Consider the following 56,220-nt stretch of genomic DNA (forward strand, 5'->3'; position numbering starts at 1 on the left):
GCGGCGGGGCCGGCGTTGAAGACCTGGGTGCTGAGTTTGGTGTCGCCGAGTTCCTTGGCGATCAGGCCCTTGCTGGTGCCCACCAGCGCCGGGCCGTGGGTGACGTTGCTGAAGTAGCCGAGCTTGAGCTCAGCGGCGGGCGACGTAGTGGGAGCGGGCGCGGCCTGGTTGTTCTGCGAAACAGCGGAAGCAACTGCGGCGCCTGCACCGATCAGCAGCACCAGGCCGACGGCCAAGGCGATCTCAACTGTGCGGCGGCGCTTGGGCTTGGGGGCGGTCTCACCGGCGACGATGCGGGTGGACGAGTTGTCTTGGGGTGAAGACACGGACATATTCCTTTGGGAGAGGGCTGGCCTGCAGAAGCTCCAGGCCAAGAACGGAGATGGTGTGAGGATGCTGGGGATGTTCCGCCGACACCCGGTGGACGTGGGAAAGCAGAATCGTCCTGAGGGATCCTCATGCGGCGGAGTTTGCTCTTCTTCAGAGCCGATGCATGCTCGAGATTACGTAGGTCGCTCCCCCGCAACAAAGAGGTACGTCTCCAGCGGTAATGCGGCGACATTGTGGTTCTCGGGACGACGCGTTGACGCAACAAAAAGACCATTACCGTCATCTTGGGCGCGCAAGCAGGCTAGGCAGAACCATCAACAAAGAATGGTGTCGCTAAATTGAGAAGTCTTACTAAATAATCCTGTTTACTACTCGGGATTGAGAAGTATTGATCGACATTTCAAGAAACTCGCGCGTAAATTCCAAATCCCGCTAGCTTTTGAGGACCCAGTCATTTGTGACCGGGATTTCCATCAAAAGCCTTTGGGTGCTTCGCGCAGGAATGCCTTGTCATGCACCCGGACAGAGAGACACCGGCATGACAACACAGCTCACCGATGAACACACCTCAATCCGGACGTACGTCCAGGACCTCAGGCGCCGGGTTGAAGGCATCGAGATCCTCGAGCCCGGCACCGGGACCACCCGCTACAGCCACGACGCAGCCACCGCTAAAACCGCAGCAGACAGCGGAAACCTGGGCCCCGCCGTCGTACTTCCGGCCACAGCAGCCCAGGTGCAGGAGGCCGTAAAAGTAGCGGCCGAACTGGGTGTGACAGTGGTCCCCCGCGGAGCCGGGACGGGCCTGTCGGGCGGCGCCACGGCGCAACCAAGCGAGGTGGTCATTTCCACGGAAAAACTGACTGCCATCATCGAGGTTTCCCCTCTGGACGAAGTAGCGGTGGTAGAACCGGGCGTCATCAATGCAGACCTGAATAAGCACCTTGAACCCTTCGGGCTTTTTTACGCACCGGATCCCGCCAGTTTCGATATTTCCTCCATCGGCGGCAATATCGCCACGAATGCCGGCGGGCTAAGGTGCGCCAAGTACGGGGTGACGCGCGAATCCATCCTGTCTCTCGACGTCGTCCTCGCAGATGGCAGCCTCATCACCGTTGGTCACCGCTCTATCAAGGGCGTCACGGGACTGGATCTGACGTCGCTTTTTGTTGGTTCGGAGGGCATCCTCGGAATTGTCATCAAGGCGACGGTCCGCCTCCGCCCTATCCCGGTGGCCCGCAAGACGGTCAGCGCGTTCTTCAACAGCACCGCGGAGGGCACCGACGGGCTGGCGGCCATAACCCTGTCGCCCGTCAGGCCCGCAGCGATCGAATTTTTCGACACCCCAAGCCTTGCCAACATCGACGCCCACTCCGGGACCAACTTGAGGGACCGCGGTGCCGCTCTGATTCTCATTGAGATCGACGGTTACGGCATCGGCGACCAAGCCGCAGACCTAGCCACCGCGCTCAGCGCGGCTGGAGGTCGCGTCACGGTGGAGTCTGATGACGACGGCCTTCGGCTCTGGGAACTGCGCCGCAGCGGCCGGGGCCTCCCGCAGGACAAGTGGTATATCGGCGAGGACATCGCCGTGCCCAAGTCCCAACTGCCCAAGGTCTATGCCGCCTTCCCCGCCTTGGAAGCGCGCTTCGGCGTGGACATCTCGGCGGTATCGCACGCAGGCGACGGGAACCTTCACCCACTGATCACCAAGGACAAAACGCCCGACGACGGCACGAACCCACCTGCCTCCCTTCTGGAAGCTGCCACTGAACTCGTGAAAGTGGCGCTTTCCCTCGGCGGGACCGTCACCGGCGAACACGGCGTAGGAACCATCAAGCGCGAATGGGCAGCACTCGAACTCTCGGAACGCAGCCGCGAGGTACAGCACGCCATCAAAGCGGCAATCGACCCCCAGCAGACCCTCAATCCCGGCAAGGCCATCTAAGCGCCCTACCTGCAGCACCACCCCAACGCAATCCCCAACGCATCCAGGAGAAACCCCATGAGCACCTTCAACACCCCCGAATTCCGCAGGCGGGCCTTCCTCGCCGGCCTCGGCGCGCTGTCCACTTCCGCCCTCGTCACCGCCTGCGGCGGCACTTCGGCCAGCACCGGCGCCAGTTCCACTACCCCGGTGGACGGCGGCAACATTACCTTCCTGATCCAGGGCTACGACACTGGCTGGGTCTCCAGCAAGACCTCCATCTCCAGCTATGAAGGCAACCTCTGGGGCCAGATCACGGACAAGCTGGTGTACGTCAACGAAAAGGGCGAGCTCAGCCCGTGGGTTGCGGAGAGCTGGGAGGAACTCAACGGCGCCAAGGACTTCGTCATTCATTTGAAGAAGGGAGTGACCTTCTCTGACGGCACACCGCTGGATGCGGCGGCGGTGGTGGCCAACCTCAACGCCTGGGCCAAAGGCGATTCCACCCGGGGCGTCAGCAAGGTGGGCCTCTTTCCCTCCAGCAACTTCGTGTCAGCAGAGGCGACCGATGCTGGAACTGTGAAAGTAGCGTTCTCATCTCCCGCCCTGGGCTTCATCGCGACGCTCGCGTACCACGGCTGCATTCTGCTCTCCCCGAAGACCTTGGCCCTGCCGGTGGAAGCCCAGGCCGACCTCAGCCAGGAAATCGGCAGCGGACCGTTCGTGGTCAACTCCTGGAAGCAGGGAGACACCTACGTCCTGGAGAAGCGCAAGGACTACAACTGGGGTCCGGCAGCGCTCGGCCACACCGGTCCGGCCCGCCTGGACACCATCACGTACAAAGTCATCAAGGACACCTCGGTCCGGACCTCCACAGTGGTCTCCGGACAGGCCGATGTTGCCTTCAACGTTGAGCCGCAGGAAATCGAGTCGCTCAAGGCACAGGGCTTCACGGTGGGCACGCCACGCTATTTGGGCTTCGTGGACGGCTTCCAGGTCAACACACAGGCCTTCCCCACCAACGATCCCGCCGTACGCAAGGCTATCCAGCACGGCATTGACCGCGAAGAAATCCTCAAGACCGTCTACACCAGCGACTGGAACGCCGCCACCACGTTCATCCAAGGCAACGTACCCGAAGCAGGCGAGTTCAGCGACTCCTTTAAGTTTGACGCCGACAAAGCCAACAAGATTCTCGACGACGCAGGTTGGACCAAGGGTTCTGACGAGTACCGCACCAAGGACGGCAAGACCCTCGAGTTCACGCTCACTCCCAACCCTTATGTGCCGTCCACCAAGGCCGAGGATGAGCTCATCGCCCAGCAGCTCAAGAAGGTGGGCATCAAGGTTAACCTCAAGGTAGTGGACGTGGCCGGTTACGCGGCCGTGCAGGCCAGCAAGCCGCCGCTGTTCCAAACTTCCCGCAGCTTCGTCGACGTCGGAACGGTCGCCGGAGTCCTGACCAGCCAGAACAAGGGTGAAGACTGGTTCGGACTGGGTACCAGTGACCAAAAGCTGAACGACCTTTCCACCGCCATCGCCACGGCCTCGGACCGGGCATCCCGCGAAAAGGTTGCCGACGAACTGCAGCAGTATGTCCTGGAACAGGGCTACTTCATTCCCCTTAACCAGCTGGTCCAGCGCCTGTACCTGATCAGCCCCAAGATCAAGGACGTTCAGTACAACGGCCTGGCGTACGCGAACTTCTACACGGCCTGGATTTCGCAGTGACGGGCGACTACCGGCGTTTTGCCCTGACGCGCGGTGGCCAGGCGATCGTCGTCGTGCTTCTCACGTACGTGTTCACGTTCCTGATCATCAGCGTCCTCCCGGGCGATGCCATCACCAATACGCTCAGGGACCCGCAGCACGGCTTGAGCGAGGAAGACATCCAGCGGATTGTCGCCTTCTACGGCCTCGACCAGCCCGTGATCGTCCAACTGCTGCTCTCCTTGGGACGCTTCCTGACGGGTGAACTGGGATTCTCCTTGCAGTCCAACCTCCCGGTGTCCCAACTGGTGGGTGATGCCCTGCCTTCGACGCTGACACTGGCAACAACAGCGTTGGTCATCGCCATCATCTTCGCCGTGGCTATTGCCTACGGCGCTCAATACCTACCCGGAAAATGGGCGGCAGTCGTCCGGTCCATACCGTCGTTCTTCCTGTCGGTGCCCAACTTCGTGATCGGCTTGGTGCTAATCGAGTTCTTTGCTTTCCGGCTGCACTCGTTCACCACCACCGATCCCAACAGCCCGGTAGCAACTCTGTTCGCCGCGATCACCCTGGCCATCCCGGTCTCAGCGCCCCTAGCCGAAGTTCTTATAGCCAGCCTGGACCACGAATCCCGGCAGGAATACGCTCTGGTGGCCCGTTCACGCGGACTGACCGAGGCCAGGCTGTTCGCCAAGCACCTCGTGAAGCCCTCGGCCCTGCCTTCGGTTGCCATGGTGGCTCTCATTGTGGGTGAACTGCTGGGAGGTTCAGTGATTACGGAGACCATCTTTGGCCGGGACGGGATCGGCACAGTGGTCCAAAAGGCCGTGACCGGCGAGGACCAACCCGTTCTTCAAGCGGTCGTTTCCCTGTCAGCCGTGGTCTTTGTTGCCGTGAACCTGGTGGCGGACCTTGCCTCGCCGCTGTTGGATCCACGCGTCAAACTCCGGGAGACCACACTCAAGGAAAAGGTGGGCGCATGACTGCCATCCTCAGTAACACCCAGCTCCGCGACCTCGGATCGGCGCCCAGGAAACACACCGCCGGCCTGCCGCCGGCAACCGTCCTGTTGTCCTTCGCCGTGGTTCTGGTGGTCATCCTATGGTCACTGGTACCGGGCCTCTTCACGTCCCTGAGCCCCGTGACTGGCGACACCGCCAGCAAGTTGGCCGCACCGAGCGCCGCCCACTGGTTCGGCACCGACTACCTTGGCCGCGATCAATACGCCCGGGTGGTCTACGGAACCGCATCCTCGGTGACAAGTGCACTGGTGGCCGTGCTGATCGGCTTGGTGATCGGCAGCATCATCGGCCTGGCCAGCGGGTTCCGCGGCGGCTGGGTAGACGCCGTCCTGGGCCGTTTCGTCGACGTCCTGCTGGCCATCCCCGGCTTCCTCCTAGCGGTGGTCATCGTCAGCTCCCTGGGTTTCCAGACCATCAACGCTGCAATCGCCACCGGAGTGTCCGCCGTCGCGGTCTTTGCGAGGCTGATGCGGGCAGAGGTAATGCGGGTCCGCAGCGCCACCTACGTTGAAGCGTCCTACCTTGAGGGCGGAAACCGGCTGCACGCGCTGCTGGGACATGTCCTCCCCAACGCGTACCGCTCGGTGCTGGTACTGGCCGTCCTGCAGTTCGGCACGTCCATCCTGATCATCGCTTCCCTGGCATTCCTTGGCTACGGTGATCCGCCCCCCGCCTCGGATTGGGGGCTACTGGTCGCTTCGGGCAAGACCTACGTCACGGCTCCATGGCTCGTGTACGCGCCCGCTTTGGTCATCGTGGTCACCGTCCTGTCGGTGAACCGCATCAGCCGCTGGCTGCGAAACGCCAAGTGAATATTCGAAAGGACACCGACGTGTCAGCTGACCTACTAACGGTGGAAGGTTTGTCGATCGCCTACGGTCCCACCACCGTCGTCCACGACGTCTCGTTTTCCGTTGCCAAAGGCGAGAGCCTGGCGTTGATTGGCGAGTCCGGTTCGGGCAAGTCCACCATCGCCAAAGCCGTGCTGCGCCTGCTCCACCACGGCGAAGCGACGGCGAGGGGCCGGGTGGCGCTAAACGGTCGGGACATTCTGGCCTTGCCCGAAAAACAGTTCCGTCCCCTGCGCGGTCGGGCGCTCGGGTTCATCCCGCAGGATCCCGCCTCGGCGCTGAACCCGGTCCGGACCGTCGGCGCCCAAGCACATGAAGCAGCGGCGTTGCTCGGCGAAACTGATTCTTCAGTCCGGCGCACCAAGATACTGGACGTGCTGGAGCAAGTGGGCCTGCCCGATCCCATGCGCGTGTACGACTCTTACCCCCACCAACTCTCGGGGGGCATGCTCCAACGCGTGCTGATCGCCCTGACCGTGCTGCCACGACCGTCACTGATCGTCGCCGACGAACCCACGTCCGCCTTGGACGTGACGGTGCAAAAGCTCATCCTGGACATGCTCACCGAGCTCCGCCAGGAACTGGACATCAGTCTGCTCCTGATCACACACGACCTCGCCATCGCGGCCGAACGCGCCGACTCCCTGGTGGTGCTGAAGGATGGTGCGGTGCAGGAAAGCGGCTCTTCGCGCGTCGTTTTCGCCTCACCCCAAACGGATTACGCGCGCAGCCTTCAGGCTGACGTCCCCGCGCTCCATCCGGACAGGTACCGGGACCAGCGCACTGCCTTTCAAAGCACGCACGACGGCGGCTCCCGCATCGGGGATGTTTCCTCACCGTCACCGGGACTCCAGATTGATGTTCAGGAAGTGAGCAAGCGCTTCTCAGCCGGCGGGCAAGACGTCCTTGCCTGCGACGGAGTGTCCTTCTCCGTGCAACGCGGGCGGACGCACGCCCTCGTTGGCGAATCCGGTTCCGGCAAGACCACTGCGGTGCGGCTGCTGCTTGGCCTTGAACAGCCGGACGGTGGGCAGATCTCGGTAGCCGGCCAATCGACGTCGGGCAGGTCCCGCACGGAAGTGCGAGACATCCGCAGGCACCTTCAGCTCGTGTACCAAAACCCATTCACCTCCTTGGACCCAACGTGGCGGGTAGGCAGAATCATCCGCGAACCGTTGGACCAGTTCGGGGTAGGGACCAAGCCGGAACGTGCCCAGCGGGTGCGCGAGGCACTGGAGTCGGTGGGGCTTCCGGCCGACGTCGCCTCCAGGCGGCCCGCGCACTTGTCCGGTGGCCAGCGTCAGCGGGTGGCGATTGCCCGTGCGCTGGTGGTGAGGCCCGACGTCGTGGTTCTGGATGAGCCAACATCCGCGCTTGATGTGAGCGTCCAGGCAGGGATCCTGGAGCTTCTGTCTAAACTACAACGCGAACTGGGCCTCACCTACCTGTTCGTCTCGCACGACTTGGCCCTGGTGAGGCAGGTGGCTGACACCGTTTCCGTCCTGCGAAAGGGACAGGTGGTGGAAGACGGAGCTGTGGAGGACATCTTCTCGCGACCACAGCACCCCTATACCCGCGCACTCCTTGACTCGATTCCCCTGGCCACTCCCGCATCCGCGCTTGGCGGGCTTGCCACGGAAGCCAAACAACTAGCAAAGGCCACGGCATGACCACCCAAACGCTAACAACCACCCGACGCCCCGCACTGATCGAAGCCTTCACCGCACCGAAAGGATTCGGCGACCAAACGCTCCGGGACCGCAGGGCAGATGCCATCGAATTGCTGGGCGGCATCCCGGACCCCAGCGTCCTCCCCACCGAGGCATTGGCCGCCGCTACCAGCCGCGTGCTGGCCAAACCAGGCGTCCCGGCACTGCAATACTCGCGAACGGAAGGCATCTCGCCGCTGCGTGAATGGATCGCCGAACGCGAAGGTGTTCCGGTAGATCGGATCCTGATCACCAACGGGGGCTTCCACGGACTCGCCCTCGCGATCCAATCAGTGGTGGAACGCGGGGACCTGGTGGCAGTGGACAACCCGATCTTCCCGTTGTTCCTGCGAGGGCTTCAGTTGTCCGACGCCCGGCCCCTCCCCATCTTCGTGGGACCCCACGGCCTCGACATCGATCACCTCTCGGACCAGCTACGCGCAGGCGCCCGACCATCCGCGCTCTATACCGTGCCGGACTTCCACAACCCTTCCCAAGGAACCCTGCCCGGGGAAGCCCGGAAGGAGCTGGTCCGGCTGGCAGAACAGTACGGTTTCGTGATCCTGGCCGACAACCCCTACCGCGAACTTCGCTTTGCCGGTGAGCAGGAGAGCGTAGAGGAATTCAACAACTCCGATCATGTCCTCCACATCAACACATTCACCAAAACCCTGGGGCCGGGGCTTCGCCTCGGCTGGACCGTGGCACCCGAGCGGCTGTCCCGTGATCTTGTGGCTTTGCGGAGCAGGCAGGACTCACACAGCTCTACGTTGGTCCAGGCCATCATCGCAGAGCTGGTGACCTCCGATCCCGGAATCTTCGACGTAACTCTGGACCAGGCCCGCGCCCTGTACAAGAACCGGGCCGAAACGCTTGTCAGCGCGCTGCATCGCGAGGCGCCAGGGGCCTTCGAGACCGTGCTTCCCGATGGCGGGCTGTTTCTCTGGCCGAAGCTGGCAGATTCTTCAGTGAACCCTGACCAGCTTGCTGCCGATGCCAGCGCCGAGGGTGTGGAGTACCAACGGGGTTCGTTTTTCCCCTCAGGACCCGGCACTGACGCTGATCGGCACCTGCGCCTGGCGTACGGTGACGTTCCCGCCGCAAAGCTTGAGGAAGCGGCTGCACGACTGGGGCGGGCGCTGCAAAGGCAGCAGGGCTAGACAGTCGGTTCAGGATCAGTAGGGCAAGAGGACGACGGCGGGAGGTACCGCCGTCGTCCTCTTGCCTGTCTGTTCCTAATCCTCGGACGCCGGCTCCGCACCGGCCGCTGACACAAGCGGCCCGAGCATCAGACTTCCTTGGGCGAATTCCTCACCGCACACCGCACACGACACCACTGGTTGCAGGTCGGCACCGCAACTGTGCTGGTAGGAAGCACGGGGAGTCTCGTCGCGCATCCACGCACTGCTCCATGCTGCGAGTGAAATGAGGATGGGGGCTACTTCGGCCCCGGAAGTTGTGAGGTGGTATTCGTAGCGCGGGGGGTGTTCGGAGTACTGGACGCGCTCAATCACGCCGCGGCTTTCGAGAGTGCGCAGCCGGCCCGTAAGTATGTCACGGGACGCCCCGGTATTCCGCGCGATCTGATCGAACCGGTGTACGCCCAGGGACATCTCGCGGAGCGCCAGCAGCGCCCACCGCTCCCCCAGAACGTCGAGCCCCGCCGCGATAAAACACGCCCGGGGCCCATCAAGTTCCTTGTCGATCGAACGGTTCACCTGTCACCTGCTTTCGTTATTTTCCTCAAGTATACAAGTAGGTTGGAAAATCCAACTTACTCCGTTACTCTGATGTTCTGAGGTCGCGACGACCGCGTCGCCTCCAATCTGAGTTCAGGAGAATCCATGTCATTGCTAGCTGGCGCCGTCGTCCTCGTTACCGGCGCGAATGGAGGTTTGGGCCGCGAGCTCGTGGAACAGGCCCTCGCCCGGGGTGCCGCGAAGGTTTATGCAACGGCCCGCCGACCGCAGGAGTGGAGCGACTCCCGAGTCGTCCCCCTCGCCCTCGATGTCACCAACCCTGACTCGATCCGGACCGCAGTTACTCAGGCCCAGGACGTCACCGTTCTGATCAACAACGCCGGCATCAGCGTCGAATCGGACACGTTCCTGACTCTCTCCGACGAGAAGTTCCGCGAAATCATGGAGACAAACTTCTTCGGGCCGGTGGCCTTGATCAGGGCATTCGCACCGGTCCTCGCCGCCAGCGGGAGTTCAGCGGTTCTCAACATTCACTCGGTGCTCAGCTGGATCGCCCTCACCGGCGCCTACAGTGCGTCAAAGGCCGGGCTGTGGTCGGCGACTAACTCCTTCCGCCAGGAATTGGCGCCCCAAGGCACGCAGGTCACGGGTGTTCACGTCGGCTACATGGACACAGCCATGGCCAAGGGCGTCAATGCCCCGAAGACCTCGGCCGAGGAAGCCGCGCGGAAGTCCTTCGATGGGCTCGAACAGGGTGACTACGAGGTCATCGTGGACGAAATCAGCGCAGGTGTGAAGCTCGGCCTATCTGGGCCGATCTCGGATCTGTACCCCGCATTGGCAGCCAGCACCCCGGTATGACCGCAGCAAAACTGGAAGTCATGAGAGCCCCAAGGAGAAACCTGTGACAACCGACCCCTCAACGCAACGCTCTGAAACATTCACGTGGATCGATCCGGCAATCGCGCTCGAAAAGCTGCCACGGCTGTCGGGTATGGACTACTTTTCCGGCCTCCGCGAAGGCAGCATTGCGCCGCCGCCGATCGCTTCGCTCATGAAATTCGATCTCGTCGACGCGAGGTTCGGACACGTCGAATTCCAGTGCTGGCCGGGCGAAGCGCATTACAACCCGCTCGGAATGGTGCACGGCGGCCTGGCATGCACGCTCCTGGACACGGTGCTCGGCTGCGCGGCACACACCACCTTGGATGCAGGGATCGGGTACACCTCTATCGATCTGGCGGTCAAGTACCTGCGACCCATCACGCTTCAAAAGGATGCGCTGCACGCGGAGGGGTCAGTTGTAAAAGCCGGCCCACGGGCAATCTTCACCGAAGGACGCCTCAGCACCACCGACGGAAAACTCCTCGCCACTGCCACAAGCACGCTGCTGGTCTTCCCGCACCAACCGGGCGGGAAGTAGCTACAGCTGCTCCTCAGAGAGCCAGCACATGAAGGCCATGAGACGGGACCTTCAGGTCTACTGCGTAGCCGGCCCCTATCGAGCCTTGTCCCACCCGCTTTAACCTGACAAAGCAGCCCGGACGGTCTGCTCACGCCAAAAGAGAGCCGGATCCAGGCGGCATCTACGCAGTTCCTCGAAATCATGCCGCACTCAGCCCTCATATCCATGAAGAGGTGTAGGACAACCGCGACCCTGAACCCGGTCTTCCACAACCAAACAGGCGACCCTCGACGCCAGGCACACCCCGCAGCCAGTGTCAGATGGACCTGACCAACCAGAATGTACACACGTTAAAGCAAAAACCCCCTCTGACGAGGGGGTATGCTGTGCCCGAGGTGGGACTCGAATGTGATTCCAAGCCCTGTCATTGCTGGGAAGTCCCGGAAACATGCGGAATCCGGGGCAGTTCGAGGCCCGTACGGGCCAATCCGGGGCGCAAGGTGTGGACATTGTCCCTGGTCCTTTTTGCTCATGCCCACGGCTTCCCGGTCCAGGGGGACAGAGCAAACCGAGGACGGAAGTGGGCGAAAGGTTCACGGCCAGCCGGACATCTGCATAACCCCGCCAAGGCTGGCAGTGACGTTGCAACGACTGACGGCAACTAACTGAGATCCAACAGCCCCTTCGGGTGTCGGGACTTCGTTCGGCGCTCCTGCGTCACCTCGCAAAGATGCGCACAACCCCCACCCAGCGCCGCGGCACATAGGAGAACGACTCCCAATCCCAACAATCACTGACACTCGACAAGGGGCGAGGAGTCACGCTCATTAACGCGCTCACCTAAGAAACCCGGCAGACCTTCTCACCTTTGTCGGCCAAACGCTCGGCTTCTAGCCATACGAAAGCGTCGCCTGCATCACCTTCGACAACGTTTTCCCACCCGACTTTTCATTGGAAGTCGCCTTACGTCTAGGCTGATCATGGCCACAGATCGGCCAGCCGGAGCACTCCCCGCCGTCTAGCTCCCGGAAATCGGAGCTGGGATTGTTTCGCTTGGTCCATTACCCAGCGGGCGGGACCGGTCAGGAGCCCGATCGCATATTGAAACTGCCGCCGAATCGCGCAAGAAACGGGCATCCGTGTCCGACGGAAGGGATGTGAGCCTTCGCCTGTCGAACCTTCGCAGGGAGATATGTCGGGGCCCTAAACCCGGGGATTACCGGATGGCGTCGCCTCAGACAGAAGGCATGTCCTAGCGTCGATACGACGCCAACCGCTACGGCCAAGTCCACCCCCACCATTCTCTCGACAGATTTTTACAGCTGCATGACATGACTTGACAGCATTTACGCGTCGCTGTTTGGATGACTCATCGGCAGGCAATTCTGTTTGAATCGACATCTGAGTCTTTTGGGGGAAGTAAATGCGTAAGAAAATGAAATTGGCCAGCAAAATCCTGACCGCAACGCTCGGGTGTACTTTGGCGCTGAGCACACTTGCAATGGCTGCGCCATCGCACGCAGCCGCGCCGACCGTAGGCGAACAGAAGAGCGCGAAGCTAAGTGACACGAACGTTCAAGAGATCAAAGACCTGCTCAGCAGGTTCCAAGTCCCGGCCGGTCAGCAGAAGGAACTGATCAAGAAAGTTAGGCACGGCACTCCCTGGGACGTTTACGACTCAAACAAGGTTCCTGTCGCCGTGGAGCATGACCAAGTCATTGGTGATATGAACTACACCATCAAACGGTACGCGGACGGATCCGTTGCAGCCCAAGGGGTCGAACGTCCAGTCACAGTTGACCCTAGCGCGCCCAATCCTATGTCGATTTTCAACTGTTCAGTTACTACGGGCTCTGGCTACGCCGCTTACCGAAATTGCCAAGTCGACGGTGTGTGGGGCACTGTACTTTTAGGTGCCTACGGCATGGACTTCACGATCATCAACGGGGCTCTTGATACGATCAGCGATAGAGGGGCAGGGTTTCAGAAGTGCATTTTCCCCACAGGCTGCAGCACACCAACCAGGGTCTTCTACCAAGCCCAGGAAGGCCCAGGTGCCGCACATTCACGTTGGCAATCCGACGTTACCCACGGTTTCACAACGTGGAATGTGTGGGTCCAGTTGAACGTCGCCAACAACACCTATTGGCAAACCAACTCGTAACGAGGAATCCATGGACTCCAACTCTGAACCGCAGCTTCCCGCCGCCTTTGAAATAATCCCCTGGGGCGTGTGTCTCCTATACATCGCATTACTCATCGCAGCCCTTGTAACCATCCATCGTGGTGGCCTGCTGTCGGCTACTGAGCGTTTGGTTTGGACCTTGATTGTCATATTCCTTCCGATCTTTGGTGCGATTCTCTGGTTCGTTTTCTTCAGGTCAAAGAGAAGGAGTCGCGTGAGCAGCTAGGTACTTGAGAGCTCGCAATCAACACCACACGCGGAGTGCCTGCGCATGCGCAGGCACTCCGCGTCTTTTGTGGCTCTAGCAACCTAGTCAGAGCGTCAGCAGGCGGTGAAATGACGGGCTCCTCGGTTTGCTGCTGAAGCTCCGGTTACGGTCACGGCCGACTCCATAGGATCATCCAAGGATCGCCGCCGGACGCCGACCAACCTATGGGCGGGCCGCTCATCACAGCGAGCCTCTGGGTTCTCAAAAGTACACCGCGCCGCTCGATTTCCGGCGTTATTGCGCCGTGCGGCAACCGATCCGGACCATTCGGCGCAAACGCCAGTCGCACAACGAACTCCTTGACTAGCCAGCGCCGATAACGGCGCATATGTCGGACCGGAATGCGTCCCCGGCCGCTTTCGGCACAGCGACCCCGCCAAGCGAAGGCACATGCCGAGGACTCGAGCAGCGCACGTCATGACGCTGTGTCTCCGCCTGCTCATGAACAGCCAGAAGCAACAACGCTGTTAGTCATTCTGATACCGATCATCGCTGGACGGTCCCGCGCAACCGGGGCGCCAATGGCGCCGGCCCCGATCCGGAAACTTCGCTCGGTGCTCCTATCCTCCGAACTACCGACAAAGTCCCGAACCCCAGAGTTGCACTCCAGCCCCCTAGCCCAGCGCACAGGTCCCCCATCAGAACGGCCCACAAGACCAAAGACCACCGCAGCAGCAACAAAACAAACAAGGGCAAAGGAAAAGGACCATGAATGCGCTCACCATCAAAGACCCGGCAGACCTGCTCAGCTTCATCGGGCATACCCTGGGGTTCTGGCCTCAAGAGAGTCTGGTCTGCATCACCCTGGACAAAGGCAAGGTCGGCGCCACCCTCCGCATCGACCTCCCCCGCCAAGCGGGCACAGAACTCCCCTACGCCAGAACTGTCAGCAGCTACCTCACCACTGATACCAGCGCGACGAGCATCGTCTTCGCCCTCTACACCTCAACCCACTGCGAACCAGGGCAACCCAAACCACACGCGGCCACTATCGCAGCGCTCACCGGCGTCCTTGCCGAGAACGGCATCACCATCCGCGACGGGATCTTCGTCAGCGACGAAACCTATTCCCCCTACGACAGTGAACCCGGTCAAGACATCAGCCTGCCCCTCAGTAGCACCGAGTACAGCCGCGTCAACGCCGAATTCATCTACCGCGGCAGCACCATAGAACCCACAAACCGAATCGTCCTCCCTGCGCCTTCCCAGGAAGCAGCACAAGCAATCGCAGTTGAGGATCACATGGCCATCATCAGGGCGCTGCCTCCTGGTGTAGCGGCAGAACAAGCCAGCCAACTGTGGTCGACCATGCTGGAGTCAAGTGACTTCCCCACCGACGAGGACTGCGCCGCGCTCATCGCAAACTTCCAGTTCCCTCACATCCGCGACCGGCTCATGGCCGACATCCCCGGCATCGACGAACTACCCCAACACATCCTCTTCGCACAAACCGAGACAGCACCCAGGTGGTCACGTGTCGAATGGGCACAACAGCTCCTCATTCACGCCTATACGCGGACCAGCCCGCAACACGCAGCACCCATCCTCACCACCATCGGCTACATCAACTGGTGGGAAGGCCGAGGACCCAAAGCACACCAATACATGCAACTCGCACTCGATACCGACCCCGGTTACCGCTTCGCCAGACTCACCGACCAAATGCTCGGAGCCGGCATCATCGCAGGCTGGAACACCAACAAGACCACCGCCTACAAAACCAACCTCGACTCGCCCTAAGGCACCTTATTGAGTTTGCGAACAGGGGCCGTGGCCGTCCTGCCAGACTTTCGAGGTGAATCAACAGGCCGCGGCTGACTAAGCAGAGACCCCGCCTATAACCTGCTTTTCGATAGCCTCCCCGACACGGCGCTTCAGCTCTGGCTTCACGTAGTTGGTACGTGACGTAGTGGCAAGCTGTCCGCAAGGACAGTGATCAGCCACGGTTCATGCCTCGCCCTTCGTTCAGGGCATTCATTGCGGAAATGTGCTGCACTAGGTAGTTGAGTCCTACATCCATCTTGGTCTGCCAACTCAAGGTGGCGGCCCGGAGTTCTCCGGCATCGATCGTCTCAAAGATCTCCGTGTTTTGGTCAAGAATAATCTTTGGCGAAAATGCATAGCGTGCGCCCATGACCGCAAAATGCATGAACGCCTGCTTGGTGAGTGTCTCTAGAAATGCCGGTATTCGGTTTAGGCCAGATCCCTCAAACAATGCGATTTGGAAATCCATATCCAAGTAGTGGGCTCGGGCGACATCGTTGCGGCGAGCACAATCCCCCAGTTCATCAAGGTGGTGCTTGACACGGGATCGGCCTTCAGGGCTCCATCGGCTTGCCGCCCGGACCACGATCGCTCCCAAAGCGCGCCGAGCCATGTAGGTCTCCGAGACATCATCCAGGGAGGGAATTCGCACTACCACGGAATCTGATCTAGCTGCTGTTACCAAGCCATCCTCAGTGAGAGCGCGAACGGCCGCGCGAATGTCCCGCACTGGCGCACCAAGCAGGCGATTCAGCGTCCCAAGGGAAATTTCACTGTCGCCGGAAAAGGTACCGTCGACCAACCCCTGGCGAATTGCTGAAAGAATATCTTCGGCCAGTGCATTTCCGGCCCCCAGGAAGTGATCTCCGCTTGTACCCAGGACGCCAGACTCTTTACGGTCAACAGTCCATGAAAAGGGATCCCGCCCGCTTTGGTACCAGCGACGTATGCGCCATTCCAGGTCCGCCAATGACTCACCTGTTGGCACTTCCGGCAAGAGGTCCAATGCAGCCACAAGCTTCTGCCATTGCCAGGCATCGGCGAAGTGAGCTGACCGCCGGACGCCGGCAGGCACGGAATAGTTGCCACTGGTCAGAACCATGGATTCTTCAGCGAGGACGATTCCGCCGGCATCCAGCGATGACCACAGGTTCGGTCGGTCGTCTGTGTAGCTCGGTTCCTGCCCGACACCTCGAAGAAGGTCGGCAGCCAGCACCGTCCGCAGCCGTCTTTTGCTGCTCGTGGACAGACTAGCAGGATAGCGGACACGCGACGCAAGGGAGGGATTGAGGACAAGACAGGACCCTGTCGGTCCAACGGCGAATCCGACCAAAACCATCTGCCGCTCGGTAAGCAAGGCCCTTATCGGCTCGATTTCCTGATCCGGCTCGACGAACTCCTTCCAGGTCCGCGCCACGAACGACTGGCTCAGGCCGACAGCATCCGCAACCTGGCGGCTGGAACCCTTGTTTGCCTGCATCCAGAGAGGCGCCGTCAGAACGGCGCGCTTGAGCTCTGCCCGATCATCTCCATTCCTCATGCGGCCAGTCTAAGGAAGCTTGACTCAAAGACTCATTTCCGTTCCGTTTTGCTCCTCAGGTATTCCCATCTTTCCTGGTGCTGCCAATTATTGAGACCAGCCACCAGGCGCTTCGAGAAACCGGACCGTTCACGCGATTACCAGGGAGAGCAAATGTACGATGTCGCCATCATTGGCGGAGGTCCGGCCGGTCTGGCCGCGGCCTACAACCTTGAGCACGCAGGCCAAAAAGTGGTCTTGTTGGAAGAAACCGGCCGACTTGGCGGTCGTGCGAAAACCGTGGACGTCCACGGGGAACCGGTCAACATGGGGGCCATGTTCGTGTACGCCGGCACCGCGTCGCACGAGCTGGCAGTTGAACTCGACGTTGCCCTGGAGCCCTTCGAACCAACAACTTTCGGCATCCACGTCAACGGGGAAACCGTGGTCTCCCCGGACAACGACGACCTTGTGGAACGGCTCCCCCTCACAGAACACTCACGAAACGGACTCCGGGCATTCATCCGGCGTGCAACATCGGAATATTACGCAAACACGGTGGATGGGCAGCTTCGCCCGGCCACGCCGGGGTTTGGCGAAGAATCCGCCCAATCACGAATGAGCGACTTGCCCCAAGACGTCCAGGAAATACTCACTGCAGCCATTCGCGGAGGCTCCGTCGCTCACCCCGCCGAACTCAGCGCAACCTACGCCCTGAGGTACTTCGCAAGTTATCTGGTGAAGGAAAAAAGGAACCGCGTGGTCTCACTCAAGGGCATGGAGGCGATCCCCGCAGCCTTGGCCAAGGCCCTGCAGTCCACCGAAGTCCGGTTGCATCACCGCGTGGAGAGCCTTCACCAAAACGGTAAGGGACATTGGAACCTACAAATCGCTACCGAATCAGACGGCGGCGCAGGACGGAAGGTGACCGCGAGGCACGTCATCATGGCGGTCCCTGCCCCCAGGATTTCCAGCATGGTGCAGTTGCCGGAATGGAAGAGCGCGGCACTGGACGCCGTGCAGACTCCCGGCTCTACCGAGCTCGGTGTTGTTGTGGACATCAGCGCACCGGAGCTGGCGGCTGTGGACGACTGGTCCTTCATTGCCACCGCAGGGCGCGCGTTCGATGTGATGATCAATCCGAGGCCGGGACGCAAGGACGGTACCGCCCAATTTGTCTGCTACGGCAATACAGCCGGATACATCGAGGAAGCCAACGATCCCACCTCGGGCGTGCTGGAGCATTGGGTCGAAGAGTTCCTTACGGTGGCACCGCAGTTACGGGGCCGCATCCTCGGGGCCAGCATCCAGTCGTGGCAACACTGCTTCTCGCTCCTAACGCCTACACGCGCCACAGCCCTCCCCCAACTTCAGGCGCCGATCGATGGCACCCTTCACTTTGCCGGCGACTACTCCTCCGAGACTGCCGGTACCCATGGAGCGTACTCAGAAGCCAAACGCGTCAGCCAGGACATCCTGCACGCAGTTTCTACCGCGACGCACGGATAAGAAACCGATCAAGAACCTATTGCATTAATCATTCAATGATGTATTCTTTAGATGTGATCGAGGCCACAGCCTATTGCGGCCCAAGTCACACCACCCCCCAAAGTGAGCGCGGCTGGGATGTCTCTCAAGCGTCAGCTATTTGAAGGAAACGAAAATGGGCTTAAGTTTTGGCACCAAAGCTCCCCCAACCGCCCTCTCCGGCGAGGTTGAGGTCTCCGGGCTTGGCAAGAAATATGGCGTCATAGAGGTGTTGAAGGACGTTAACCTCTCCATGGCGGAGGGCGAGGTAGTGTCCGTCATTGGACCATCCGGTGCCGGTAAGAGCACCTTCCTGCGGTGCTTGAACTACCTGGAAAAGCCCAGCTCGGGCACTATCGCCATAGGCGGAGCACGTGTTGTTGCGGGCGAAAAGCTACCGGACAAAGCAAGCCTGGACCACCTGCGTCGAGTCACCGGAATGGTCTTCCAGAGCTTCAACTTGTTCCCGCACCTCACCGTGATGGAGAACATCACCCTTCCACAGCGGAAGGTGTTGGGTTCCAGCAAGGAACAAGCCGAAGAAGTCGCAAACCAGTTGCTCAAGCGCGTTGGACTTCCCGAAAAGGCGAAGGCCTACCCTGCCCGGCTCTCGGGAGGGCAACAGCAACGCATCGCCATCGCACGCGCACTCGCCCTGTCACCCAAAGTCATGCTCTTCGACGAACCCACCTCAGCCCTCGATCCTGAGATCGGCCTTGAAGTACTCGCCGTCATGCGTGACCTTGCCGACGAGGGCATGACCATGCTGGTAGTGACACACGAAATGCACTTCGCACGGGATGTGTCGGACCGCATCATGGTCATGGGCAACGGCGGCGTCCTTGAGATCGGCCCCAGCCAGCAGGTGATGTCGGAACCGCAGAACGATCGGACCCGGCAGTTCCTCAAGGCTGTACTGGACAGGTGACCCGGCCATGATCATGCAACTCCTGGCTTCGATCGCCCAAGGCGTCGGACTCACACTCTATGTAACGGGCGCTTCACTGCTGTTCGGCGGCCTCATTGGCCTGGTACTGGTGGGCGCCGCACGATCACCGATCGCCATCATCCGCGGTGCAGCCACGCTGTACATCAATGTGGTCCGGGTCATCCCGCCGATCACCTGGCTGTTCCTGATCTACTTCGGCTTGCCCCAGTACGCGCTGCGGCTCTCTACCCTTCAGGCAGCCATCATCGGCTTCTCCATCATCGCCTCGGCCTTCATGGCAGAGATCTACCGCTCCGGGCTGCTTAGCATCCCGGATGGCCAGCGCGAAGCCGCGCATGCCCTCGGGCTCAGCCCGTTTACCACCGTGGGACATATCATCACCCCGCAAGCCTTCCGGGTAGCCCTTCCAGCCATCGCCACCTACGGCATTGGACTCCTCAAGGACTCGGCTCTCGCTTCCACCATCGGCGTCCGGGAGATCACCTACTACGCCCAGCAAGGAGCGAAACAAACCCATGAAGGCTTGCTCTCGTTCGTCGTCGCCGGAGCGCTCTACATCGTGATCAGCCTGGTGGTCGCCCTCGTCGCACGCCGCGTAGATCTCAAACTGCGCAGAAAGATCGGAGTGGCCTGATGGACTTGCTCACGCAATGGCTCAGCTGGATGCCGAACCTCGCACCAGGACTGGTCATCAGCCTCCAACTGACCGGACTCGCACTGCTCATCGGCTTCCCTTTCGGCCTGCTCCTGGCCGTGATGGCGGAAGCAAAGTTCCTCCCCTTCCAATGGATCTCCTTCACCTTCGTTGAGATCGGACGGGGATTACCCGCTCTGGTGCTGCTGTACCTGCTGTACTTCAGCCTTCCAGACGCCGGTATCACCCTGACATCCCTTACAACAGCGATCATCGCCCTAAGCTGGAATACCGGGGCCTACGCCTCGGAGTACTTCCGCGCCGGACTCGCTGCTGTCCCGCTAGGACAGAAGGAAGCAGCAATAACCTCCGGGCTCAGCGGTTGGACGGGGTTCCGCATCGTCATCCTTCCGCAGGCGCTCAGAATCTCCACACCCCCTTTGGCCGGCCTTGCCGTCCTGGTCTTCCAAGGCAGCGCACTGGCCTTTGTCATCGCGGTGCCGGAACTGATGTCAAAAGCATTCGAAATCGGATCCATCACGTTTGAATACCTCAGCGTCTACACCATCACCGCAGTGGTCTACGGATCCTTGACCCTGATCTTCCTGGGCCTGGTCCGGCTACTGGAACTGCGCCTGGGACGCCACCTGCTACGCAACTAACCCCGTTCCACATCCTTGGGGAACCTCCCCGACAACCCCAGAATAGAAAGAGAAACCAATGTCACGAATTCCCCGCCCCCTCGTGCGCGCGCTTTCCGCCGGCACCGTCGCCGGCATGCTCGCCATGTCCCTCGCCGCTTGCGGCGGCAGCGAGGCAGCAAGCAGCTCCGACTGCACCCCCGCCCACGCGGACCTCAAGACCATCACCCAAGGTGAGCTCACGGTGGCCAGCTACGACTACGCACCCGCCACAATCCTGAGCGGGGAAAACGTCACCGGCATGGAAGGTGACCTGATCGCCGAGATCGCCAAACTCGAATGCCTCAAGGTCACCGTCAGCACCTCAGGAGGTGCCGGAGCTGTCATCCCGTCCGTACAATCCAAACGCGTCGACATCGGCTCGGGAAACTGGCTGCGGACCAAGGAACGGACCAAGATCGTCTACATGAGCACGCCACTGTGGAGCGATCCGCAGGCCATCGTCTCCAAAACAGGCCTCACCAGCGACGACCTGGAGGGCAAGATGATCGGCTCCGTCGCAGGCAACCTCTGGAATGACAGCATGTCCAAATGGCTCGGAGATAAGTTCAAGATCTACCAGGATGACGAGTCCATCTACTCAGACCTCAAAGCCGGCCGCATCGACGCCCTGGTGGCATCTTCAGCCTCTGCAAAATACCGTTTCAAGGATGCCCCCATTGAGGGAGCAACGGTCGTGGACGTGAAGCCCAACGCGAATGTCCCGCAGTTCGCCTCGGTGGGCCAAGTTATGTTGCCCTCGGCACTCGACAATGACACCCTTGGCAAGGCCCTGGACGAGGACATCAAGAAGCTCCGCGAAAACGGGACCATCAAAACAATCCTTGAGAAGTACGGGATCGACCCCTCCGTAGGCGAGCCGGGCGCACCCAGCGAACTCTAACTACATCGCACAGCACCTTGGGCGGCGTCAGGTAATCACCGGCGTCGCCCTTCTGGCCGTCCCGGAGATTCATGGCGGACCCGGTCTGCTCAAACCTAGGCCGGGCCCGCGTCGGCCGTCATGGGGTTGGCGACGGCTGCGTTTCGACTTACGCGCCCGTCCACGCGCCGGCCCTGACGACCAACACCTACACCATGAAGAAATAGGGCCAATTGGACTTAGCCGGCTTCTCCCCGCCGAATGGCTGACACATCCATGGCAACAACCTTGGCAGGAAATCCGAGCTCGAGCGCGCAGAGGATGATCACCGCCAAAGGTGCTATCCAATGTGGACCCAGCCACCTGTCCAGGACATCGTCAGCCCAACCACAAGGCACTAAAACACGCCCCCACGAGCCTAATAGTCTGAGTTGTCCCTCGTTCCGGGTTCAACGAAAGCCTTGGCGATGGGCAGTGGTCCCGTGGGATCAGGGACACCTGGCATTCGACGCACGGTGCATAGGCGGATGAGTGCGACGGCCGAGATGAGAAACCACGCAATATTCGCGACAACGGACGGCCAAGCCTCGTGGAAGGCGCCGTTGATGATGAATGCGCAAGCCCCTAGGAGGTTTGCGGTCTGAAAGGCCCTACCGGCCTTCAGCCAGCCCATGGACACGGACAGGAAGGCGCCAAGTATCGCTGCCGCGCCTGCCCAGCCGGCTGCTTCGAACAGCAATTCCATTGTTTCCTCTTGGTTGGGACAGCGACTACTGCGAGTCCGAGTTGGTTACTTTGTAGTGGAATCCGGTGCGCTCCTCGGAAGCCCAGACCTCGTAGAACTCAGCCTTTTCGAAGAGCCTCCGGCCCTGGGTCAAGGTTTGGAGCCACAGAATGGTTCCGTCGTCCGTGACGGCATCGACGTATCCCCGGCACACCGAATGCCCCTGTTGCCTTAGTTCCACGCTGGTTCCGGTGAGGAGGGTCCAGTCGCTGATGCGCCGCTGATCCATGGTGGGCGTCCTATCTGATCGATTGCAGAAAGCGGCCGCACACCCTGGCAAGGGTGCACGGCCGCTTCGTGGGAACAGGCTGTTTTCAGCCCCGGTTGTACATGACGTGCTTGGTCCTGGAGAAGTCCTCCAGGGCGTAGATGGACAGATCCCGGCCGTAGCCGGAGCCCTTGAAACCACCCCACGGAACCTCATTGGCAATCACCAGGTGGGAGTTGACCCACACGGTACCGAAATCGAGGCGACGCGGAACGGTCAGCGAGCGGGACGCGTTGTTGGTCCACACCGAAGCCGCCAAGCCGTAAACGGTCTCATTGGCTCGGGTAATGGCTTCCTCGTCGGTGCTGAACGTCTCCACGGACACCACAGGCCCGAAGATCTCGGTGTACGTGATCGGAGCACCCGCCGGGACATCAGTCACCACGGTCGGTTCGATGAAGTATCCCGGTCCTTCCAAGGCATGGCCACCGACTGCAATGGTGTGGCCTTCCTTGCGGACGTCCTCCAGTGCTTCCAGGACCCGGTCGTAGTGGGCTTTGGAGATCATGGAACCGATTTCGACGTCGTCTCCCGAGCCTGGGGCGCCGACTGAAATCTCGCTGATTTCCCGGACCAGGATTTCGATGAACTTTTCTGCAACGGATTCGTGGACGAGGACCCGGCACGCTGAGCCGCATTCCTGTCCGCCGTTCCAGAAGCCCGCGGAGCGGACACCCTTCGCGGCCTCTTCAAGGTCGGCGTCGTCGAATACCACCACAGGGGCCTTGCCGCCGAGTTCCAGGTGTACGCGCTTCACGGTGGATGCCGCATTGGCGGCAACCTTCTGCCCGCTGCCGACGCTTCCCGTAATGGCAACAAGGTCCACATCCGGGTGTTCGGAGAGGCGGTTGCCCACCACCCTGCCGGGCCCGGTAACGATATTTACGACGCCGGCAGGAACCTCGGCGGCGATGAGCTCGGCGAGTTTCAAGGTAGTCAGCGGCGTCTGCTCCGAGGGCTTCAGGACCAGAGTGTTGCCGGCGGCCAGGATGGGCGCGATCTTCCATACGGCCATCAGCAGCGGGTAATTCCACGGCGTGATCACACCCACCACCCCTACCGGCTCGCGGAAGACAACAGAGGTGTGGTTGTCCGCGTAGTCACCTGCGCCGAGTGCGGTGAAGGCGCGGGCAGCACCGGCCGAGAACCGGAAGGTGTCGATGGCGCTGGAGATGTCGTCTTCGGCCACGGCGGACGGCTTGCCGGTGTTGGCCGCTTCCAGGTTCTCCAGGATCTCACGGTTGGCCTCGACGATGTCCGCGATCCGCAGCAGGACGGCGGAGCGATCCTTGGGCGTCTTCACCGCCCACTCCGCCTTGGCCGCGACGGCAGCTGCCACGGCGGCGTCGACATCTTCAAGGGAGCCGGCCGGCACCTGGGTGATGACTTCTTCGGTAGCTGGATTGACGACGTCGACTGTTGCGTCCGAGGTGGAGGCGACGAATTCGCCGCCGATGAACTGGCCGAAGGGCGGAAGGGCCGGTGCCGGGAGGGTGCCCTCCCTGCGGACGCTGAACCGGGACGTTTCCGGCAAGGACGTTTCTGTGGTGGTCATGGCGTGCTCAATTCCTTTGCTTGGTGGCTACTTGGCAGCTGCTGCGGCGGCGGTCTTTTCGTTCTGGTGTTCCCAGAAGTCGGCGCCCTCGATGCCCAGCGCTTTTGGATCGAAGGTGGGGTCCAGGCCGAGCTTCCGTTGCCGTTCGTAGTCCAGGTAGATCTTGCGGACCAGCGGGAACAGGAATACCAGGCAGATGAGGTTGACCCAGGCGATGAGCCCCAGCCCGATATCACCAGCGGCCCACATGAGTTTTGCGTTGACGATGGATCCGACGAACACGATTGCCAGGGTCCCGATCTTCAGGACGTTCTTCCAGCCGTTTCCGGTCCGTCCATCCAGCAGGTACAGCAGGTTGGAGTTGGCCACGTAGAAGTACGCCAGAAGACATGTGAAGCCGAAGAGCAAAACCGCGACGGCGACGAAGCCTGCACCCCAGCCCGGGAGCATCGTGTCGATTGCTTCCTGGACCCAGTTGGCGCCAACGGGAACACCCGGGATGTTGTTGACGAGGAATCCGCCGGAGCCGTCGGAGACGTTGTACTTGCCCGAGACCACCATCATGAGGCCGGTGGCCATGCAGATGAGCAACACGTCGATGTAGATGCTGAACGTCTGGACCAGGCCCTGCTTTCCGGGGTGGGACGTGCGGGCGGCGGCTGCGGCGAAGGTCGCTTCACCCAGGCCGTTGGAGGAAGCGAAGACGGCGCGTCGAACACCCCAAGCCACGGCGGCACCGGCGATGCCACCCAGCACAGGATGGATGCCTACGGCCGACTGGAAGATCAGGACAACGGCCTCGGGAACTTTGTCCACGTTGATGGCGATGACGGCCAAGGCCAGCAGGAGGTAACCGATGGCCAGAACGGGAACGAGTCCCTGCGTGACCTTGACCACGCGGGTGGTACCGCCAATGATCACCAAACCGATCAACACGGTGACAAGGATGGCCGGGGCCCAGCTTGGCAGACTGAACGCCTTCTCCGCGCTGGCGGCGATCGTGTTCACCTGCAGACCAGGGAAAACGAACCCGTAGCCAATCACGCCCAGCACAGCGACGATAGCGCCCACCTTGGGAAGCTTCAGCCCGTACTTGATGTAGTACGGCATGCCACCAATGTCCTCATTGGCCTTCTTACGGTCCTCATCGAGGACCTGGCGCTTGAAGGCCTGCGACAGGGTGGCTTCCGCGTACCCCACAGTGCATCCGACCAGACCGGTGACGGCCATCCACACCAACGCTCCCGGTCCACCGGCGCTCACGGCGGTAGCAACACCGGCGATGCTGCCCACGCCCACGCGGCTAGCCAGTGCCAGAACCAAGGCCTGGAATGAGGACAGGCCCCCTTCTCCGTCCTGAGTCTCCTTGAGTTGGCGCAGCATGTCCGGAATTCGCCGGAACTGGATACCCTTGGTGGCTACCGAATAGGCGATACCCAGTCCAAGGACAACGTAGGCCATGGGCGCCCAGACAGCGTCCGAGACGCTGGACAGGAATTCCGCAAAATCGAAGTCACCCATGGATTAGCCGATGTTCTGTTTGAGCGATGACAGCTTGCCCAGCGCCTGCTCAACTTTGGCGAGATCATCGGCGTCGAGCCCTGCAGTTGGCCTCCGTGGCAACCCGGCCGGAAGGCCGGTCAACGTGAGGCCGGTCTTGACCGCCGGAATGAATGGCACGGTCAGCAGCGCATCGATCACAGGGTAGACGGCGTTCCAGAGTTCGCGGGCACCTGCAAGGTCGCCTTCGGCAATCCTCTTGGTGACAGCCACGATCTCGTCAGGAACAACGTTCGCGGTGCCGGCCATGACACCTGCTGCACCCTCTGCGAGTGCGCTGTAGAGGTAGGCATCCCAACCGATGAAGGTGCCGATGACGTCGCTGTGGTGGTGGATGAGCTGAAGCGCCTGCTCCCAGTTGGCGCTGGAGTCCTTGATGTAGAGGATGTTCTCCACTTCCTCGGCGAGGGCACGTACGGTTGCGGGGTCCAGGTTGACGCCGGTGACGGGCGGGATGTTGTAGAGCATCACGGGGATGGTGACCGAGCGGGCCACGTCCTTGATGTACGTGACGGTTTCTTCCAAGGACAGCGGCTCGTAGTACGGCGTGATGAGCATCAGCACGTCTGCGCCCAGTTGTTCGGCGGCCTTGGAGAGACGGATGGCTTCTGCGGTGGAGGTGGCGCCGGTGTTCGCGATGACCGGGACTCGACCGTTCGTGTGCTCAATGACGGTCTTGATCAGCAGCAGGCGCTCTTCAGAAGAAAGCGCGCCAACCTCGCCGGTGGAGCCTGCGGCGACGACGCCATCGACACCGGCGTCGATGGAGCGGTCGACAATTTTGCGCAAGGTGGCGACGTCAATGGTTTCGTCCTGGTTGAAGGGCGTGGAGAGAGCGGTGAGTACGCCGCGGAGTTCCTTGGACATGGGGTTTTCCTCTTTCGGTAGGGGTAGCTGTAGCGCTAAGAGTTGTGGGATCAGGCGACGGCGGACAGGCCGGACTTAGGCGCCTGACGGTGCGTGGCCAGGACGCTGGCGGCTTCCTGGGCTGCTGAGAAGCCGGTAGTGATGGAGCTTTCGGTGTAGAGCGTGCCCAGGTAGTCGCCCGCCAGGAAGACACGGTTGGTGCCGCGCATGAGCGTGGACTGGAGCTTGGCCCTGCCCGGGAAGCAGTACGGGGAAGCGACCTTCCAGCGGTCGGTCTGGGCTTCCACCACACTGTCCGCAAAACCATGTCCGAGCACCTGGTCCAGGTCGGCGAGATGGGTCTGGATGACTTCCTCATCGCTCTTGTCCAGCAGTGCCTTGCCTAGGCTGGCCGGGGAGAACGTCATGAAGCTGCCGCCGGGCTTGCGGACGGATTCGGTGCCGCGCACAATGCTCGCCTGGTTCAACGCGATGGCGAAGGAACGCTTGGGGGCTGCGATGGCGTAGATGTCATCCCAGGGACGTGCAGAGGTTTCGTTGGTCAGGAAGGCTGTACTGACGTGCGGGCCATATTTGATCTGGCTGAGCGCGCCGCGGAGTTCCTCGGGAAGATCCACGCCCACCTTGTGGGAAACATCCGCGGTAGTGGCGAGCACCACCGTACGGGCTTCCACTTCCAGCTCCTTGCCGCCCTGGGTGTAACGGACCAACACCGAGTCCTTCTTGTGCACCACTTCGTTGACGGTGGCGCCAAGTTGGACCCGCTCACCCAACGAAACCGCAATGGACTCCGTCAGGGTGGACGGTCCACCAACGATGCCTTGGCTCAAGCCCTGACCGATCCCCAGCACCAAGCTGAAGTAGCCGATGCCGGCCCCGGCCGAGATCTCATCCATGTCCCCCGCCGAACGGGTTACCGTCGTCTTGAAGAGGGCGGCCGCGTCTTCGGAAAGGTCACCAATGAAATCCTGAAACGACTTGCTGTTCTCGAAATCGTAGATGCGCTGCTGACGCATGGCGCCTGATTCGCCTGCACGCTTGCGAACGACGCCGGTGTATTTGGCCACTCCGCTGACAACCTTGATTCCCGCTTTCAAGGTGTCAATCCGCGAGGACAAGGACATCGGAATACGGAAGGGGTAAGTGGCGATGTGTCCCTCGCGAATGAACTTCCCGTTCATGGACAGTGCCTGCAGCGATCCCGGAATCTGGACCGCGCTAACACCCACCTCACTCAGCAAAGAGTCCGTGGAGGAACCGGCACCCGCGAAGACGTGTCCGCCCCAGTTCAACCAGTAGTTGCCGCGCCGTTCCGAACGGATTCGCCCACCCACACGGTGTTCGGATTCGAGCACCAGAGTGTCCCAATGCCGCAAGCGCCATGCTGCTGAGAGTCCTGCGAGGCCACCGCCGACAATTACTACGTCTTTCATGGGATTGAACTTTCTTCTTCGAGGATCGCGGTACGCGGACCCGCATGCTGTCTTCGTCGGCAGCTGGAGAACGCTTATGTCACGTCTGTTTTATGAGGTGCACCCCAGGGGCTTGTGTGCCTGGTCACAACTAAAAGATACATCATTGTATGATTAATGCAATAGGTCTTTTGGGTAAAAAAATCCCGTCCGGCAGAATCTGCCGGACGGGATGCATGTCGTGACGAGGTTAGGCCCTCAACGTGACCAGCCTCCAAGGTAACCGTGCGGGACTCATCGAGGAGACATCGACGGAACGGTCCACCTGCTTGAGGTCCTCCTCCACAAAGAGGGTGCCCGATGCTATGCGGGCGTTATTCGACGCGATGACCCGGCCCGTAGGGCCAAGCAGGACCACGGTAGGATCCTGGAGTTGCAAGGCCCGAAGGAACACGCCCTCGAGCTTCGCGAGCGTCAGATCACACCCAAGGACGTGGGTTCCTTGCGGTGTAGGAGCAGGAACACACAGCGTGATGATATTGACGTTAATGCCGCCAATGTCCACGTAAGGTCCCACGGCAACAGGACTTCCCTTGGCAGAAGTCGTCGCAAACCATTCGCGGGTTGTGTAGTCGTAGTAATTCAGGGATTCGGGGTTGAGGTCGTGCGTGACCCAGCGCGGCTCTCCCCCAGTCTGCGCACCCCTCCACCATTCCAGCCACAGAGGTGCTTCGGGAAGACTGCCGGGTGCGTAGGCTATGCCTGCCCCGACAATCAGTGCCGAGTGCCGATTGATGAAGGTGGCCAAGTCCCTCTTCAGGAAAGCGTAGGCACTTCGCCGGGGCGCATCCTGGGCCTGCGTCGCCACGGCTGAAACAGTGGCCGCGATCTTCTCCAGATCGTCAAAAACACCGCCGACATTAGAGGAGATGGCTTCGGCTGTTCGCTCGAGAGCCCTATCTGTTGCTGCCACGTCACGCATTTTCGTCGGACTCCATCGTCAATCTGAGGTGCTGTGCTATCAGGTACTCGGTCTCGGTACGGGAATGCAGCTCAGCTGCGGCCGAGGCGGCATCGGCGTCACGGGCCCGGATTGCCTCGAGAATAGCCGTGTGCTGCCCCTCGAGAACATCTTGGCTGTCGGCCTGCGCCGGATGGCTCCACCAGAGCGTCATCAACTCGGCTTCAAGCTGCAAGGAGGCCGACGTAAGACGGCTCGACTGCGCGGCAACACTCACCGCAACATGAAAGCGGCTATCTACCCGTCTCCTGGCGCGCTCATCTTTCGTGTCCCGATGCCGTTGAACCAGGTCTTCGAGGTGGGCAACGTTCTGGGCGTCCGCTCGACCAGCCGCCAGCCGGGCGGACATGGAGGAGATTGCAGCACCCAGGTCACCCAAGTCACGCAGTGATTCCGTGCTGGCATCCCGCAATTTCCGCTGGAGCTGGGAGTCCGTCAGATCGATCTGGCCTCTAATGACACTGCCACCGCTCCGGCCCCTGCTGGTTTCGATCAGGCCTTTTGTGCGCAATGCAGCGAGGGATTGGCGGAGGGTGATGGGAGAAATGCCCAGCTCTGCCGCGAGGACCGATTCAGTGGGGAGCCTGTCACCTTCCGTCAGAATGCCCATCAGGATGGCCGTTTCGATCTGGTAGGAGACCTGGTCCGCCCGGCCCAGGCCTTCGGGCTCACTCCCCCGCAACAAGAGCAGAAGATCCAAGGCGCGGGTTGAGAGTGCCGTACTCTCCATGGCAAACCCTCCTGTGATCAGTCCTGCGCGCACGAAGGACCTCCATACGCTATTTCCTTGAATCTTTACATATTTAGGAGGCGTTGGTAACAGGTATCGCGGCGCGCCCCAGCACGCACTGCCAAAAAATTCGTCCGTGGAGAGGACTTCATAACGCTGGGCATGAAGCGGACCATGGGTTGTGTACGCCGTCGTCAGGAGCTCCCAGTGTCAACCATGGATAATCCAGCGGCCCATCACATTGATGTCTCGCCCGCAAGCAAGCAACGCTTCATGGTCAGAATGGTCACCGTCCTTATCGGAGGCATGGTCTTGGACGGCTACGTCCTCGGCATCATTGGACCGGTGTCCGGGCGGATGGCCGATGACCTCCAGCTCGATGCGTTCTGGCAGGGGCTGATAGCTGCGGCAGCGCTGATCGGCATCCTGATCGGTTCTCCGCTCGGTGGCTTTGCCTCCGACAAGTGGGGCCGAAAGCCCATCTTCATGTTCGATATCGGGCTGTTCGCGATCGCCTCGGGAATGCAGTTCTTCGTCGACTCCGCCGCGCTGCTCATCGTGGTGCGATTATTGATGGGCATCGCCATTGGCACAGAGTACGCGGTCGGGTGGCCGATGATGGCGGAATTCTCGCCCACCCACCTACGGGGCAGGCTGATGGCCGCCATGGGCATCGCATGGTACGCCGGATTCATGATCGCGTTCCTGATCGGGCACCTCCTCAATGAGTACACAGACCTGAGCTGGCACTTCATTCTTGGCACCAGCACCTTCATCGCGATCGCCATCTTCCTGGGCCGCCTTGGAATGCCGGAATCTCCCCGCTGGTTGTGGAGCGTCGGCCGCGCGGACGAGGCCCGCGCACTTGCCGCAAAGTACCTGCCGGACGATGCCCTTGACGACGTCCAGCATGAGGTCGTTCGCAAAGGCAGATTCGGGATGCTGTTCTCCAAGCAGTACTGGCGCTCTACCCTTTTCATTTCGGGTTTTTGGTTCTGCGCCGTGACACCCTACTTCGCTATCGCCACCTTCGCGGACAGCGTCCTGGAACAGTACGGCCTGGCCGGCGGTCTAGCTGGCGGCGTCGGGCTCTCCGCGATCGCCCTCGCCGGAGTCATCGTCACCTTCCTGCTCATCGAAAAAGTAGGCCGCCGCACGCTGACCGTCCCTCCCCAATGGCTCTGCACTGCAGTCCTCGCAATCATTGGGCTTTGGGCTGGCGCCCCCGCTATCGCCGTGCTCATCCTGTTCCTGGTCTTCTCCTTTTTCAACGCCGGATACAACACGCTGACGAACGTCTACCCAGGCGAAGTCCTCCCGACAGAAATCCGGGGAATCGGAACCGGGTTCGCGGCTGCCGTCAGTCGCGTTGGCGCAGGCATCGGGATCTTCCTCCTGCCCATGTCCATGGAATCACTGGGGGCAGGACCCACCATGCTGATCGCCTCCGCCGTCGCCCTTGCAGGCGCTGCACTCTCCCAATGGCTCGCCCCCGAAACCAAGGGAAAAACACTCACCGAAGCAGCCGCCGGGTACGCCCACTAAGTCTCGGAATCCGAGAGCGCGGACACACAATTCACTCACGAGGGAAGTCCGCCCCAGAGACCCTAGTGATCGTTAAGAGGACTCAAGGATGCCCGGTAATGAAAGCCGGTCTGCTCCTCCTGAGCCCACGCTTCATAGAACTCCGCCTTCTCGTAAATTCTTCGCTTGTCAGCCGGCGCAACGAGCCAGAGGATGGCTCCGTCATCGGTGACAGCATCCACGTGGCCAGAGCATACCGGCCGCCCTTGTTGACGTAGTTCGATGCGAGCCCCCACCAAAGTGGTCCAGTCGCTGATACGCCTAAGTTCCATGGGTGCCCCTCACGAGTTCATAGGTACTAGCGGACGTAGTCCGCTCCGGTGATATCTATCGTGGCGCCGGTGGCGTGGCGGGAACGGCCCGATGCCAGAAAAGTGATCACCTCGGCCACGTCCTGCGGCGGTGTGACTTCCCCTAGCGGCAGTCCTGCGAGCACTGAAGGATCTTCGGCGAGGTCCCCCGCGATGTCCGTGGCCACCCACCCCGGTGCGATGGCGTAGGCCAGGATGTTCTCTTTGCCGAAGCCGCGGGCAATGCCCTTGGTCAGCGCAAGCAGGCCGCCCTTCGCCGCACCGTAGGCGAGGTGATCGGCGTCGTCCCCTCGGTGCGCCGAGCGGCTGGTGACATTGACGATGATGCCGCCGCCCCGCCGTCGGAACCCCAAGATTGCCTCCCGGCAGAGGTCAGCCGGCGCCAGCAAGTTAAGTTCGTAGTTCGCCTCCCAGCCCAGTTGCCACGCGTCCGAGTCGTCAATGTCCGATGCCAGCCAGGCGCCGGCGTTGTTGACGAGAACGTCGATGCCGGAACGCCAGTCAGCGGCTTCCGCCCAGATTCTGGCACGCTCGGCAGGGTCAAGCAGGTTGCCCTGAACGAGGTTGACGCGTTGGCCGAGTCGGTCGGCGGTTGCCTGCGCGGAGTCTTTGTTGTTGGCGTAGTGCAGGACAACGTGGGCTCCTTCACGATGCATCGTCTCAACGGTTGCCCGGCCGATTCCGCGGGAACCGCCGGTGACTAAAACTGTCTTGCCCTCCAGCATTCCGGCGCTCATGCCACTGCCTGGGCGCCAGTAATCTCGACAACGGATCCGCAAATGTACGGCGCCTCATCGGAAGCCAGGAATGCAACGAGCGCAGCGATCTCCTCGGGCTTGCCGATGCGCCCGAACGGAACCAGCGCGTCCAGGTCAGCCACGGTCCGCCCGTTCCGGGCGAGTCCTGCTTCCAGCATTGGCGTGTGGACTTCGCCGGGTGCCACGGCATTGACGCGGACCCTGTGTGGCGCGTAGTCCCGTGCCAGGTTCTGCGTAAACGAGACCACAGCGGCCTTGGACACGTTGTACGCGATATGACCTGGTGCCGGGTACATGCCCCATTGCGAAGCGGTGTTCACGATCGCGCCGCCGCCTGCCTCGATCATGTGCGGCAGGACAGCTCGGCACAGGTGGAACAACGAGTCCACGTTCACCGCGAAGGACAAGTCCCAATCATCTTGACTGAGCGACAACAGGTCTCCACGGCGATTGATGCCCGCATTGTTGACCAGCACGTCCAGGCGGCCGTAAGTCGCTATGACGCGTTCCACGGCGGCTTCGGCCGCTGCAGAGTCGAGGAGGTCAAACACCAATGCTTCTGCGCTGAAACCCTCGGCGATCAGGTGCGCAGCAACCTGTTTCGCCGCCGTTTCATTGGCATCTGCCACAAAAACGTGCGCACCCTCTGCGGCCAATCGTCTGCTGATCGCCGAACCGATACCTCCAGCTGCTCCAGTGACCAGCGCAGACTTGCCTTCGAAGCGTCGGGTAAGTCCCGTCGTCGCCATGTAGCTATGCCTCCCGTGAAAAAATAGTGCGGTGCCACGGCTTGGCGGCAACACCGGTGAGATCAAACATGACGTGCTTGACCACGGTGTACTCGTCGAAGGAGTAGGTGGACATGTCCTTGCCGAAGCCGGACTCCTTGAAACCACCGTGGGGCATTTCGCTGATGATCGGGATGTGGTCGTTGACCCAGACGCAGCCGGAGCGAATTTCACGGGTGGCGCGGAGGGCGCGGTACACGTCCTTGGTCCATGCGGACGCAGCGAGGCCGTACGGGGTGTCGTTGGCCAGTTCGATCGCTTCGTCGTCGGTGTCGAAAGGGGTGACGGCGAGTACCGGGCCGAAGACTTCGTCGCGGAAGATTTCGCTGTCCGGGGTTGCGTCGGCCACCAAGGTGGGGCGGTAGTAGGAGCCGGCGGCAAGATCGCCGTCTTCACTGGAAGGTATGCCGCCGCCGATGACACGGGCGTAGCCGCGGGCCCGTTCCACCATCTCCGCCACCTTGTCCCTGTGGGTTTCGGAGACGAGGGGCCCCAGATCCGTGGTGGGATCGTCGGTGGGGCCAAGCTTTACCTGGGCGTAGAGGTCCGCGACGTCGGTGATGAACTTCTCGTACAGCGAGCGGTGCACGATCGCGCGGGTCGCGGCGGTGCAGTCCTGTCCTGTGTTGATCAGCGAACCGGCGACGGCGCCGTGAATCGCGGCTTGCAGGTCGGCATCGTCGAACACCACGAACGGTGCCTTGCCGCCGAGTTTCAAGTGGACGCGCTTGGCAGTGGTGGCGGCGGCGTCGAGGACCGTGCGGCCCACACCGGTGGAACCGGTGAAGGAAAGCATGTCCACGTCAGGGTGGCGGAGCAGTTCGGCGCCCACGGTGGAACCACGGCCGGTAATGACGTTCACGACGCCGGCCGGCAGTCCCGCTTCGGTCGCCACCTCGGCGAATAGCAGCGACGTCAACGGCGTGATCTCCGCCGGTTTGAGGACGATCGTGTTGCCGGCAGCGATGGCGGGCAGGATTTTCCAGGCAGCCATCTGGAGCGGGTAGTTCCACGGTGAGATGGAGCCGATGACGCCTATTGCTTCGCGGCGGATGGATGAGGTGTGGTCTGCCGAGTACTCCCCCGTTGCCTTGCCTTCAAGGTTCCGGGCGGCGCCGGCGAAGAACGCGATGTTGTCGATAGTGCCGGGAACGTCGAATTCGCGGGTCAGACGGATGGGTTTGCCTGCCTGGCGGGATTCGAGCTGCGCGAATTGCTCGGCGCGCTCTTCCATGAGCGCGGCGAACTTGGTCAGCACTGCGGAGCGCTCGGCCGGAGTGGCCCGGGACCACGCCGGGAACGCTTCGCGGGCGGCCTGGACGGCCAGCTTGACGTCGTCGCTGCCTGCCAGGGTGATGGTGTCCACCATGGTCCCGTTGGATGGATCGATGACATCAACTGTTTCACCGGTGCTGCCTTCGATGAGCTTGCCGTTAATGAACTGGCTCACAACTCCTGCTTTCTGTGGTTTTTGGGTGCGCGAGATGGCAGATAATGGCAATGCCGTCGCGCGGAGAGGTAGGTTAGGCGCCGGGCGCCCAGATGTCCCCGACTGTGTAGCCGGACGGGAAGGGGTCGGTGGGATCGAGCAGCCACTGACTCCGGCCCGTCACCCAGCCACGGCCGGTGATGGTCGGGAGGACCGCTTCCCGTGAGCCGACCGTCGTCGTCCCTGTCAGGCGACCGATGAATTCGCTGCCGATGATGCTGTGGTGGGAGAAGTCCTCACCAATGGCCAGTTGGCCGCGTGAGTGCAGTGCCGCCATCCGCGCGCTGGTTCCGGTTCCGCAGGGCGAGCGGTCCAATGCGCCGGTCCAGGTGCTGGGATCGTCCGCCACCAGCTTGCCGTTCGAGAGGACAACGGTGTTGCGGTCTTGCCGTCCTGGCACACGGTCGCCAGAGTGAAGCATGATCAGGTTGACGCCGGAGATCGCAGGGTTGTCCGGGTGGGTGACGTGGATTTGCTCCAGGGCAGCCAGCTTAATGAGTGCTCCGGCGCGGGCGAGTTCCTTGCCGTTGTCAGGGCTCAACTCGAGGCCGAGGTCCGCTACCCTGGCTTGGGCGAAGAACTGCCCGCCGAACACGACGTCGACAGGAACCGTCCCTAGCTCCGGTACCTGCAGCGGGAAGTCGAGTTCGACGACGAACGCCGGCACGTTCACCACGGTCACCGAGAGGACCTTGCCGTTTTCTACGCGGGCCACCGCCGTTACGACACCCACTGCGGTGTCGATGGTGACCGTCGTTTCCGGGCCGCGCACGGGGACGATGCCCTCTTCCAATACGGCCGTGACGGCGCAGATGGTGTTGGAGCCGGACATCGGAGTGAATCCGCCCTGCTCCAGGACCACGATGCCGAAATCGGAGCCCTCGTTGACCGGCGGTAGGAGAATTACCGAGCACAGGCCAGGGTAGCCGCGCGGCTCGTGAAGCATGAGCCGACGCAGCCAGTCAAGGTTTTCCTTGCAGTACTGCAGACGCTCCGCCATGGTCTCACCGTGGACGAGGCCGGCGGCGGAGGTCAGGATCCGCCCCGGCTCGCCCTCTGCGTGCACCTCGATGGCGTCGAGGGCGAGCGGGGCGGCGCTCATGCTGCTACTGCCGGGAGAACGCCGGCGGCGCGCAGGATCCCGGCGAAGCGTTCACGCTCTTCGGCGGGCAGGGGCTGGATGGGCAGACGGGCCGGACCAACGGGTTCGCCAATGAGTTCCAATCCGGCCTTAATGCCCGCCACGTAGTTCACAGACTCAAGGAAATCGCTGATGGCCCAGAGGTGCTTCCACAGTTCGCGGGCGCGGACCAGGTCCTTCTCCTCGGCAAGGGCGTTCCAGAATTCGACGGCGAGTTCCGGAACTACGCCTGCGGTGCCCCAGACGGAGGCCTCGGCGCCGGAGGCGATGCCGAAGAAGGTGAGGGTGTCCCAGCCGTTGAAGGCCTTGATGCGGTCGGTGCGGGCCGCGAGGAGCTCGGCCAGGCCCACGGCGTCATCGGAGGTGTTCTTGATGTAGTCCACGCCGTCAATGTTGCCCAACTCGGCGAGTTCAGCTGCGGTGAGCTGGATGCCGGTGGCACCGGGAACGTTGTAGTAGACGATCGGGATGCTGATTGATTCTGCCACCGCGCTGAGGAAAACCTTCAAGGTGTTCAGGTCCAGGGGATCGTAGAACGGCGGGACCAGCATGATGGCGTCCGCGCCAACCGTTTCCGCGTGCTGTGCAAGGTCGATGGCACCCTGGGTGGACAGGGCACCGACGCCGGCTACTACGGGGATGCGGCCGTCCGCGCCCTTGACGTAAAGCTCGATGACGCGGCGGTATTCGTCGGCGGAGAGTGTGGTGAATTCTCCAGTGGTTCCCGTGGGCACGATGCCGTGAATGCCGGCTGAGATCAGTCGCTCGACCTGACGCTGCAGTGCCGGTTCGTCGAGAGCGCTGCCGTCCTCCGTAAACGGGGTCGTGACTGCTGCGAGGATGCCCCGGAGGTCCTTGGTGGTGTGAGACATGTTCTATAAGTCCTTTTCTGGGGATTGAGTATTTCGGCCGCCTGGATGCGGCGCGTGAATGTGGGTGAGGTGCTACAGGGCCGAAACGGGTTGTTGCCGTTGGACGCCCCGAAACCGATCGGCCCTGAAGGGCTGAAGGGTGGACGCCGCGCGGCCTTTCAGGATCAGATCAGTGAGGGCAGAAGCGGTGCCGGGTGCCAGAGTGATGCCCATCATTCCGTGGCCCGTGGACACGAAGGTGTTCTGAAGCTGTCCGAGGTGGCCGATGACCGGAAGTCCGTCCGGCGTCATCGGCCGCATTCCGGCCATGGGTGCCGGCTTTGTTGAGGGCGGTTCCCAATTGCGGAAGTACTTTGCAGGGGCCCGAAGTATCGCATCGACGCGGACTTGGTTGATCTTCTCGTCGAGTCCGCCGAACTCCATGGTGCCCGCCAGGCGCAGGCGCTCATTGAAGGGGGTCACAGCCACCTTCGCGTCCCAGAGATTAACTGCGCTGCGCAGGCCCAGTGCGGGAACCTCGACGCTGTAGCCCTTGCCCGGACGAACAGGGAGTGCCACCCCGAACTGCTTGGACAGGTTCCCGCTCCAGGCGCCGGCAGCAAGGACGAAGTTGTCAGCGGTGTACCGGTTCCCGCCGCTTTGCACGGCGGTCACCCGGTCCCCGTTTCGCTCAACCGTATCGATCGGCGAGTTCTCGACGATCTTCACGCCCATCGCCAGCAGACGATGGTACAAGGCGGTCGCCATGGCTCCCGGATCAAGATGGCGCTCCTGCGGGAAATAGATCCCGCCGAGGACTCCGTCGGTGAGCAGGGGCTCCTGCTCGTGGACTGCGTCCCGGTCCAGCACCTTTGGCTGACGTCCGTACTGGGAAGCCAGGTCCAGGTTGTCGATGTGGTGGTCGAAGTTATCCTTCTCCATGAATGCCATGAGCAGGCCGTCGGTGTGCAACTCGAAGTCCATGCCATCGGCCCGGTATTCATCAAAGATCCCGAGGGTATCGGCCGCAAGGCGGAGATGACCCTCAAAGCCGGCCCGTTGGTCGCGGGCGTTGGACTTGCGCCACATGCCAAACATGAACTTCAGGAAGTCCGGCTGGAGTGACGGTTTGATGTAGAGCGGACTGTCCGGTCGCAGCATCCACTTCATGGACTTGAGGACGACGCCGGGGCCAGGCACGGGTGCTGATTCCGCCGGACAGATCCAGCCTGCGTTGACCTTCGAAGCGCCTAAGCCCGTGGCCCGGGCGTCGATGACGGTGACGGTCTCGCCTTCGCGGGCCAGGTGGTAGGCCTGCGTCAGGCCGATGACGCCTCCCCCAATCACTACGGTGTGCACTGTGTTTCCTTTCGTGGTGACTCGTCCGATTCTGCGAGGCCGTGCGGCTTAGAACCGGACCGCGTCAACGAACTTCTTCAGGTCGGGGTTATCGCAGTTGTCGAAGGCTTCCTCGGGGGTTGCGTTGACGGCGATCTCACCGTTGTGGAAGAACACCAGACGGTCAGCAGCTTTCGAGGCGAAGGCCATGTCATGGGTCACCAGGGCTACAGCGATTCCGTCTTCTTCCTTCAGGCGCCGCAGGACGTCGAGGACCTCCGCGGCGACGGGTGGATCCAGTGCTGACGTGATCTCATCACACAACAACAATTTTGGCTTCATCATCAGTGCCCTGGCGATAGCTACGCGCTGCCTTTCACCGCCGGAGAGCTGCGTGGGTCGGCTGAGGATGTGCTGCTTCATGCCGACCTCGTCCAAAGCGGACTCTGCACGGTCTTTAGCCTCGGATGCTGCGATGCCCCGGGTCTTGCGTGGAGCGAGGGTGAGGTTATCCAGAACGTTCATGTGCGGCCACAGCGTGTAGGTCTGGAAAATCATCCCTACATTCGCACTGGCCTCGGCCCAATCCTTGGTGCGGGTTGTTCCTTCGAAGACCGTCTTGCCGTCGATGCTGATTTCTCCGGCATCGGGATCCGTGAGGCCCGCAATGGCACGTAACAGGGTCGATTTGCCGGAGCCACTCTTACCGATGATGACGGTGATGTCGCCCCGGTGCATGTCGAAGTCGACATTTTTCAGGATGGACCGGTGATAGAAGCTCTTTTGGAGTCCCCGTGCCTGCACCAGAACCTGGCCGGTGTCGACAGGGATCCTGGAGTGAACCGGAACGGCCACCGTTTCTCCCTGCGGTTCGAGATTGATGTGAGTCATGATGTAGCTACTTTCGTGCCGGGCATCATCCGTGCCAGCAGGTTGGGGCCTTGCTTGAAGCCGGGCCCGGCGGTGCTCTGCATGCGCCGCTCGATGGCGCTGGTAATGAGGGAAACCGGAAAGGCGATGGCGAAGTAGATCAAGGCCGCCAGCGTGAAAATTTCCAAGGCCCGATAGTTCTGCGCCGAAATGGTGTTCGAGACGAACATCAAATCTGAAACTGCGATGGTAGAGACCAGCGCCGTGTCCTTGAACAGTGAGATGTTCAGCGACAGGATCACGGGCAGCTGCTGCCGCATGGCCTGGGGAACGATGATGTACCGCAACTGCTGGAAACGGTTGAGCTGCAGCATGCGCCCAGCTTCAACCTGCTCCACCGGCACGGACTGGAAGCCGCTGCGGTAGGTTTCGGCCATGAACGCCGTCAGGTTCGCAGTGAGGGCGATCAGCGCGGAGACGTATCCAGGGAGGGTGACACCGGTCAGGGCAGGGAGGGCGTAGAAGATCCAGAAGAGCTGGACCAACAAGGGGGTGCAGCGGAACAGTTCAATGTAACCTTGGGCCGTCCAGCGGATGACCTCGATCTTGGACATGCGCCCGACTGCTACCGGAATGGCGAGGATCATGCTGATCACGATCGTGATGATGGTGATCTGGAGCGTCAGCCCCAGTCCTTGGATCATGCTGGGGAGTGCTCGGGCCACTACATCCCAGTCGAAGTTGTATCCGTTCATTGATTACTCCTAGGTGGAGGCTACTTCTTAAGAAGATCGCCCAGGTTGTCGATCTCGACGTAGTTGACCTTGGCGTAGGCCTGCGTGAGCTCTCCACTCTTCTGGGCACGTTCGATAGCGACGTTCACGATCTGGAGTGAGCGCGGGTCGATGGTCGAAGGGACACCGTAGGCGGCGGAAGCCGAGTAAATCTCGGGAGACGGAACCACGATCTTCAGCGAGCTGTCAGCCTGGGCCTGGGACTCTGCGGTGGGAAGGTCGGTGAACTCGGCGATGACGCGCCCGGATTGCACGCCCGAAATGGCATTTGAGTAGCTGTCCACGGACATGATGGTGGAGGTATGTCCCTGGAGTGCCTTCTCCGGAGCCGATCCTTGGGCGGTGGCGATCTGACCGCCGTTTGCGATGATGTCCTCTGCCGTTTTGAAAGGCGAGTCCGCCCTTACGACGAAGACACCTTGGTACTGGTACACGGGATCAGTGAATCCGATGGCGAGCGAGCGCTCCACTGTGTAGTCCAGGTTGGCCGCGAAGTCATAGCGGTTGGCCTGGAGGCCGGCCACGATGTTCTTCCACTCCGCCGCGACGGGAACCAGCTTTACGTCAAGCTGTTTTGCCAGTTCCTGGAGCGGAATCAGGTTGGGGCCACCCAGAGTGCCGTCCGCTTCCTGCACCGTCATGGGCGGTGCGATGGCCACGCCGACCCGGAGCTCACCGCGCTTCTTGATCTCTTCGATGAAGTTGCCCTGGGCGGCACCGGTGGATGCGCTCGCAGAGCTCCCCCGGAAGCCGGAACCGATGTAACCGCCAGCGATGGAAACCAAGATCACGGCGAGTACCGCAAGAACGATTTTGCTTGTCTTTGTCATGGTGCACTCTCTTCTGAGAAACGGCTTTGTAGCGAGGAGCCCGACTCAACCTCGTTGTTTTATTGTCAGGCAATTTGGCTATGTGACAACGCTACTACTGTGAGCCGCGGCACGTCTACCCCCAAATTTGGGTTGCACCGAAATGAGTCGCAGAGAAGATCTACCGGTGCTATTTAGGAAACCGCTGCACGTAGCGGCAAACGCGTACAGGCCCCTGAGCAGGGCAACGAAACGCATGCTCGTCCGACCCGACGCGGAACTGGAATCCACTGCCGACGCGGCCCATGGCAATTGAACAACTCCGGCGCCTTCGGCACCGAGGCAGCGGCTTCACGAACGACGGCTGCGCTGGCCGCCACCTCCAGACCGAAATGGAGTCGGGCAGGGACGCAGCTTAGAGCCGGAACGTGGAGAAGGGCGGGACCCCAGAGTCCCCGCCCTTCTCCACAATCATCCAGACTTAGCCGAGTGGGAACACGCGACCATTCTGTATGCCGTCCACGGACTTCACATAGGCCCGGCCCACGTCCTCCGAGGAGATCTTCGCGAAACCCGGGAAGAAATCGTGGTAACCGGTAGCATCTTCCAGTACCGATGGGCTGACCGCGTTGATGCGGATCCCCCGGGGAAGCTCAGCAGCCGCGGCCATGACGAACGACTCCAACGCGCCGTTGGCAAGCGACGCGGCAACGCCGGTGTTGATGGGCTCTCGGGCCAGCACCCCGGTGGTCAGGGTGAACGAACCGCCGTCGTTGACGTAAGGAGTCCCCAACAGCACGAGGTTGACTTGCCCCAGCACCTTGTCAGCCACGCCTGCCTCAAAGTCTCCCGCCGTGAGCTCGGCCAGCGGCTTGAAGGGCACGACGCCGGTGCAAGCGACCACGGCGTCCACCTTGCCGACGCTTTCGAACATGGCCGAGATGGATTCGGCGTCTGCAAGGTCCACCTGCACATCGCCGCTCCGCGAGGCCTGGATAACCTCGTGTCGGGCGTCCAGGGCGGTCGCTGCCGCCGTACCCAGTAGTCCGGTTGCGCCGATGACCAATACCTTCATGCTGTTTCCTTGTCCTGTTCGAGCAGCTTGATCAGCTGCTCTGCGCTACCGATGGTGTGGACGGAAAATGCCGCCTCGATTGCTTCCATGTCGCCGGAACGCATGCTGCGAACCAGCTGCTCGTGCACTTCGTGGGCTCGAACGGGGTCTGCCCGTGTGGCTTGGTCCTGCGCGAGCGCGATAGTCAGATGGGCCTCCGTGACCGGCCAGAGGCGCAGCAGAAGAGCATTTTCAGAAGCAACCCAGAAACTTCTGTGGAAAGCGATGTGAGCCTCATGGAGGACAACAGGGTCCGGATGGAAAGCAATCTTGTCGAACGCTTCCCATGCGGCATCCACAATCGCCATCCGGCGCCCTGTGGTGTCTTCCAGGATGGACTCCGCGGCAAGCATGTCCAACGCCATTCGCGTTCTGGCGATGTCGAGGATATCGGCCGTGTCCAAAGTTGCTACACGGAGACCTCGGTAGGGCTCCTGGATCAGCAGCCCCTCCTGGGCCAACTGGGTCAGCGCCTCGCGAATAGTAGGCCGGCTGACATTCAACATGGAAGACAACTTGACCTCGGTGAGCTTGTCGCCGGGCTTCAGGGTCCCAGCAACGATGGCGCGCCGAATCTCCTTCATGACGGCGTCGCGCCGCGAAATGGAAGCTACTGGAGATAGGCTCGTCGCATCGTTCATTATGTATCGCCCCACTGATATGTGCGCTGATTGTCAGACGATGCAAGACTACCGGGTAATGGGGCTAATAGCGATCAGGCCCTTAGCTGTTGATGCCGTGTCAACGTCATCCCCTCAGCCGCCTTCCGCGGCGGCCCTGACCGGGTTGGTCCGTTGCTAGCCCTTTCCTTCGGCGCGGTATGCACGGGGGCTGACCCCATGCATACGGGTGAACTGTCGGGAAAAGTAGAATTGGTCGTTTAGCCCGATTTCGCGTCCCACCTCGGCGATGGTGAGGTCGGTTGTGTCCAGCAGCAGCCGGGCGCGGGCCATCTTCAATGCCGCGTGGTGGGCGAGCACTCCTCCTCCTGTGGCCTCCTTGAACAGCTTGCTCAGCTGTGAGGATGAGACACCCACTACTTTGGCCAGGTCCGGGAGACGAATCGAGCCATCAACGCGATCCTCCAGAAACTTCATGGCTCGTTGCAGAGGGCTACCCTGTTCGGGAAGGCGTCGTTCGACGGCCAGGGTGGCCAGCAGTTTCCACGCCATCCCCGCTGTAGCCACCAGACGTGCTGGCGACTGGTCCCGTTCCAAGGCCGTGATGATCTCGTCCAGCATCGCCGTCAACCGGTCTATGGCGACCAGCGGTATCAGTGGGCGTTCAGGACTTACTCCGGATTCGCCGATGAGTTCCGCCACGTCTGAGCCGAGCACGTGGCACCACCAAATGGTCCACGGGTCCTCGATGGACGCGCCGTAGGAGTGGGCCAACCCCGTTCCACCTGGAAGAACGACGGCCGTGGATTTGGTGACGTCGACTCGAAAACCGCCGCTTTCAATCCATCCGGCCCCGGCCACACACAAGATGACGATGGTTTCATTGGCCCCTTCAGGACGATGGCGACCATGTTCTTTGGCGACAGGAAAGGCACCAGCATCGGTGACGACCAACCGCCGTGTAATAGGGCGTGTCAGTGCTTCCCGGATAAGCGGCCGGGGTACCACCACGAGGCGCTGGTTCACGAACCCCGTAGCGCGCTCCAACCAAGCCCCTTTCATCACGAATGGTCCCTAGTATTCCAGAAGGGAGCAATTAGGAGCGGTCTTCGTTCCAGGTCGTCCAAGCGAATAATTCCAAGCTGTCCAGGCCCGCCAGGTCACCGGCTACGGTGTCACGCCTGCGCTGTGCTTCCTGAGGCAGCCCAACAATGGCAGCTTTCGCCAGGGGCAGGATCTGGAGCCTGACGTCGTTTGCTCCGCGAAGCCCTGCATCGTGGGCCTCCAGCACCCAGGGAGAACCGTCCCAGAACCGGTCGGCAACAACGTGGCCATCGACGATGAGCCGGGCCACGTCCCCGGCCCAGTTGATCTCCACCTCCGTTGGTTCTTCGCCAATCAAGGCTGTCGCAGGAAAATGGATCTTATGGACCTCGGCCAGGCTATTCATGGTTTCGGTGGTGGGAGCCGCAGCCCTGCCGGCCAGGGAACCGAACGAGGACGGAACAGTCGAGGCAGCACGGAGCCGGTCAGCGGCCAGAGATTGCCGGCGGCGGGGAGGGCCAGATAATTCTGTGCTGACGTTTTCGAAGCGGCCCGACGCAGTCGAGTAGCGCTGAACCCATGGTGATTCCTTGGAACGGCCAGCCAGGCGGCCGTCGGCAGCGACCCATACCGGGTCTGCGGAAAGCACCAATTCGAGTCCATCCGGGGCGTCCAGAACCCACGCCATTTCCGCGAGTGAGTCGGGGAGAATTACCACCGAGGCGGAACCCTGCGGAGACTCCAAGGTCAACGTCACAGGCTCCGTTGTATTAACAGCGAAGACATTGCCACCTAGTGCTCGGGCCGGCCCGTTCAGGGTGATTCCCTCGGGCACGCACAGCTGGGGTTCGATGCCTGCTTCGGCTGCCAGCACGAGCACTGGGTGCGTGTCCGTTTCCAGCAGGGTCAGGGCTGATGCTGTGGCCCACTGGAGGCGTACTGTTCCAAGGTCCAGGTTGACCGGCCAGCGGGCGATTGTCCCAGCCGGGATAGTGACAGGTTCGCGGGGGAAGGTGACTGTTTCCTCAGCGAACGCCAGGTGGAATTGGGCGTGCGGGTGGTCCGGCAGCGGGATGTGGGGTTGGTGCCATGTGATGAAGACGAAGCCAGTATCGCCGTCGGAACGCAGGGACCAGCGGAGGGTTTCGGTGTCCTCGATTCCCTTGGGCATTTGGTCCGGGAGCGTGGAGGGCATCGGGGCTAGTCTTTGGCCGAACGCGGCAAGGAACGCGTGTTGTTTGCGGAGCTCGGCGAAGCTTCCGGCCAGTCTCCCGGAGGATCCGATGGGGGCATGGAAGTCGTAGTCGAACACCGGCAGGTCGTTCGGGTAGCCCGTTGCTTGGGATTCCTGGAGGCTTCCCGGCGGATTCGTCCCGCCGGCGAACATGTAGTACCCCTGCCAGGCGGATCCGCTGCCGATTTTGTTGTTGGCCACCGCTGCTACGTCCTTGCCTTTGGGCCAGGGACGGCGCTGATATGCCGTTGCCATGCCGCCTGTCAGTTCGCAGGTCGCCGGTGGGTAGAGGGCAGATGGTGACCGGGGTGGTGCAGCTTCGCTTCCGGAGAGGTGCTCGCGCAGGTCCGCTCCGATGCCGGCGTCGTCCCACTGATGGCTGAAGAAGTAGTGCTGACGGAATGTTGGATCCCACGGGGTTTCCGCGTCAACCCAGAATCCGTCACCGTATCCGCCGAAGACGGGCAGGACGTCGTCCTCGGGAATGTCGGCGCCGCCCCAGGCGGTGGCCGTCCAGATTGGCGCGCTGAGCCCCGCTGCCCGGGCGAGACCTTTGAGTTCCAGGATGTGATCGGGCTGATCGTATAGTTCGTTTTCGATCTGGATGCCGATGACGTTACTGTCCGGTCCGGTCAGGCCTCGTAGTTCCGCCCCGAGGCGGTTGAACCAGCGCTGCACCATAGCGAGGTAGCCGGGGTCGTTGGTGCGGTGTGCGACGTCGGCGCTCTGCACCCAGTCCGGGAAGCCGCCATTGCGGACCTCACCGTGTGCCCATGGCCCGATGCGGAGGACCACCTCCAGGCCAACTGTTCTGCATAGCCGTACGAACGCTGCTACATCCAGGTTGCCGTCGAAGCGAGCTTTGCCTTCGGTGGGTTCATGGTGGATCCAGAACACGTAGCAGGCGATGACAGTGATGCCGCCGGCCTTCATCAGGCGGAGTCGTTCTTCCCAGCGGCTCCGGGGCAGACGACTGTAGTGGATTTCGCCCGAGATCGGGACAGCCGGAAGCCCTTCGCGTTCGATGTACTGGCTGGTTAGCCGCCACTTGCAGTGAAGATCTTCGGTGTTGCTCATGGCTGGGTATTGCAGTCTCTGACCGTGGGGTCGGTGGGTGGCTCTGAGCAGTTCGATGGTGCTTTGTTCAGTTCTTTGTTCAAGAGACATGGGAAGTTCCTTTAAGGTGGCGCGAGGACAGACAGGGCTGGTGCGGTTTGGACGTCACCGTCCGGCAGGGGCGGCCAGGATGGAGCTGTTCATGCGTTGCTGCCAGGCTTCGTCGCTCCACAGCGGGTGGTGAGGGGCGGCATTGGAACACAAGACCATTCCCCACACGCCTTGTTCCAACGCTGTTTTGATGCCGCCTTCGGCGAGGTCCCGCCCGATGGGGCCTTCTTCGAAGGTGCCGTTAAGCGGTGTGTACCCGATCCATCCCTCGCCCACTACCGCTGGTATGTTCTTCCAGCGGGCCCAGGCGGCGATGGCAATGACTCGTGAGTCGATTTCGCGGTGCATCACTTCCCGGTATGGCCCGTACTCCTTGGCAAGCCAGGTGTCCCAGGCCTCCGGATCAATCCAGTCATAGCCGTATAACATCTGGTCAGTGACGACAGTGGCGCGGTACTTCCAGTCCCTCAAACGACCGTATTCGACCACAGTGGGCGCATTCGGCCGCAGAAGTGCAGACAGAGCAGCGTTGGGGAAATCTGAGGTCCCCTCGGATCGAATGTCGATCTTCTTTTGGAGGGCGTCCAGCACGCCATAGCTGTAGACGTGGAACTGTGCCGCTCCGAATCCGTCCGGCAGGGTGTGCATCGCCAAGTGCGGGGGTTTGCCGTAGCTCGCGGTGACGAGCAGATCCGGGTGTAGCTGGCGCAGGCGGCGTAGTTCTTCGCTGCCGCCGTCGGCCAAGGCAGGCAGGATGGAGAAGTCCACCTCGTTGTGCAATTCCACCATGGCAATGCGGTCTCGGTGTCCGGCGGCAGTGAGGGCGTCGATGAGCCGGTCCCAAGCATCGGTAAGGACGCGGTAACGGTTTTTCAACGGAACGGCGTCGATCGCATCGAACCACTGTGCGGAACGGGCGAAGACGGTTGATTGCTGATATTCCCAACTCGCCAGGATGACCACCAAGCCATGCCGGGCAGCGGCATCAAAAAGTTCATGAAGCCGTGCGCGCAGGTTGACACTGTAGCCTCCTGGCACGTCGTACCAGCGTGTTCCCCTGCCGTAGAAGCCGCCGTCCGGGGATGACCCCAACCCTTCAATGTCAAGGTCCGCGGCCAGGTTCTCCAGCCCCAGATCTCCGAAGAGCAGTAGCGGGGCAGCGCAGATCCTTATGGTGTTGTATCCCAGCTTTGCAGCTTGCGCGCAGGCCGCGTCGAGATCTGCGTAGGGGCCGCTCTCTTCGGCGCGGGTGTACCAGGAGAAATCCCAGAGCGTGATGGTCAAACGCTGCGGAAGATGCGCCGGGGGTGCCCCGGTGAGGGAGGACGTGTCGTTTTCTGTCGTTCCGGAGCCTAAGTACCTCGGGGTTTCAGTCACAGGTTTGCCATTTCCTTTTGGTGCGTGCGGCCGTATGCAGCCAGTCTGCGTAGATGGTTCACCCTGCCGGACCGGGCTGCCGCGGTGTCGGTCTCGAAGAGCAACAGTTCAGGCAGCGAGGTCGCGAAGTAGTCCGGAGCATCGGGAGCTGATTCCAGCTCATCTGCACGGGCTTCCAAGTCCTGCCATATGCTTTCGGCCTCCGTGTGCCTGCCGAGTCGGGTGTGTGCGATGCCTTTCCAGTAGTCGGCCGGGACCGGTGGGGCACTGTCTGCGGTCAGTGGTGTGCTTTGCTCACACGCACGGCCCCAGGCCACAGCAGCTGCCTCAGGGTTCCCGGACCTTTCCCAGGCATCACCCAAAGCGACCAAACGTTCGGCCATGCTATGCCCTGGATGTCTGCCTTCGCCGAGGTTCCTTGGAGCGTCGATTCCTTCAGTGAGAAGTGCGAGGGCCCCTGCAGGATCGTCCTTCATGATCGTGCGTGCATGTTGCACGGCAGCTCGATCGTACGCTTCCAAGGCCAGCCCTTCTCCGCCCTCGAACGGCTGGAAGTTGCGTGTGGACATGATGTCCAGAGCTTCCTCGGCCCTGCCGGCGTCGATCAGAAGGTTGACGTAGAGAATCGTGAGATCGTCACGGCGGAAAACTGAGCGGTTGTGGCGTTCGATTGCGGCGAGTTGCTCCTCAGCAGGTACTCCGCGGAGGCTGGCGAGGATGGCGCGTTCAAAGACCAGCCGGGGATCGTGCGGGCTCAGTGCCAAGGCACGCTGGAAATATGCGTCGGCCCGTTCGGCAGCTGCGCCGGTGTTTACCGTAGCGATGGCCGCGTTCCGCCACACGACAGGGTCCGTCGAACCCAGAGCGCTTGACGTCTCCAGATGGGCCAGGGCGTCAACGGTTCGTCCCGCGTCAAGCAGCCAGCAGCCCAGCAGGCCATGGGCAACCGTGTCGTTTTCATCGGCTGCGAGAGCCAAGGCCAGCGCGTCGAGATCATCCAGTCCGTAAGGGAACGCGTACGTGGTGTCACTGGTCCGTGCTGCGGAGCGTTCCGTCGTTGCGGCGTCGGCATTCCCCAGTTCCTCGAACCACGCAGCCCGGAGGTAGTGGCGTATGGGCTCCGGGTTGCCGAACACTTTGTGGGCACCCGGATGTGCGCCCTCGTCGGTAAGGTCCAGTGCCAGTTGCCACTGACCGGCACGGGCGAGCCAGCATGCTACGGTCAGACCGGTTTTGGCGTCTGCGGTGTTCAGGGAACCAGCCAGCGCCAACGCCACAGGGTCCAAAGAATCGGAAGCAAGAATCGAGGCCAGGTGCCGGGCGCTTTCATCGTGGCGTCCCAGCGCTGCGAAGGCCAAGACCAGCAGATGCTTCGCTTCAGGGCTTGCCGGATCCAGCCGAAGCGCTGCGTCAGCGTGCCCCAACGCTGCGGACGGTCTCCCTGTTCTCAGAGCAATGCGTGCCAGCGCAAGCTTTGCTGGATGTGCCCATCCTTTGTCCCAGGCCGCTTTCCCGAACCGTTCCGTGGCTTCTGCCAACTTGCCGGTGCGCTCCAGGACGAGCCCCAGCCGGTAGCTGGCCTCCCCGCTGGGAGGATTCAAATTTCTCCGGGTAACCCTTGCCAGCGCGTTCTTCAGAAAACCTTCCGCCAAGGCATACTGGCCCTTGGTGTAGTGTGACGATCCGAGCGCGACGGAGGCCCTGGAGTCCTGCGGATCCCGGCGGAGCATCTCCTCAAAATACGGGATCGCTGATCGGGTGGGGTGCCGGTTCTGGGTCAGATGGATACCCGTGACGTAGAGTTCGTCCTGGCTTTCAATATCCTCCGGCATCGCAGGCTCCGTCGCCGCCCAAGGTTCCTCCTGGTCGTCGGAGGATGCGCGCGGTGACCACGAGATCAGTTCCGTGGCGCCGTCCACCACTTGCACCGTCACGTCGGTATCGTCCGTTGGTTCATTCAGCCTGACGACGTCGGTAAACGGTTCTGACGGCGAAATCTGCGCAGTCCATTCATGGACAATTGCGCCGCGGACTTTCACGCGCACTGTCACGGCGGCGCGCTGGGACGTACTGGAAACGCCGACCCTGACCCCGCAGTGCTCATCGACCAATTGGAGTGAAACAGCGACATCCAGGTTCGCTTGCTGCGCCGGGCCGATATTGCGGATCGGGTACCAGAACTCGCTGAAGGTTCGGGTCTCACCAGGGGCGAGATAGCTGAAATCGGGCTGATTATCGGTGAAAACACCGGACATCAGTTCGACGTACGGGCCGTCAGTGTCGGTGAGATGCGCGTCCCAAGCTTTGCCCACCGGTCCATTGCCCCAGGTCCATTGCTTCTTGCCTGGCGAAATGGACCGGTCCGCCCAATGGATGAATCCTGCGTCGGCTTCATGGTCGTATCCGCCGAAGAAGCTGTCCTGCGTGTCCGTAATCATGTACGAGGTGGGGACGGGAATGTTGGAGTAGAAGTCGATACGGTCCGCGTCAGGCTGGGCTTCAGCCAAAACCGGGTAGTTCACGCCATAGTAGTTTCGGTCGGATCGCGGAAAGGCCGTGATGGCTCGCCGCGCATGATCGGCTACAAAGCGAACATCAGTGGGGAAGAATGACTGGTACTTCTCGTGGACCCGCGCCGCCACGTTCGCCCACCACAGGAAGGTCTGCGGGAGATCAGTCCGATTGTAGAGCCGTGCTTCCACTTCAAGGAGGGAACTTCCGGGACGGAGCCGTATACCGTGCGTGCCGCGCATCCGCTGTAGAGGATCAAGATCGCTGTGCCAGACCGTGACTTGGCCATCGTCACTACGTTCGATCGATGTTTCCACGGGCAGGAAAGTAGCGGGCCGGTGGTGTTGAGGCCAGTTGAACTCGACCCCACCTGAAATCCACGGGCCGGCCAGTCCCACCAAGCCCGGTTTAATCACGTTGTTCCGGTAGAAGAAGTCATAGCCGGCCGTCTTATCGAAGCCAATATGGATCCTGCCTCCGATCTCCGGCAGCAGCATCAGGCGCACGTACTCGTTCTCCAGATGGATGGCCTGCCACAGCCGAGGCTCCTTCGAACTCGCGATGCTGTCAATAAACGGCATGGGGTACACCTTGCCGCTCGACCCTTGATACACGCGCCGGTCCAAAAACAGTGGATACCTGTCCGGCTCCCCGGGTTCGTATGTGTCTATATAAACCGGCTCGCTCCAGCAGGCCACTCCCCCGGAATCAAGCACTGTCTGCTGGTCAGACGGTGCATCTGGCAGGGAAATCCGGCTCACGGCTTCATTAGTATCGCTCACCCCTCAAGGCTACGAACTGCGGACGAAGCATCCCATGGCATAAATGACCCACTATATGGACGATCTTCTAGAAGGAAGGCCCGCAATAACCCATTCACCCGGGTCGACCTGCATCGCGAGCTGAGGGATCGGCGCTTGGGGCCGCTGCCGCCAATGGAGATTCCCCCGTCCCGGCAGGCACGGAACTCTCGCCGCTCTGGACCTCGGAGTCGCTCCGCATTTCCTTTACTTCCGACTTGATGATTCTCATCGACTGACCCAGGCTTCTTGCCATTGCCGGTAGTTTTGGGGCCGCGAACAGAGCCAATGCCACGACTATGATGATGACGATTGGCCACGGGCCGTCAAACAGTCTCCCCATTGGAAGTTTCCTTTCTTCGGATATTGCCTGCACGGCGAGGGCCCCCGGCAGGGTCGGGACATGGCGATTCCCGGAGCATTCACGTCAGTCGAAGTCTTCGGGCGACCATGCGTCCCGCCAATCAATCCTTGGCACATCACCTTCGAAGGTGATGGGGAGCCAAACGTACTCGGCAACGCGAAGGTCTGACTGATGCTGGACTGACTCATCTGCTTTTTCAGTTTGGGCTTCCTCGCCGCTGAACAGCCGACGGTACCGTTCCGTCTGGTTGGACTCTTCCGGGGTGAGGTCAGGAAGCCAACGGTCGGCAAGGGCAATATAGAGGTCTTGCTTGAGAGGGTGGCGGAAGACGGAGCTGATCTGTGATCGATAAGAGGTCCTGCTGGTGTCGTCCGGATGGGGATCACCGAGAACGGTCCACGGTCCGTGATAAGAATCGGCCACTGCTATCTCGGATGCATTGGGGAAGTATCCTGACGTGCCCGAGGTGATGAGGTAGTGCTTCGAACCCCTCCGGAAGTACGCCGGCGCCTCCCGGACGTCCGGCGGTCCTGGCTGCGGAAAGTGTGTTGAGTAGTAGCCGGTGACGCCGGTGTAATCCTCGGTGAGATCGGCACAGATCATTTCGCTGTGGACGCGCTCGAAGTAGTAATAGGCTTTGCCATCCGTCGGGTCGACTACCAGGTCGAAATCCCCTGCGTTCATTCCCAGGGGCTTGAGGCCCGTTGTGACGATCTCGTACGGTCCCAGAAGCCGGTCTGCCACCAGCACGGTGGTTCGCTGGTTGAACCCGTCACCCATGATTTTTACCCAACACACATACTTACCGGTCTCCTGGTGCTTGATGATGTGGGGGCGATCAAGCAGTTTTGTGGGGTGAAGTGGTGAGTCCACGTCATCCGGCGTTGGGGGGATGATCAGACCACGGTCTTCCCAGTTGACAAGGTCGGTGGACGAATAGCAGCGGATCCCCCAGTGCCAGATGTCCGACCCGGGGGCAGTCCGCTCCTTGTTTTCGCCGTACCAGTAGAAGACGTCGTCTTCGACGTAGATATAGCCCGAATGGGCTTGGATTCTGTTGCCATTTGTATCCAACCAAGGCTGGCCGGGGAAGATCTTGGACAATGTTCTTCTTTCGTAGTTCCGGTCTGCTTGCTCGAAGTTGCGGTGAGCGGAGGAGTCATGTGCGATGCCGCCGGGCGCTTCTGTCTCGAGAGTCATGGCTTTTCCGGGGCAAGGTCGCTGGTCTTGTTGAGCTCTATGAAGTCGACGTCGAAGGGAGCGAGAACAAACCCGTCAGCGTAGCCGCGGTTGTGCAGGATGCTCCATGAGGGTGCGTCGGTGGTGACCGACTTATTGACTCCCTCTAGATTTACGTACAGCACATGCGTTTCATCGATTCTTCGAGCGAGCACGCCGGGTGGCACCTCAGGACCTTGTGGGATGTCCTTTTTTAGGATCTCAACGTCAAGGATGGCGTCAAAAAGAGCTCGTCGGGCCGGAATTCCAAGGTAGACCGCGCGGCCCTTCCCAAATTCGTTGACGGTCGCAACAGGATAGTCCCTGTCCAGTCCTGAGATCGATGCAACAACTGCGGCGCCCTGTGGACGGACTTCATCAAAGCGGGGCGCTTCAGTACGGATCGAAAGGTGACCGAATACGATATCCAAATCGTGGCCTTGCGTACCCCCTGTGGCCAACTCGTTCAGTACTTCCGTCTCTTGGAAGGAACCCAGTCGCACGCCGAAAACGTCGGCGAGGAGCCCGGGCCGCGGTGTATCGAAGACCTGGCCGCTGGGGTCCACAACTGCGGAATAGGACGTCATGATGGCGGTTCCGCCGTCTGCCACAAAGCGGCGGATCCGGCCTGCGGAGACTTCGTCGATGAGGGCTGCCCCGGGAATGATAAGAATTTCGTAGTCGGACAAAGTGCTGCGACTCAGGTCCACGACACGCTGGTCCAGATTGCGCTCGAGCACAGTGCTGAAGCAGGTTTGCAATTGCTGGTCGTGCTTTTCCGGAAAAGATGCGCTGGCGAGTTGGCTGTCGAAGGAGAACGCCAGGGCAATGCGGGCTTGCGGTGTATATGGGAATCCGAATCGCTCTATCTCTGCAAATTCAGTTGCGATTTGTCGATACTCGTCATATTTTCGGTTCGGTTCGCCGTCCCAGTCCAGCATTCCTTGGAGATACTGTTCCTCGCCGCCGTGCATCGACTGCCAGGTCCAGCCGCATACCAGCTGGTTGCCGTAGATGAGTGATGCATAAGCTGACTTTCGAACAGATCCAGGGACCGCCGTCATGGTAGTGAACTCGGTGCACCAGAATGGGGTTGGGCTTTCGAACTGTATGCGTGCCAGTCCCAGAAGGGCCTCGTAAAGTCCGTCGTTATCTGCAAGGGAATTGCCGGGGTAGAAACCCATACCGGGACGGCCCATCTTGCCTGTATAGGCAATTTCCGCGTAATCAAAGTAGCGGCCATCTTCTTTGTAGTACCAAGCGTTTGTGGTGAGCAGTACTCCGGGAGCGTTCTGTTCGACCTGTGCCATGACGGCGAACAAGAGGTCGTTGATCTCGTCCGAGACAAATCGCCGGAAATCGATGATTCGTTCGGGCGCACCGCTTAAAGCCCCTGATCTTGGCAAACCGATTTCATCGAAGTCACTGATACGACGTGACCATCGTTGGCTGGCCCAGGCGCGATTGAGATCCTTAAGCGTCCCGTACTTCTTCTGAAGCCATGCAGCAAAACGTAGTCGTACCGACTCGCTGTACGAGTACGGCCCATCCCCGGGTTCGTTGTCGATGCCGAAAGCCATAAGTGCAGGATGGTTGGCGTAGCGGAAAGTCAGCTTGTCGGTAAAGCGAAGGGCGTACTCACGGAAGGACGGGTCTCCGACATCCACCATGTATCGCGTATTCGGATAAAGCCGGCTGCCGTTTGAGTCCGTAATGTCAATTGTCGGGTGTTTTCGATGGAGCCATAGCGGAGCAGGACGGATGGCGACGTCGAGAATGACTCCAATACCAGCGTTGTGCATCAGGTCCATCACGTGGTCGAACCACTCGAAATTGAACTTTCCATTCTCTGGTTCGTAGCTGTCCCAGGCGAGATGTCCGAGCCTGACCACCTTGATGCCGGCCGAGACCATCAACGCGATGTCGCGTTCCCAGTCTTTGGGATTCGAATCGTGCGGGTGGTAGTTGGCTCCGACGTACAGATGACCGAAGAAATCCTGAGGTCGGCGATGCTCGTCCATGGGTGTTCTGATCCTTATAGGGGTGATGATGTGCAGTCAGGAAAATGGAGTTCGGCAGGTTGTTAGGATCCTTGGTTGACCTGGAGGCGAATGGAGTCGTACATGATGCCGCCCATGGGCGCCATCCAGTTGTCAGCGATCGGGACCTGCGGGGGACGCACGTTCGCCAGCGTGATCACGTTCTCACCGTCTTTGATCAAGGCTGCCGGGAACTCAATGGTTTTGAGCTTCCTGTACATTGACCGCGCCGTGAGTCGGTACGAAGAATTGTCGCCTGGGACGCCGGGCAGCGGGTCGAACGTGGCGATTCGTGTGCCGTTGAGCGTGACAGCGAGCGTTGCGTATACCTGCGCGGCCAGTGCGATGTCCAAGTAGCCGGTGCCTCGTTGGTATCGGTGCGCGTCGAAACGGATTTTCCAGGTTTCGAGGGAGTTGTCTGGCGTTGTACCGCGCCATTGAAGCTGGGTGGCGGTTCCCGGCGTTCTCAGGCCGGGATGGAAATAGTTCCATTTCTTTGCGGGATCGTCCACGCCTACTTTGAAATCGACCCCGTTGGGGAAGTCGTAGGGGTATTCCAACCAGGTCAGGTTCTCCCTGTAGCCGTTGGGCCCACCGTGGATGAAGAACTCTTCCGAGGAGCGATCCGGAGTTCCGATCTGCCACAGGGTTGGGCCGTAACTCGTTGGATGCCATACGTGGGTGCCGGTGTCGATTGTTGTACCGGCCGGGACAACAATGTTCTCGCGCCGATACTCCCCCATCGCACCCTTGGTGAATGCAGCCAAGGTGTACTTCCCGGGTCGAACGGCCGGGATACTGAACTTACCTCCTGGCCCGATTTTTGCCGCGTAAGTGTAGTCAAGGCTGAGATATTGCCAATCCGTGCCATCCAAAGTGACTCCCCGGAACTCCCGATCTGGCCCCGGTTGATAAAGGATGGCCCAGCCGTTGTCGACCGCTCCGAGCGAGGCAACGTTGAGCTTGCCGGTGACAGTGGAACGTTCGTTGGCCGCGTAGATAGGATCAGTGACCCAGGTGTAGGGCCAGGCAGCCTGCTCGCGTTCAGCCACACGCTTAGCGTCTTCCCACAGCGCGGAGATGTTCGAACGTTCATCCCCGACAGCTGCCTCGCCGACGTGAAGATAGAAGGGACCGTAGACCTTTTCCCATCCTCGAGCTGGTTGGGTGTCCGGCTCGCCATAGTGACCTGTGAGGGGGTGCCAGAGCAAGATCATGCCGTCGTAGTAGTCGTGGCAGGTCAGCTCAGGGCGGGTTGGGCCGCCAAATGCTTCCTTGCTTGCTTGAACCAGGGAGAGCCCCACTTTCCCGTTTGAGATCATGAAGGCGTGGTTGTCTCCTTCAAGGTTCGTAGCGTTCTGGTATTTGGAGTAAATCGAACCGTCCGGCAGAACTTCAGTGGAGTCTTGGAGCACTACCCAGTTTTTGGTGTCCTCGATGCTGGGTCGCTGCTGAATTCCGCGGGCGTCGTCGACGACGAACCATTTGAACGCGGGGTCGTCTGCAGCAAAGGCATAGCGAAGCTGTCCGAACGTCAATCCATCAGGCATATTGGGCGTGTACCTGGTGATCCAGTACTGATAAAGACCCGAGGAGCCCCTTTCGAGGGCGATCCGGATATCAATGTAGAACGTATTCTTCGTAGGGTCGTTGGAGAGAATCGATACTTCAATACGATCCGGGCTCTGACTTACCACACTGAAGACACCCGCCTTCATGCCGGTTGACCTCGCAGCACCTGAATAGTCAAAGGTTGTATACCCGTGCCCGTGGGAACCGCCCAAGAGGTTGAGCCGCTCATTACCCTGCGTACTGCCCACGAGGTACAGGTTCTTGATGTCAGCAGATGCTTTGGCGACGTCGAACTGAATGATTCCATTACTTAGGGTCACTGTGGAGCCGTGGTCAACCAGCGTGACGTCGGCCCCGCTTGAGGCCGCTGCCCGGGTGGAAGCGTACACGGGCAGAACGGCCACGGCGGCGGTCGCGCCCATCAAGCCCAGAACGGTGCGTCGGGCTATTGACTGGGACATAGGTTTCTCCTTCAAGCTGCGTTGCTTTGCGGTTGGTTTTGCCGGGGCGTTAGATTGCAGTGGTTGGCTCTCGACTGGGTCAGCTGGGAGAGGTTCTCTCCATGGGAACAACGGCCTTCCCCATGGGGACGAATCGTTTCAACCACACAGACTGTCCATACGGTTGTTTCAACAGCGGGTTCACGTCGACCCTGGAGTCCGTAGTACCAGTACAGGCCGGTCCGAACCCTAAATCGAACGACTGTGGAGAGTCGTGTCTAGTGCGCGGCCCATTTGCCGGCGCGGATTTTGATGGCGGCTGCGGCCAGAACCAGGGTCCCGGGGACGATGACGAAGAGGGCCTGCAGCATCCATACGAAGACGACGGCCATGAAGACGGCGGCAAGCAACAACAGCGAGCCAGTCCAGTCCCGCAGTGAATCCGCCTTGGCGCTGGCGTACGCTGCGGCCCAGCGCTCGGGGCCGGGGGCCTCGGCGGACTGCTGGTCGGCGTCGCCTTCCCACTTGACTCCGCCGCTCCAGTTGGCGGCGATGCGCAGGAACAGGACTGCCCCTGCCGCGGCGAGAATCAACGTGGCGGGCAGGATCGCTGCCCGGCCGGGCAGTTGACCCACCAGGGCGAGCAGCAGGTTCAGGACAATCACGACGGCGGCTGCCGCCGTCGTGATTCCCATCTTCCAGCTGCCGGGCAGCGCGCGACGGA

General features: G+C 61.1%; 48 protein-coding genes and 1 pseudogene. 17 read left to right on the forward strand and 32 right to left on the reverse strand.

Translation table 11 applies throughout. The features are described 5' to 3' along the window. A pseudogene (locus FQP90_RS21360) lies at positions 1 to 326 on the reverse strand (sulfonate ABC transporter substrate-binding protein); the annotation flags it as partial. A 542-nt stretch (positions 327 to 868) separates the two neighbouring features. On the opposite strand from FQP90_RS21360, the gene FQP90_RS21365 reads away from it, so the two are divergent. The 6 genes from FQP90_RS21365 to FQP90_RS21390 are packed head-to-tail and all read left to right on the forward strand — an operon-like array spanning position 869 to position 8,712. Next, positions 869 to 2,278, forward strand: coding sequence for an FAD-binding oxidoreductase (locus FQP90_RS21365; protein ID WP_144653077.1), 1,410 nt, complete (start codon positions 869 to 871; stop codon positions 2,276 to 2,278). A 57-nt stretch (positions 2,279 to 2,335) separates the two neighbouring features. Beyond that, a complete protein-coding gene (locus FQP90_RS21370) occupies positions 2,336 to 3,988 on the forward strand; it encodes an ABC transporter substrate-binding protein (RefSeq protein ID WP_144653078.1) in 1,653 nt (550 codons plus the stop codon). Further along, positions 3,985 to 4,953 (forward strand): ABC transporter permease, encoded by a 969-nt coding sequence (locus FQP90_RS21375; RefSeq protein WP_144653079.1) that lies wholly within the window; start codon positions 3,985 to 3,987, stop codon positions 4,951 to 4,953. Before FQP90_RS21370 ends, FQP90_RS21375 begins: the two co-directional genes overlap by 4 nt. Continuing rightward, positions 4,950 to 5,804 carry an ABC transporter permease gene (locus tag FQP90_RS21380; protein ID WP_144653080.1) on the forward strand — a complete coding sequence of 285 codons (855 nt, stop codon included), beginning with the start codon at positions 4,950 to 4,952 and terminating at the stop codon, positions 5,802 to 5,804. The genes FQP90_RS21375 and FQP90_RS21380 overlap by 4 nt, the downstream gene beginning before the upstream one ends. Before the next feature lie 20 nt (positions 5,805 to 5,824). Next, positions 5,825 to 7,513 (forward strand): ABC transporter ATP-binding protein, encoded by a 1,689-nt coding sequence (locus FQP90_RS21385; RefSeq protein ID WP_244296921.1) that lies wholly within the window; start codon positions 5,825 to 5,827, stop codon positions 7,511 to 7,513. Beyond that, positions 7,510 to 8,712 carry an aminotransferase-like domain-containing protein gene (locus FQP90_RS21390; RefSeq protein ID WP_144653082.1) on the forward strand — a complete coding sequence of 401 codons (1,203 nt, stop codon included), beginning with the start codon at positions 7,510 to 7,512 and terminating at the stop codon, positions 8,710 to 8,712. The genes FQP90_RS21385 and FQP90_RS21390 overlap by 4 nt, the downstream gene beginning before the upstream one ends. A 75-nt stretch (positions 8,713 to 8,787) precedes the next feature. On the opposite strand, the gene FQP90_RS21395 is transcribed toward FQP90_RS21390, so the two are convergent. Beyond that, a complete protein-coding gene (locus tag FQP90_RS21395; RefSeq protein WP_144653083.1) occupies positions 8,788 to 9,270 on the reverse strand; it encodes a winged helix-turn-helix transcriptional regulator in 483 nt (160 codons plus the stop codon). A 126-nt stretch (positions 9,271 to 9,396) separates the two neighbouring features. On the opposite strand from FQP90_RS21395, the gene FQP90_RS21400 reads away from it, so the two are divergent. The 5 genes from FQP90_RS21400 (at position 9,397) to FQP90_RS21420 (ending at position 14,850) form a co-directional block, all read left to right on the forward strand. Beyond that, complete coding sequence (locus FQP90_RS21400; protein WP_144653084.1) at positions 9,397 to 10,113, forward strand: SDR family oxidoreductase; 717 nt, start codon at positions 9,397 to 9,399, stop codon at positions 10,111 to 10,113. A 43-nt stretch (positions 10,114 to 10,156) separates the two neighbouring features. Continuing rightward, a complete protein-coding gene (locus tag FQP90_RS21405; protein ID WP_144653085.1) occupies positions 10,157 to 10,675 on the forward strand; it encodes a PaaI family thioesterase in 519 nt (172 codons plus the stop codon). A gap of 1,405 nt (positions 10,676 to 12,080) precedes the next feature. Then, positions 12,081 to 12,821, forward strand: a complete 741-nt coding sequence (locus FQP90_RS21410; protein WP_144653086.1) for a hypothetical protein — start codon at positions 12,081 to 12,083, stop codon at positions 12,819 to 12,821. A gap of 10 nt (positions 12,822 to 12,831) precedes the next feature. Next, on the forward strand, positions 12,832 to 13,068 hold the full coding sequence (locus FQP90_RS23890; RefSeq protein WP_144653087.1) for a PLDc N-terminal domain-containing protein: 237 nt from the start codon (positions 12,832 to 12,834) through the stop codon (positions 13,066 to 13,068). A 750-nt stretch (positions 13,069 to 13,818) separates the two neighbouring features. Further along, positions 13,819 to 14,850, forward strand: a complete 1,032-nt coding sequence (locus FQP90_RS21420) for a DUF4192 domain-containing protein (RefSeq protein WP_144653088.1) — start codon at positions 13,819 to 13,821, stop codon at positions 14,848 to 14,850. Between the two features lie 196 nt (positions 14,851 to 15,046). On the opposite strand, the gene FQP90_RS21425 is transcribed toward FQP90_RS21420, so the two are convergent. Then, positions 15,047 to 16,414, reverse strand: coding sequence for a GntR family transcriptional regulator (locus FQP90_RS21425; RefSeq protein WP_144653089.1), 1,368 nt, complete (start codon positions 16,412 to 16,414; stop codon positions 15,047 to 15,049). Positions 16,415 to 16,567: 153 nt separating this feature from the next. On the opposite strand from FQP90_RS21425, the gene FQP90_RS21430 reads away from it, so the two are divergent. From FQP90_RS21430 to FQP90_RS21450, 5 genes are all read left to right on the forward strand, one after another. Further along, entirely contained in the window at positions 16,568 to 17,902 is a 1,335-nt protein-coding gene (locus FQP90_RS21430) for a flavin monoamine oxidase family protein (RefSeq protein WP_144653090.1), read from the forward strand. A gap of 154 nt (positions 17,903 to 18,056) precedes the next feature. Next, complete coding sequence (locus FQP90_RS21435) at positions 18,057 to 18,848, forward strand: amino acid ABC transporter ATP-binding protein (RefSeq protein ID WP_144653091.1); 792 nt, start codon at positions 18,057 to 18,059, stop codon at positions 18,846 to 18,848. A 7-nt stretch (positions 18,849 to 18,855) separates the two neighbouring features. Next, positions 18,856 to 19,503, forward strand: coding sequence for an amino acid ABC transporter permease (locus FQP90_RS21440; RefSeq protein WP_144653092.1), 648 nt, complete (start codon positions 18,856 to 18,858; stop codon positions 19,501 to 19,503). Then, positions 19,503 to 20,165 (forward strand): amino acid ABC transporter permease, encoded by a 663-nt coding sequence (locus tag FQP90_RS21445; RefSeq protein ID WP_144653093.1) that lies wholly within the window; start codon positions 19,503 to 19,505, stop codon positions 20,163 to 20,165. The genes FQP90_RS21440 and FQP90_RS21445 overlap by 1 nt, the downstream gene beginning before the upstream one ends. A gap of 58 nt (positions 20,166 to 20,223) precedes the next feature. Continuing rightward, entirely contained in the window at positions 20,224 to 21,087 is an 864-nt protein-coding gene (locus FQP90_RS21450) for a substrate-binding periplasmic protein (protein ID WP_144653094.1), read from the forward strand. Positions 21,088 to 21,484: 397 nt separating this feature from the next. On the opposite strand, the gene FQP90_RS21455 is transcribed toward FQP90_RS21450, so the two are convergent. The 8 genes from FQP90_RS21455 to FQP90_RS21490 form a co-directional block, all read right to left on the reverse strand. Next, a complete protein-coding gene (locus FQP90_RS21455) occupies positions 21,485 to 21,811 on the reverse strand; it encodes a CBU_0592 family membrane protein (protein WP_144653095.1) in 327 nt (108 codons plus the stop codon). A 25-nt stretch (positions 21,812 to 21,836) separates the two neighbouring features. Beyond that, a complete protein-coding gene (locus FQP90_RS21460; RefSeq protein WP_144653096.1) occupies positions 21,837 to 22,079 on the reverse strand; it encodes a hypothetical protein in 243 nt (80 codons plus the stop codon). Positions 22,080 to 22,164: 85 nt separating this feature from the next. Next, on the reverse strand, positions 22,165 to 23,673 hold the full coding sequence (locus FQP90_RS21465; protein ID WP_144653097.1) for an aldehyde dehydrogenase family protein: 1,509 nt from the start codon (positions 23,671 to 23,673) through the stop codon (positions 22,165 to 22,167). Positions 23,674 to 23,700: 27 nt separating this feature from the next. Continuing rightward, positions 23,701 to 25,194: an alanine/glycine:cation symporter family protein gene (locus tag FQP90_RS21470; protein WP_144653098.1), complete on the reverse strand. Its 1,494-nt coding sequence runs from the start codon at positions 25,192 to 25,194 to the stop codon at positions 23,701 to 23,703. 3 nt (positions 25,195 to 25,197) lie between these two features. Continuing rightward, a complete protein-coding gene (dapA, locus tag FQP90_RS21475) occupies positions 25,198 to 26,100 on the reverse strand; it encodes a 4-hydroxy-tetrahydrodipicolinate synthase (protein WP_144653099.1) in 903 nt (300 codons plus the stop codon). Positions 26,101 to 26,150: 50 nt separating this feature from the next. Next, positions 26,151 to 27,533, reverse strand: a complete 1,383-nt coding sequence (locus tag FQP90_RS21480) for a protoporphyrinogen/coproporphyrinogen oxidase (protein WP_144653100.1) — start codon at positions 27,531 to 27,533, stop codon at positions 26,151 to 26,153. A 229-nt stretch (positions 27,534 to 27,762) separates the two neighbouring features. Beyond that, a complete protein-coding gene (locus FQP90_RS21485) occupies positions 27,763 to 28,485 on the reverse strand; it encodes a cache domain-containing protein (protein WP_167510544.1) in 723 nt (240 codons plus the stop codon). A 1-nt stretch (position 28,486) separates the two neighbouring features. After that, positions 28,487 to 29,263, reverse strand: a complete 777-nt coding sequence (locus FQP90_RS21490; RefSeq protein ID WP_144653102.1) for a FadR/GntR family transcriptional regulator — start codon at positions 29,261 to 29,263, stop codon at positions 28,487 to 28,489. A 216-nt stretch (positions 29,264 to 29,479) separates the two neighbouring features. Here FQP90_RS21490 and FQP90_RS21495 point away from each other — a divergent pair, with 216 nt between their 5' ends. After that, positions 29,480 to 30,808, forward strand: a complete 1,329-nt coding sequence (locus FQP90_RS21495) for an MFS transporter (protein ID WP_144653123.1) — start codon at positions 29,480 to 29,482, stop codon at positions 30,806 to 30,808. A 62-nt stretch (positions 30,809 to 30,870) separates the two neighbouring features. Here the strand turns inward: FQP90_RS21495 and FQP90_RS21500 are convergent, their stop codons facing one another. The 21 genes from FQP90_RS21500 to FQP90_RS21600 form a co-directional block, all read right to left on the reverse strand. Next, positions 30,871 to 31,119, reverse strand: coding sequence for a hypothetical protein (locus FQP90_RS21500; protein WP_144653103.1), 249 nt, complete (start codon positions 31,117 to 31,119; stop codon positions 30,871 to 30,873). A gap of 26 nt (positions 31,120 to 31,145) precedes the next feature. Then, a complete protein-coding gene (locus tag FQP90_RS21505) occupies positions 31,146 to 31,895 on the reverse strand; it encodes an SDR family NAD(P)-dependent oxidoreductase (protein WP_144653104.1) in 750 nt (249 codons plus the stop codon). Continuing rightward, positions 31,892 to 32,665: an SDR family NAD(P)-dependent oxidoreductase gene (locus FQP90_RS21510; RefSeq protein WP_144653105.1), complete on the reverse strand. Its 774-nt coding sequence runs from the start codon at positions 32,663 to 32,665 to the stop codon at positions 31,892 to 31,894. The genes FQP90_RS21505 and FQP90_RS21510 overlap by 4 nt, the downstream gene beginning before the upstream one ends. A gap of 4 nt (positions 32,666 to 32,669) precedes the next feature. After that, on the reverse strand, positions 32,670 to 34,154 hold the full coding sequence (locus FQP90_RS21515) for a gamma-aminobutyraldehyde dehydrogenase (RefSeq protein WP_144653106.1): 1,485 nt from the start codon (positions 34,152 to 34,154) through the stop codon (positions 32,670 to 32,672). Between the two features lie 73 nt (positions 34,155 to 34,227). Further along, positions 34,228 to 35,295, reverse strand: a complete 1,068-nt coding sequence (locus tag FQP90_RS21520; RefSeq protein ID WP_144653107.1) for a proline racemase family protein — start codon at positions 35,293 to 35,295, stop codon at positions 34,228 to 34,230. Then, positions 35,292 to 36,206 carry a dihydrodipicolinate synthase family protein gene (locus FQP90_RS21525; protein WP_144653108.1) on the reverse strand — a complete coding sequence of 305 codons (915 nt, stop codon included), beginning with the start codon at positions 36,204 to 36,206 and terminating at the stop codon, positions 35,292 to 35,294. The genes FQP90_RS21520 and FQP90_RS21525 overlap by 4 nt, the downstream gene beginning before the upstream one ends. A 72-nt stretch (positions 36,207 to 36,278) precedes the next feature. After that, positions 36,279 to 37,544 carry an NAD(P)/FAD-dependent oxidoreductase gene (locus tag FQP90_RS21530; RefSeq protein WP_144653109.1) on the reverse strand — a complete coding sequence of 422 codons (1,266 nt, stop codon included), beginning with the start codon at positions 37,542 to 37,544 and terminating at the stop codon, positions 36,279 to 36,281. 48 nt (positions 37,545 to 37,592) lie between these two features. Further along, a complete protein-coding gene (locus FQP90_RS21535) occupies positions 37,593 to 38,414 on the reverse strand; it encodes an amino acid ABC transporter ATP-binding protein (protein WP_144653110.1) in 822 nt (273 codons plus the stop codon). After that, the gene (locus FQP90_RS21540) at positions 38,411 to 39,148 is read right to left on the reverse strand and encodes an amino acid ABC transporter permease (protein ID WP_144653111.1); all 738 of its coding nucleotides are present in this window, start codon (positions 39,146 to 39,148) and stop codon (positions 38,411 to 38,413) included. The genes FQP90_RS21535 and FQP90_RS21540 overlap by 4 nt, the downstream gene beginning before the upstream one ends. 20 nt (positions 39,149 to 39,168) lie before the next feature. Next, positions 39,169 to 40,017, reverse strand: a complete 849-nt coding sequence (locus FQP90_RS21545; protein WP_144653112.1) for a substrate-binding periplasmic protein — start codon at positions 40,015 to 40,017, stop codon at positions 39,169 to 39,171. A gap of 460 nt (positions 40,018 to 40,477) precedes the next feature. Further along, the gene (locus tag FQP90_RS21550) at positions 40,478 to 41,071 is read right to left on the reverse strand and encodes a short chain dehydrogenase (RefSeq protein WP_144653113.1); all 594 of its coding nucleotides are present in this window, start codon (positions 41,069 to 41,071) and stop codon (positions 40,478 to 40,480) included. Beyond that, positions 41,068 to 41,751 (reverse strand): GntR family transcriptional regulator, encoded by a 684-nt coding sequence (locus FQP90_RS21555; RefSeq protein ID WP_144653114.1) that lies wholly within the window; start codon positions 41,749 to 41,751, stop codon positions 41,068 to 41,070. The genes FQP90_RS21550 and FQP90_RS21555 overlap by 4 nt, the downstream gene beginning before the upstream one ends. Before the next feature lie 156 nt (positions 41,752 to 41,907). After that, positions 41,908 to 42,792: a helix-turn-helix domain-containing protein gene (locus tag FQP90_RS21560; RefSeq protein ID WP_208760056.1), complete on the reverse strand. Its 885-nt coding sequence runs from the start codon at positions 42,790 to 42,792 to the stop codon at positions 41,908 to 41,910. Between the two features lie 34 nt (positions 42,793 to 42,826). Continuing rightward, the gene (locus FQP90_RS21565) at positions 42,827 to 45,085 is read right to left on the reverse strand and encodes a beta-galactosidase (RefSeq protein ID WP_244296923.1); all 2,259 of its coding nucleotides are present in this window, start codon (positions 45,083 to 45,085) and stop codon (positions 42,827 to 42,829) included. 144 nt (positions 45,086 to 45,229) lie between these two features. After that, positions 45,230 to 46,552: a cellulase-like family protein gene (locus FQP90_RS21570; RefSeq protein ID WP_144653117.1), complete on the reverse strand. Its 1,323-nt coding sequence runs from the start codon at positions 46,550 to 46,552 to the stop codon at positions 45,230 to 45,232. Next, positions 46,549 to 49,644 (reverse strand): DUF5107 domain-containing protein, encoded by a 3,096-nt coding sequence (locus FQP90_RS21575; protein WP_244296925.1) that lies wholly within the window; start codon positions 49,642 to 49,644, stop codon positions 46,549 to 46,551. The genes FQP90_RS21570 and FQP90_RS21575 overlap by 4 nt, the downstream gene beginning before the upstream one ends. Positions 49,645 to 49,939: 295 nt before the next feature. Further along, positions 49,940 to 50,206 (reverse strand): Sec-independent protein translocase subunit TatA, encoded by a 267-nt coding sequence (gene tatA, locus FQP90_RS23805; RefSeq protein WP_144653119.1) that lies wholly within the window; start codon positions 50,204 to 50,206, stop codon positions 49,940 to 49,942. An 84-nt stretch (positions 50,207 to 50,290) separates the two neighbouring features. Beyond that, positions 50,291 to 51,427: a family 43 glycosylhydrolase gene (locus tag FQP90_RS21585; protein ID WP_144653120.1), complete on the reverse strand. Its 1,137-nt coding sequence runs from the start codon at positions 51,425 to 51,427 to the stop codon at positions 50,291 to 50,293. After that, entirely contained in the window at positions 51,424 to 53,466 is a 2,043-nt protein-coding gene (locus FQP90_RS21590; RefSeq protein WP_208760055.1) for a beta-galactosidase, read from the reverse strand. Before FQP90_RS21590 ends, FQP90_RS21585 begins: the two co-directional genes overlap by 4 nt. Positions 53,467 to 53,528: 62 nt before the next feature. After that, on the reverse strand, positions 53,529 to 55,517 hold the full coding sequence (locus FQP90_RS21595; protein ID WP_144653121.1) for a polysaccharide lyase family protein: 1,989 nt from the start codon (positions 55,515 to 55,517) through the stop codon (positions 53,529 to 53,531). Positions 55,518 to 55,774: 257 nt separating this feature from the next. Beyond that, positions 55,775 to 56,220: Poxvirus protein I5 (locus tag FQP90_RS21600; protein ID WP_144653122.1), on the reverse strand; the 446-nt coding region annotated here is incomplete at its 5' end.

Source organism: Paenarthrobacter nitroguajacolicus (assembly GCF_007786235.1).
In the GTDB taxonomy this organism is placed as follows: domain Bacteria; phylum Actinomycetota; class Actinomycetes; order Actinomycetales; family Micrococcaceae; genus Arthrobacter; species Arthrobacter nitroguajacolicus_A.

Excerpts from the sequence above, each read along its gene's own strand:
- FQP90_RS21465 (WP_144653097.1), bottom strand. The coding sequence starts at position 23,673 with ATGACCACCACAGAAACGTCCTTGCCGGAAACGTCCCGGTTCAGCGTC.
- FQP90_RS21535 (WP_144653110.1), bottom strand. The coding sequence starts at position 38,414 with ATGACTCACATCAATCTCGAACCGCAGGGAGAAACGGTGGCCGTTCCG.
- FQP90_RS21440 (WP_144653092.1), top strand. The coding sequence starts at position 18,856 with ATGATCATGCAACTCCTGGCTTCGATCGCCCAAGGCGTCGGACTCACA.
- FQP90_RS21520 (WP_144653107.1), bottom strand. The coding sequence starts at position 35,295 with ATGAGCGCCGCCCCGCTCGCCCTCGACGCCATCGAGGTGCACGCAGAG.
- FQP90_RS21510 (WP_144653105.1), bottom strand. The coding sequence starts at position 32,665 with ATGGCGACGACGGGACTTACCCGACGCTTCGAAGGCAAGTCTGCGCTG.
- FQP90_RS21400 (WP_144653084.1), top strand. The coding sequence starts at position 9,397 with ATGTCATTGCTAGCTGGCGCCGTCGTCCTCGTTACCGGCGCGAATGGA.
- FQP90_RS21560 (WP_208760056.1), bottom strand. The coding sequence starts at position 42,792 with ATGAAAGGGGCTTGGTTGGAGCGCGCTACGGGGTTCGTGAACCAGCGC.
- tatA (WP_144653119.1), bottom strand. The coding sequence starts at position 50,206 with ATGGGGAGACTGTTTGACGGCCCGTGGCCAATCGTCATCATCATAGTC.
- FQP90_RS21365 (WP_144653077.1), top strand. The coding sequence starts at position 869 with ATGACAACACAGCTCACCGATGAACACACCTCAATCCGGACGTACGTC.
- FQP90_RS21460 (WP_144653096.1), bottom strand. The coding sequence starts at position 22,079 with ATGGATCAGCGGCGCATCAGCGACTGGACCCTCCTCACCGGAACCAGC.
- FQP90_RS21450 (WP_144653094.1), top strand. The coding sequence starts at position 20,224 with ATGTCACGAATTCCCCGCCCCCTCGTGCGCGCGCTTTCCGCCGGCACC.
- FQP90_RS21500 (WP_144653103.1), bottom strand. The coding sequence starts at position 31,119 with ATGGAACTTAGGCGTATCAGCGACTGGACCACTTTGGTGGGGGCTCGC.
- FQP90_RS21425 (WP_144653089.1), bottom strand. The coding sequence starts at position 16,414 with ATGAGGAATGGAGATGATCGGGCAGAGCTCAAGCGCGCCGTTCTGACG.
- FQP90_RS21455 (WP_144653095.1), bottom strand. The coding sequence starts at position 21,811 with ATGGAATTGCTGTTCGAAGCAGCCGGCTGGGCAGGCGCGGCAGCGATA.
- FQP90_RS21555 (WP_144653114.1), bottom strand. The coding sequence starts at position 41,751 with ATGAACGATGCGACGAGCCTATCTCCAGTAGCTTCCATTTCGCGGCGC.
- FQP90_RS21585 (WP_144653120.1), bottom strand. The coding sequence starts at position 51,427 with ATGACTCTCGAGACAGAAGCGCCCGGCGGCATCGCACATGACTCCTCC.
- FQP90_RS21445 (WP_144653093.1), top strand. The coding sequence starts at position 19,503 with ATGGACTTGCTCACGCAATGGCTCAGCTGGATGCCGAACCTCGCACCA.
- FQP90_RS21420 (WP_144653088.1), top strand. The coding sequence starts at position 13,819 with ATGAATGCGCTCACCATCAAAGACCCGGCAGACCTGCTCAGCTTCATC.
- FQP90_RS21480 (WP_144653100.1), bottom strand. The coding sequence starts at position 27,533 with ATGAAAGACGTAGTAATTGTCGGCGGTGGCCTCGCAGGACTCTCAGCA.
- FQP90_RS23890 (WP_144653087.1), top strand. The coding sequence starts at position 12,832 with ATGGACTCCAACTCTGAACCGCAGCTTCCCGCCGCCTTTGAAATAATC.
- dapA (WP_144653099.1), bottom strand. The coding sequence starts at position 26,100 with ATGTCCAAGGAACTCCGCGGCGTACTCACCGCTCTCTCCACGCCCTTC.
- FQP90_RS21545 (WP_144653112.1), bottom strand. The coding sequence starts at position 40,017 with ATGACAAAGACAAGCAAAATCGTTCTTGCGGTACTCGCCGTGATCTTG.
- FQP90_RS21550 (WP_144653113.1), bottom strand. The coding sequence starts at position 41,071 with ATGAAGGTATTGGTCATCGGCGCAACCGGACTACTGGGTACGGCGGCA.
- FQP90_RS21505 (WP_144653104.1), bottom strand. The coding sequence starts at position 31,895 with ATGAGCGCCGGAATGCTGGAGGGCAAGACAGTTTTAGTCACCGGCGGT.
- FQP90_RS21595 (WP_144653121.1), bottom strand. The coding sequence starts at position 55,517 with ATGTCCCAGTCAATAGCCCGACGCACCGTTCTGGGCTTGATGGGCGCG.
- FQP90_RS21575 (WP_244296925.1), bottom strand. The coding sequence starts at position 49,644 with ATGCCGTTTATTGACAGCATCGCGAGTTCGAAGGAGCCTCGGCTGTGG.
- FQP90_RS21495 (WP_144653123.1), top strand. The coding sequence starts at position 29,480 with ATGGATAATCCAGCGGCCCATCACATTGATGTCTCGCCCGCAAGCAAG.
- FQP90_RS21590 (WP_208760055.1), bottom strand. The coding sequence starts at position 53,466 with ATGGACGAGCATCGCCGACCTCAGGATTTCTTCGGTCATCTGTACGTC.
- FQP90_RS21430 (WP_144653090.1), top strand. The coding sequence starts at position 16,568 with ATGTACGATGTCGCCATCATTGGCGGAGGTCCGGCCGGTCTGGCCGCG.
- FQP90_RS21525 (WP_144653108.1), bottom strand. The coding sequence starts at position 36,206 with ATGTCTCACACCACCAAGGACCTCCGGGGCATCCTCGCAGCAGTCACG.
- FQP90_RS21470 (WP_144653098.1), bottom strand. The coding sequence starts at position 25,194 with ATGGGTGACTTCGATTTTGCGGAATTCCTGTCCAGCGTCTCGGACGCT.
- FQP90_RS21380 (WP_144653080.1), top strand. The coding sequence starts at position 4,950 with ATGACTGCCATCCTCAGTAACACCCAGCTCCGCGACCTCGGATCGGCG.
- FQP90_RS21390 (WP_144653082.1), top strand. The coding sequence starts at position 7,510 with ATGACCACCCAAACGCTAACAACCACCCGACGCCCCGCACTGATCGAA.
- FQP90_RS21370 (WP_144653078.1), top strand. The coding sequence starts at position 2,336 with ATGAGCACCTTCAACACCCCCGAATTCCGCAGGCGGGCCTTCCTCGCC.
- FQP90_RS21410 (WP_144653086.1), top strand. The coding sequence starts at position 12,081 with ATGCGTAAGAAAATGAAATTGGCCAGCAAAATCCTGACCGCAACGCTC.
- FQP90_RS21565 (WP_244296923.1), bottom strand. The coding sequence starts at position 45,085 with ATGAGCAACACCGAAGATCTTCACTGCAAGTGGCGGCTAACCAGCCAG.
- FQP90_RS21490 (WP_144653102.1), bottom strand. The coding sequence starts at position 29,263 with ATGGAGAGTACGGCACTCTCAACCCGCGCCTTGGATCTTCTGCTCTTG.
- FQP90_RS21435 (WP_144653091.1), top strand. The coding sequence starts at position 18,057 with ATGGGCTTAAGTTTTGGCACCAAAGCTCCCCCAACCGCCCTCTCCGGC.
- FQP90_RS21540 (WP_144653111.1), bottom strand. The coding sequence starts at position 39,148 with ATGAACGGATACAACTTCGACTGGGATGTAGTGGCCCGAGCACTCCCC.